We start from the raw sequence: 57671 nt of genomic DNA, 5'->3' as shown, positions 1-57671 counted from the left end.
GGATTGATTGCTGGTGCTACGGGTACTGGAAAAACCAAAACACTTCAAATTATTGCTGAAAACCTTTCTGAAAAAGGAATTCCAGTACTTATGATGGATATAAAAGGAGACCTCAGTGGCATTGCCGAGCCTGGAACAAACAATGCCAAAATTGAAGAACGCCACACTGCAATTGGTTTTCCGTATGAAGCAAAAAAGTTTCCTGCTGAAATACTTACTCTATCAGATCAAGAAGGCGTTCGTCTTCGCGCTACCGTTAGTGAATTTGGTCCTGTATTGCTCTCTCGAATTCTCGACTTGAGCGATGTGCAGGCGGGTATAGTTTCTGTCATTTTTAAGTATTGTGACGATAACAAAATGCCTTTGCTGGATTTAAAGGATTTCAAAAAAATATTACAATACGCCACAGACGAAGGTAAAGATGAATTTGCAGATGCGTACGGCCGTATTTCTACTTCTTCAACAGGTTCCATTTTACGAAAAGTTGTGGAATTGGAACAGCAAGGAGCAGATATGTTTTTTGGAGAAAAATCGTTTGATACTGATGATTTACTTCGTGTGAATGAAAACGGAATGGGTTACATTAACATTATCCGTTTGACAGATATTCAAGATCGGCCGAAGCTTTTTTCAACTTTTATGCTTAGCCTATTAGCTGAAATTTATGCTACATTCCCCGAACAGGGTGACAGTGGTAGGCCGGAATTAGTGATTTTTATTGACGAAGCGCATTTAATTTTCAACGAAGCCAGCAGCGCACTTCTAAACCAAATAGAAAGCATTGTAAAACTGATTCGCTCCAAAGGTGTTGGGCTTTATTTTGTTACGCAAAATCCAACCGATGTGCCTGACGCGGTTTTGAGCCAATTGGGTCTAAAAATACAGCACGCGCTTCGTGCATTTACAGCAAAAGACAGAAAGGCCATCAAATTGACAGCTGAAAACTACCCACTTTCAGATTATTATAAAACCGACGAGGTTTTGACAGCTTTAGGGATTGGGGAAGCTTTGGTAAGCGCCCTTAACGAAAAGGGAATCCCAACGCCACTAGCACGAACTATGCTTCGAGCACCGATGAGCCGCATGGATATTTTGACAGATATTGAATTGAAAGATTTGTTAAAAACCTCAAAATTAATCCCGAAGTACAACGAAGTTATAGACCGCGAAAGTGCCTATGAAATGTTGACAGAGAAAATTGAAATTGCCAACAAAGAAGAAGCAAAGGAAAAAGCTCAAAAAGAAAAAGAAGAAGCTAGAAAAACCACTTCAAGCCGAAGCTCATCCAGCCGGAGAAGCACTTCAAATCCTTGGATAAAAACACTTTCCAGCCCAACCGTTATTCGTAGCGTTTTAGGAATTTTGGGGAAGATGATGAAATAATTTAGTGGTCAGTAAAAAAAACTTATAAATTAAAATAAAAAAATAAATGAAAAAGACACTTTTAATAATTGGAATAGTTTCACTTGCTTTTGTTCAATGCGGAAAGGACAGCGATCCTTTTTTGATTAAAAATGGTTCCATTGGAAACCTAAACAAGGAAATAAAAATCAAGCAAATCGATTCCATTTTTGAAGCAGATTCCATTGTGAAAATAAACTCATCTCCCAATGCTCTGGAAACACAGGGAGAAGTTGAAATTTATGAAAAAGGCGGCAAACAACTTCTTTTACTTTCGCCCGATGATGAAAGCGATCCAAATTCAACCGTAAAAAATATACAGGTTTTTGATTCCAGATATAAAACCGAAAAAGGCTTAACCTCAGCAAGCACCTGGAAGGATGTTAAGGCCAATTACACCATAGACAATATTGAAACCACCATCAATGCTGTTGTAATATTTTTGAAAGAAACCGATGTCTTTTTGACTATTGACAAAAAAAGCCTTCCAGAAGAGCTTCGCTACAACATGGACTTAAAAGTTGAGGCCAGCCAAATACCAGATGATGCGCCTTTCAAATATTTTATGATAGGCTGGGAGCCTACAGCTAAATAAATTTTTGGCTGCAAAGATTTTGTTAACATTCATTATCATCTGAATGCTTTCCTTTAATTTTAATCCAATTAACCATCAAAAATAATTGAATTATGATTAAGATTTTAGGTTTCATTTTAACCATTGCAGGAGGAATTGGTCTAGTAATGGGCGTTCTTAGCGCATTTGGAAGTCTCAACGTTGGGATGAGCCCTTGGGCGCTGATTATATTGGGTATTGTATTCTTCTTTGCAGGTATAGGCCTTCTTAAAAATAGAAAAGATACAGATCAAACATAAATCATGAATTTTAAAACCCTTTGAAGTTCAAAGGGTTTTATATTTAAACACTATTGTTATGCCAAATCCAAGAATCAAAAACGAAGAGCAATATGAGGCATTGCGAGAGAAAGGATACAGCAAAGAAAAATCTGCTCGTATTGCAAACACCCCAAATGCTGGGAAAAAAGGCGGTAAAGCCAAACCTTATGAGGAATGGACAAAAACCGAACTATATGAACAAGCAAAACACGTTGGTATCGACGGACGTTCAAAAATGAAGAAAAAAGAACTTATTCACGCTTTAAGAAATAATTAATGAGCAATCAATTAAGACCATTCCACCTAGCGATTCCCGTTGATAATTTGGAGCATTGCAGAAAATTTTACAGAGATGTACTTGAACTTCCTGAAGGGAGAAGTAGTGACCATTGGGTAGATTTTGACTTTTTTGGGCACCAGCTTGTCATTCACTTGAAAGAAAAAAATCCCAAAGTAAAAGAAATTATAAATCCTGTGGACGGCAAGGACGTGCCGATACCTCATTTCGGAGTAGTGTTGGATATGAAAACCTTTAGGATTTTTTCAGAAAAACTAATTCAAAAAAACATTACCTTCATCATAGCCCCATATATCCGTTTTGAAGGACAGGTAGGCGAACAGGCCACAATGTTTTTTAAGGATCCAGCAGGAAATGCATTGGAATTTAAAGCATTTGAAGATCTAACTCAATTATTCGCCAAATGATCAAACAAATACCCCCTCAGTTAATACGCCAAATATTTGTAATCTTGCTCATCTTATTAATGGGAAGTCTTATTTTTAGAGAACTGCTTCCATATCTTACTGGAGTTTTGGGTGCTGTAACCATCTATGTTCTTATGCGTAAATGGATGGCCACATTGGTTAATAAGAAAAAATGGAACCCGTCCTTGGCTGCAACGGTTTTAATGGTAATTTCCTTTTTTTTAATCCTTATTCCTATTGCCGGAATAATTTTAATGCTCACTAACAAAATTGGAAAAGCCGTTCAGAATTCTGAAGAAGTAGTTAATGCGCTAAAGGAACAGTTGGGCAAAATGGAAGATAAGATAGGATATGATCTCAATTCACAAATTGATCCTGGAGCAATAACAGGTTGGCTTTCTGAAAATCTTCAAAATTTAGCTGGTGGTACCTTCAACGCTTTTATTGCAATTGGTTTGATGTATTTTATGCTCTATTATATGTTTATAAATCGTACCGATTTAAGAGAGTCTCTGAAAGAATACATCCCTATGAATCGTGAAAACTTAAAAGAAATAGGTTCCGAAGTGCAGACAATGGTGCGTTCCAATGCGCTGGGAATTCCTTTGGTTGCATTGGCCCAAGGAGTTGTAGCTCTTATTGGTTTTCTTATTTTCGGAATTGAAGATCCTTTATTTTGGTTCGTTATTGTAACCATTGGTAGCATGATTCCCTTCGTTGGGACATTGATTGGAATTCTACCTGTTTTTGTGCTCACGCTTTCAACAGGACATAGTTTTCAGGCCTGGGGAATTCTTATTTACGGTTTTGTAGTTGTGGGCTCAACGGATAATATAATTCGCCTCTACGTACTTAAAAAGCTTGATAATGTCCATCCACTTATTACACTTGTTGGGGTGATTGTTGGAGTGCCACTATTTGGTTTTATAGGGTTAATCTTCGGCCCATTGCTTATAAGTCTTTTTATGGTGATTGTACGTATCTATAGGAAAGAATACGGAAAAGAAGAAATAACCACCGATGAACAAGCGGTGTGAATTTATTTCCCGAATAATTATTTGTCTCTTCAAAAATATTTATAACATAATTTTAAAAGTATTCGGATTTCCATTTGTTACTTTTAAATAAAAAAATAAAGATTATGATTTTCGGAAAAAAGAAAAATAAGGACTCTTCAAACATCGCGATGATGGACTCCAAAGTCAACCAAAATTACGTTGAGGAAAAAGTGACTAAAATTAAGGACGAAGATGTTGAAGTAGTCATGGAAAATGAAGAAGGTATTTCAGAAAAATTGAGCAATGCAAGTCCTTTGCGTAAATATGCCGAACTCGGAAAAATTATGTTTGCAATGCTAAAAGACGTAAAAAAAGGGAATTACCCAAATGTTCCTTGGTTTACAATTGCTTCTATTGTAGTTGCGCTTTTATATGTTTTCAACCCCTTCGATTTGGTTCCAGATTTCATTCCGGGAATTGGGTATATTGATGATTTGGCAGTACTCTCCATCAGCATGGGATGGATAGAAACAGATCTTCACAAATATTTGGATTGGCGTTTGGCTGAAAATGAAAAAGCTTAAACCTTTCTTTGCTCGCGCGCTAAAAGGGTGTTTTTAAGAAGCATAGCTATGGTCATCGGGCCCACGCCACCAGGAACGGGAGTTATATAGGAAGCTTTTTTGCTAACGTTTTCAAAATCAACATCTCCTGTAATAACATACCCTTTTGGGTGTGTTGGATCTTCTACTCTAGTAATCCCTACATCTATAATAACTACATCATCCTTTACCATTTCGGCTTTCAAGAAGTTGGGAACTCCCAATGCTGAAATAATTATATCTGCTTGTGTGGTTATTTGCGCAATGTTTTTTGTGTTGCTGTGTGTTAAGGTTACCGTACTGTTTCCGGGCCATCCTTTTCGGCTCATTAATATACTCATTGGACGACCAACAATATGGCTTCTTCCTATAACTACAGTATGTTTTCCTTTGGTTTCTACATTATATCTTTGCAATAATTCCAGAATGCCAAAAGGTGTAGCTGGAATGAAGGTACTCATATCCAAAGCCATTTTTCCGAAATTTTCTGGATGGAAACCATCCACATCTTTTGATGGGTCTACGGTAAGCAAAACTTTTTGAGTATCAATTTGTGGAGGTAATGGAAGCTGAACGATGAAACCGTCAATATTGTCGTCTTCATTAAGTTCTTTAATCTTTTTTAATAATTCTAATTCGCTGGTAGTATCTGGCATTTTAACCAATGTTGACTCGAAACCAACGCGTTCGCAGGCCTTAACCTTGCTTCCAACGTATGTAAGACTAGCGCCATCATTTCCCACAATGATAGCTGCAAGATGTGGAACTTTTTCGCCATTGGCTTTCATCTTATCGACTTCGGCTGCGATTTCATTTTTGATGTCGTTGCTTACTTTCTTTCCGTCTAGAATGGTCATAATTCCTATAATTAAATATTAAAACCTCTCGACTGCGCTCGAGGTGACATCTTAAAAATTTACCTCATTTTACCCATTGCCTGCATCATCTTTCTTCCGCCGCCGCCTTGCATCATCTTCATCATTTTGCTCATTTGATCGAATTGTTTTAGCAATTGATTTACTTGCTGAACACTCGTTCCACTTCCAGAGGCAATTCTTTTTTTGCGGCTTCCATTTATTACCGAGGGTTGGGTCCGTTCTGTTGGTGTCATAGAGTGGATAATGGCTTCAATACCTTTGAAGGCATCATCATCAATATCTACATCTTTTAAAGCTTTTCCAGCCCCGGGAATCATTCCCACCAAATCTTTCATGCTTCCCATCTTCTTAACCTGTTGAATTTGGTTAAGGAAATCATCAAACCCGAATTGGTTCTTCGCAATTTTCTTCTGAATTTTTCTGGCTTCCTCTTCATCAAACTGTTCTTGTGCTCTTTCAACAAGTGAAACAACATCTCCCATCCCCAAAATACGGTCGGCCATACGAGCTGGGTGAAACACGTCAATGGCATCCATCTTTTCACCGGTACCAATGAATTTGATAGGTTTATCAACAACACTTTTAATGGAAATTGCGGCACCACCACGAGTATCACCATCTAATTTTGTAAGTACAATACCGTCAAAATTCAACCTTTCATTAAAGGTTTTTGCTGTATTTACAGCATCCTGTCCCGTCATTGCATCAACCACAAATAGTGTTTCCTGTGGATTGATTGCTTTGTGAACATTTGCAATTTCGGTCATCATCGCCTCATCTATTGCAAGTCGACCAGCGGTATCCACAATTACAACATTAAAGCCGTTTTGCTTAGCGTGGGCAATTGCGTTTTGGGCAATTTGAACTGGATTTTTATTTTCGGGCTCACTGTAAACCTCAACACCAATTTGGTCTCCAACTACGTGTAATTGGTTTATTGCTGCGGGACGGTAAATATCACAGGCAACCAAAAGTGGCTTTTTTGCCTTTTTGGTTTTTAAATAATTGGCAAGTTTTCCAGAGAAAGTAGTTTTACCACTACCCTGCAGACCAGACATTAATATTACAGTTGGCGTGCCACTTAAATTGATTCCGGCAGTTTCACCACCCATCAATTCGGTAAGTTCATCTTTTACCAATTTCACCATTAATTGGCCTGGTTGCAATGTAGTAAGTACGTTTTGGCCCAGTGCCTTTTCCTTTACGGTATTGGTAAATTCCTTGGCAGTTTTGAAGTTAACATCGGCATCCAAAAGAGCGCGGCGCACTTCTTTTAGAGTTTCGGCTACGTTTACTTCAGTAATGCTGCCGTGACCTTTCAGTACGTGCAGTGCTTTGTCCAGCTTATCGCTTAAATTATCGAACATATTCTTGCTTTCTTTTTACGAGGGGCAAAGATAAAAAAAAGTAGGCAGTATTCAGTTATCAGCGCTCAGTATTCCATAGTAGTATGCTGCGTTTCTTGATTCTAAATAATGATTTAAAAATGTTTAACCAAAAAAAAATGTTTGAAGGTTTCGTATATTGTCAGTTCGAAAAAATATATGATAAAAGAAAAACTACTCTCCCCTTTTCAAAAATTTGTCAATCTTCAAAGTTCCAGTGGAATTCTGTTGTTGGCAACAACAATCATTGCTTTGGTATGGGCCAATTCAGCATTTTCAGAAAGTTATCAATCATTTTGGCAATATGAATTGGGGTTTATCTCAGATAGTTTTGAACTTAAAAAACCGTTGATCCTTTGGGTAAACGATGGGCTGATGGCTATTTTCTTCTTTTTGATTGGATTGGAAATAAAACGCGAATTTTTAATTGGAGAACTCAATTCCACCAAAAAAATCATGTTTCCCCTATTTGGAGCAATTGGAGGAATCGCGCTTCCGGTTCTTATATATGTTATTCTGAATCAAAATCCAGACACACTGAAAGGCTGGGGAATCCCAATGGCTACAGATATTGCTTTTTCGTTGGCAATTTTAAAAGTGCTTGGAAATCGGGTGCCTTTAAGTCTAAAAATATTTCTTACAGCCTTCGCCATAGTTGACGATTTAGGTGCGGTACTAGTCATTGCAATTTTTTATAGTAGCAGTTTGAATTTCGTGTTGTTAGGTTCCGCTTTTGGATTATTAGCTATTATCTATTTCTTGAGTTATAGGGGTTTGTATTTCGAATTTTTAACCATAGTTTCCGGATTCATAGTTTGGTTGTTGTTTTTAAAAGCGGGACTCCATCCTACCCTGGCTGGAATCTTGATGGCATTTGCCATTCCAGTTAGACAAAAAATAAGCACTCACGAGTTTACCGATCAGCTGGAAAGTATCGTGGGAGAAATAAAAGATAGTACCATTCTTCAAAAACCTGTGCTCTCACCAAAACAGTTGGAACTCATAGACGATTTGGATGGTTGGGCCGATAAATACAGATCACCCTTACAGCATTTAGAACACAAACTCCACAATTGGGTGGCTTATTTAATAATACCAATTTTTGCACTTGCAAATGCTGGAGTTGCCATAAACAGTGATGGTGGATTGGAAACGGCTTTAATAGTGAATATTATGATCTGTTTGATTTTGGGGAAAAGTATCGGTATTTCTACAGTTATCTTTTTGGCGAGAAAATTCAAAATCATCGATGTGCCAGAAGATATTACCAACAAACAAATAATAGGGGTTTCATTTTTGGCGGGAATCGGCTTCACGATGGCCATATTTATAGCCAGCCTCGCATTTAACAGCAGTCCAGAATATATAGATTCTGCAAAGATTGGGATTTTGATTGGCTCCTTTATTTCGGCTATTATAGGTTTCGGAATTCTTCGTTTTAATACCGTGAAGGGAAAGTTTGATCATTCTCCTTTGGAAAAAAAGGAATGATGATAATTGCTTTTTAGGGTTTATTAGAATTCAAAGCGATTAAACAGGGCCAATGCGTTCTGCTTATTATTTATTATTCTCCATCACGTAGTTAAGTACTTTTGTCATTAAATGTACCCGATCCTTGCCGCGCACATTGTGTTCGTGCATTGGATACACAAAGAAGTCCATTTGCTTTTCATTCTCAACAAAAGATTTAATCAAAGATAGATCGTGTTGCATAACTACAACGGGGTCTATCGATCCGTGGATTGTCAATAATTTTCCTTTCAAGTTTTGGGTTTTGTTCAGTAAGCTTGCAGTTTCATAGCCTTCCGGGTTTTGTTGCGGTGTATCCATATAGCGTTCGCCGTACATTACTTCATAATACTTCCAGTCAGTTACTGGTCCTCCAGCAACACCCGTAGTGAAAACTCCAGGATTGCGCAACATCATCGATACTGTAATAAACCCTCCAAAACTCCAACCATGCATTGCCAAACGATCTGAGTCAACATAGGGCAGTGATTTTAAATATTCCACACCTACTAATTGGTCTTTCAATTCCTCAGTGCCCAATTGTCTGTGGATAATACTTTCGAAAGCAAAACCTCTATTTGCGGACCCTCTCCCGTCTAAAGTGAAAACGAGATAGCCTTGTTCTGCCATCCATTTCATCCAGAGTGATGCGCCGTCGTTCCATGCGTTTGTGATCAATTGGGCATGAGTGCCTCCATAAACATAAACCAAAACCGGGTACTTTTTATTTGGGTCGAAGTTTGACGGTTTTATTAAACGCGTGTAAAGGTCAAAACCATCGTGCGACTTCAATTTTCCAATCTCAGTGGTTCCTAGTTTATATTCGGCCATTGGATTTTCTGCTTTTACAAGAGCTTGGACCGTTTTTCCTTTGTTGTCCAATACCTGCGCAACGCTGGGTTTTTCGTAATTTGAGTATTGATCGAAAATATATTTTCCATCTGCAGACACACTGGCATTGTGAGTACCGCTAGTTTCGGTTAAACAGGTTTGTTTTCCGTTGGAAATATTTACGGAATACATTTTAGTGTCTAATGGCGATTCGCCCGTTCCAGAGAAATAAACCTCAGTTCCCTTGGTGTTGTTTCCAACTATTTCTTCTGCAACCCATTTGTTATTTGTCAATTGTTTTACAATTCCTTTGGAAGTATTGCACAAATAAAGATTCATAAACCCATCTTTTTCACTCATCCAAATAAAGTCTTCGGAAGAATCGGAATAAAAATAGGCAGGATGTTCTGGCTCTACCCACTTATCGTTCTTCTCTTCAAGAATCGTGCGGGCCAACTTTCCCGTTGTAGCGTCAAAAAGCTGGAGTTTCATATGATTTTGGTCGCGATTCAGCTCGGCAATTAGCACGTTTTTTTCATCAGGCGTCCAAGATAAATTTGTTAGATAATCGTCAACATTTCCTGTGGGGGAAATAAAAACAGTTTGCTTGGTTGACAAATTATAGACTCCTACTTTGGGGCGTTCACTTTTCTGTCCCGCCATCGGATACTTAATTGAATTTAACTCTCCCGGAGTTGGGTTGATGTTCAGCAGTGGATAATCTGCAACCTCGGTTTCATCTTTTTGGTAAAAGGCTAAGAGGTTTCCTCTTGGCGACCAGAAAATGCCATTGGTAATACCGAATTCGCTTCGGGCAATGGCTTGACCTGAAACCATATTTTTATCCGAATTTTTGGTGACAGCTATAGTCGAACCATCAGTTTTCTTAATATATAAATTGTTATCGATGGTATATGCTACGTTTCCAGTTTCGTTTTGAAGCGTGCTGTTTTCTGCGGAAGTGTCAATTTTTGAAATTAGCTGCCCTTTCCTTTGTAAGTAATCATACAAGTAATAGGAATTGTTATCCACCAAATAAAAGGAATCACCATTTTTCCAATCCATTCCTGAGAACCGTTTTAAATTGCTATTTAAACTTTGATTTACTTCGGCAATAGAAAGCTGTTCATCTTGTTTTTTGTTCTCAGCAGATGCTTTTTTTAGCGTAGTTCCATTTTCAAGATAAGTATAGGAAGTAGTCCCGGGAACCCACTGAAATCCTTGAATATTTTGGGGGTAAAATTTACCGTATTGCTCCATTACAGCATCTTTCAGCGTTAGTTCTTTTTGCTGTGCGTTATTATTTACAAAGCATAAAACAAAAAGTAGGACGGCGAAATAATTTTTCATAAGTATATTTTTTGGTGGAAGAAGCGAAATATTCAAGTCTTTTTGGAGGAAGCTAAGATAAAAAACCTTTGCTGTGTTTGAAACATAAGCCCTGAATATTTAAGCTAGCGTTGCAAGGGGATTTTTATAAAAGTTACAACCTCGTCTTTGCTTTTATTGTTTTCAACTGTAAACTCAACATCGTTTCCATACAGCGTTTTCAATCTATCTTGAGTATTTTTTAAACCCGTTCCCTTTTGTAGCAATTCCTCAAATGGTTGTATTAAAGCCTCGCCGTTGTTTCTAATTTCAATGAAAAGGTATTTGTTGTCTTTATAAATTTTCAGATTTACATTTAATTCGGTAGTATCGTATCCATAGCCGTGTTTAAGGGCATTTTCAACCATTGGCTGCAATAGCATATGTGGCACCAATTCATTTTCAACACCAGGTTCAATATTTTTTTCTATGAATAAATGGTCTGAAAATCTGACGGAAATGATGGCGATATATTTATCGAGAAGTGCGAGTTCCTTTTGAAGCTGAATCAAATTCTCATCTTTAAAATCCAAAATATCGCGGAAGAGATCCCCAAAGTCAGCAATTAAGTTTTGTGATTTTTCCTTGTCAATTTCAATCAATGCAGAAATACTGTTGAGGGTATTAAATATAAAATGCGGATGCAGTTGCGCCTTCAACATATTGAGCTTTGCAGTTGCTAAATGGGTCTCTATTTGGGCTTTTTGAATTTCAATATTACGTACTTTTTTTATGTAATAGTAGACGTTTATAATGCCAATCATTGCAAAATAAATTAGAAAATTAACCTCCACCACCGCTACAAAGTGATTAAATGATATATAGCTCGAAGCTTCGGTAAAGGAAGCTTTACCTATTAAAAAAGTTATGACAGCGGTCACAAAAAAGATAACATAGCCAATAAAAAAAGAAAAGAAAAGATGTACCCAAACAATTTTCTTCCACCCTTTTGCGCCCCATTTTTCAAACATTAATTTAGTGAGTAGACTTATGAAAGCCATAAAAACTATAACGACAATCCAATCTATAAATACTCCGTAATTAAACAGTTGCCCCCAACTTAATGGCCCATAACTACTCGTTCCTTTTACTTTCCAATAGCTTTTTTTGAACTGTACCAACAGCACAACTATGGTGTAAAAAACAGCAAGATATTTTAAGAGCTTTATGTCAATATACTTTTTCAGCATCACTTTACAAACCCAGGCTTTTTTGAAATTCTTTTCGATAACTTTTGCTTACACGGAAAAGTGAGCCGTCCTTCATCTTTACATCAATTTCCCCGAAATTTGAATGAATCACTTTATCCAAAAAATTTGTGTTTATAATGGTTGAGCGATGAATTCGAAGCATTTGTTTGCTTTCCATTTCATCCATTATATTTTGAAGCGAATCGCGCAGCACATGTTTTTTATCGAGCGTACAAATTTCAACATAACTGCCGGAAGCAAGGATGTATTGAATTTCCGAATAAGCTATAAATGAAACCGTATTTCCTATTTTTATAGGCAGCTTACTTTTTGAAGTCGTGTTGTTCTTTTCAGTTTTTTCTTCTTCAATATATTCCAATAATTTTTGAAAATTGCTTTCCAAATTATTTCCTGTTTTACTTTTAAATTGCTGCTTGGCTCTTGCCACAGCTTGCTGAAAACGTTCTTTTTTAAAGGGTTTCAACAAATAATCCAATGCAAAAGCATCAAAAGCTTTTACGGCGTAGGTGTCAAAAGCGGTCACAAAAATCACCATTGGTTTTTTATTGGTTTTCAGCTTTTGCAAAACGTCGAATCCACTCATATCCTTCATTTGGATGTCTAGAAAAATAAGGTCGGGATGTAATTCTTCAATAGTCAAAACTGCTTCTTTTCCCGTTTTGCATTGGCCGAGCAATTGCAAATCTTCCATTTCTTCCACCAAAGCGAGTAATCGCTTTCTAGCCAAGGGTTCATCGTCAATTATTAGGCAACTTATTTTCATTGAATTGGACAATCTATTTGAACGTTAAAAGATTTTCAAAAGTAAATGTAGCAAACCTATCAATCATTTTGGCAGAATTATGTGTACCCAACTCCAAAAAAAGGCAATTCAAAACCGCATTTTTAGTATTCACATCAATTATGGAGCTTTTCGCATCTTTTTCACAAGTACTAGACTTTTAGTTTTTCAAAGAAAATCTTGAAATGTAAAAAGATTTTTAAAACAGTTTGTAAGTGTTTCAAAACAATATTCTTCCGTTCACCACATAACCGAAAGCAATGTTGAAGTTTCAAATTAATTTCACACTACATAAGGCATTTAACCACTAAACTCAAAATCAAACCATTATGAAAAAAACAATACTTCTTTTCAGCATTTGTATCGTTATCTTTTTCACCGAAAAAACAAAGGCGCAGTCTTTTGAGGAAACAACTTTTGAAGACATTACCACCACCCCTTCCGCCTCGCGAAGCGCCAATTTTATTGATGTGAATGGTGATGGTTGGGACGATATATTTTTTACGAACGGGCCAGCTGCAGGACAAAACAATATGCTCTACATAAACAACGGCGACGGCTCGTTCACGACTGTAACTTCTGATGATATTGTTTCGGACAACGACCGTTCGGACGGCGCGAGTTTTGCGGATGTTGACAATGATGGCGATTTGGATGCAGTAGTGGTCACTTATGGCAGAAATGGAGTTGGGAGAAAAAATTATTTCTACCGAAACAATGGCAACGGTACTTTTGAATACGAACCCACCAATGCCATTGGAATTCCCCTAACCTATTCTGAAATGATAAATTGGATAGACCTCAACAACGATCAGTATTTGGACGCGTATATCACCAATAGTGTTGTTTCAACACGAAATCTTTATTTTGAAAATCAGGGGGATGGCTCTTTTGAAGCAGTAAGCGGTTTGTCCATTACCAGCGAAACCCTTGCTTCTCGTTCCATAAATTGGATAGATTACGATGGCGATGGCGACAGCGATCTGTTTGTTGCGAATGAAAACAATGCCAACAATTCATTATTCCGAAATGATGGGCCAGATAATTTTACTCAAATCACCAATCTTCCCATTACTCAAAACGGAAAAAACTCTGCGGGCAGTTCTTGGGCTGATGTGGACAACGACGGTGATTTTGATCTTTTTGTTGCCAATTGGGACGGACAAAACAATCAGCTTTTCATCAATGATAATGGAACTTTTGTCGAACAAACAAGTTCTGCTATAGCTGCAGAAACAGGAAGTTCCTTCGGTTCTGCCTTTGCGGATGTAGATAACGATGGCGATTTGGATCTGCTTGTCTGCAACTCCTATTTTACCGGACAAGAAACAAATTCACTTTTCATAAATGACGGAACGGGTACTTTTTCCAAAGACACCAGCAGCAGTTTGGCAAACCACCAAGGAAATACGTTTGGATGTGCCTTTGGTGATTATAACAATGACGGCTGGTTGGATGTAATTTTGGCAAATACACTAAATGAAAACCAAAGCAATTCTTTATTCAAAAATACAGGAAGCGGTAATAATTGGATAAAAATTCGCTGTGTTGGTGATCCTTCAAACGGCTCAGCTGTTGGGGCAAAAGTTAGGGTAAGGGCTACCATAAACGGCAATGAAATATGGCAAACCCGGCAAATTGAAGCCGCCAGCGGATATTGTAGCCAAAACAGTTATACCAATCATTTTGGTTTGGGCGATGCTTCAAATGTTGCTGAAATTGAAATTCAGTGGCCTTCCGGAGCAGTGGAAACTTTTACTGATATTCAAGGTAATGACAGCTATTTAGTTTTTGAAGGGGAAGGGATTCAATTGAGCACAACTTCACAAGCTAAATATGGCTATGTTATTTTTCCCGTGCCAACTGAGGATGTTTTGGTTATCAATTTTCCGAAGGATGAATTGAATTCCAAAATTGAGCTGTTTGATTTGAATGGGAGAAAAGTGAAGGAAGAAACAAATAACAACGCAGTTTCTATGGAAATGGACATAAGTCATTTAAATGCTGGAACATATATTCTAAAAATCACCAATAATAACAAAGTGAGTTCACAAAAAATAATCATTAAATAGAAACCTACTGTTTCTGAATGTTGGTTTGTTAGTAAACGTGTTGAATTTACATATTTGAAATTCAACACGTTTTTGGTATCTTCACTTCTCTAACCAACCATCATTTATGAAACTTTTACGCACAGATTCCACACATAAGGATTTTATTGAATTGGTAAAACACCTCGACGCAGACCTTGCTATTCGCGATGGGGAAGACCATCCTTTTTATGATCAATTCAACAAATTAGATTCTATTAAATATACAATCGTTGCTTATGACGATGACAACAAGCCATTGGGTTGTGGTGCCATCAAACAATTTGAACCAAACGTCATGGAAGTGAAACGCATGTTTGTTCCCCTAGAGCAACGCGGGAAAGGAATTGCATTGAAAATTCTACAAGAACTTGAAACTTGGGCGATGGAATTGGACAACAAAAAATGTATTTTGGAAACAGGCATCAAACAACCCGAGGCCATTTCGCTTTATAAAAAAAGTGGTTATAAATTTATCGATAACTATGGTCAATATGCTGGAGTTGAAAAGAGTGTTTGTTTTGAGAAGCTTTTAAGAAAAGACTAAATGAAGATAAAATCAAATGCTGCCTCATCTGAACTCACATCTCCTTTCTATAAAATAAACGAGGAATTTTGCAGACAATTTGAAAATTATATTGCCATTAAGAATGGTAAAGTAAAAGGAAATTACAACGCTTGGTCTTATTTTATTCAAGGTGAGATAATGGCTCCAAAACCTTGGCATTTAAAATATAAAAAAGCCACTTACACTTCCACAGGAAACTTGATACTTTCTTCTAAAAAACAAAACCTTCTTACCTTAGCAGAATGGTCAATTCCTTGGGCTATATCAAACAATTCTGAGTTTATAATAAGAAAAAAAATAGCGTTGGATTCGCGGAAAAACTTTTCAATAATTTAAAAGGATATAAATTATCAAAAGATTATTTAATAAAAGGCGCTGAAAATAATAATGAACTTATAAAAAACTTACATCAAAAACTCAACACACTTTTTACAACAGGTGAAATCTATTCCATAATTCTTAAGAATGGTATATTGACAATTTCACTTAGAACAGAAAAACATCATTTTGATACTTTTGAAAAATTACTCAAATTGTAACGAAACCATTTCAAGCTAACATCAGAAAATAAATGGTAAAGAAAAAATCTAAAAACACTATAAAACTAAAAGACGCAATAGCCATAGGCATAGGCGGAATGGTAGGAGGTGGGATTTTTGCGGTTTTGGGTTTAGCTGTTTCACTTGCAAAAGGAGGAACTCCAGTAGCCTTTCTATTTGCGGGAATTATAGCCTTGTTTACAGCTTATAGCTATTCCAAACTATCGTTATCATTTCCAGACAGAGGTGGAACCGTACGGTTTGTTAATGAAGGATTTGGTAGAGGCATTTTTAGTGGCGGCATCAATAACGTCCTGTGGATAAGCTACATAATTATGCTCTCCCTTTATGCCAGTGCGTTTGGTTCGTATGCGCCAAATTTAATTTCTATTACTGGCTCCAAAGCTATAGACACCCACATATTTGTGAGCGGGGTGGTTTTATTGGCGACCTTAATTAATTACTATAGCTTAAAAGTTGTTGGCGAAATTGAAAGTCTTGCCGTATTCATAAAACTATTTATTTTATTGGCTTTTGCAGGAATTGGAATTTATGGTCTGTTCGGAAATGCAAATATTTCCCAATTGAATCCCGCAAACTGGGAAAGTCCATTGCAACTTCTTACAGGTGGGATGGTTATATTTGTGGCATACGAAGGTTTTGAGCTTATCGCCAATGCCGTTCCCGATATGGAAAACCAAAAGAAAAATGTTCCTCGGGCGTATTTTATTTCTGTGGGCTTTGTGGTTTTGCTCTATATAATCATAGCCTTGGTAACCGTGGGTTCCTTAAGTTTTGATAAAATTGCTACCGCAAAAGATTACGTTTTGGCCGCCGCCGCCAAACCTATGATTGGGCAGATTGGCTTTACCATTATGACGGTTGCTGCGCTTATTTCAACTTTTTCGGCTATAAATGCTACACTATACGGCGGCAGTAGGGTAAGTTATGAACTTGCAGAAGACCATGAGCTCCCGCATTCCTTTACAGATCAATTTTGGGACAAACCTATAGGATTGCTAATTACGGTAATACTTACATTACTGACGGCGAATTTTCTGAACCTCGAAAGTATTTCAACATCGGGAAGTGCTGGTTTTCTATTAATTTTCGCAGTAGTAAATTATGTAAGTTTTCGGAAAGCGAAAGCCATAAATGCCATTAAGACTGTTAGCTTGATCGGCGCCTTACTGTCGGCCATTGCCTTTGTTGTTTTAATTGTACAACAAACCTCCTCAAACTTTTTGGGCGCAGCCATTTCAGTGGGAATAATCTGCATCTGCTTTATAGTAGAATGGTTTTATAAGAAAGAAGAACCAAAAGACAATCAATAAAATTTTTACATATTTTTTTGGATTTATTCCATTCAATTCATTCTTTAATCGTAATATTGCAATATACAATTTATACAAAGCAATGGGAATTACGAAAACAGAAATATTTACTGAACAACAAAACCAAATTGCAAACTTTGCCAAAGCGTTTGGGCACCCTGCACGAGTAGCCATTCTTCAGCATTTGTTTAAAATAAACGCTTGCATTTGTGGCGACTTGGTGATAGAAATTGGCTTGGCCCAGCCCACCATCAGCCAACATTTAAAGGAACTTAAAACACTTGGTTTGATAAAAGGAAATATCGAAGGCACAAGTATCTGTTATTGCATTCACCAAGAAAGCTGGACCGCTATGAAAACAGTTATGAACCAGTTTCTGGACCAAGACATTGAGAATAAAACCAATTGTTGCTAATTTTTAAACTGCATTATTATGAAACTATCTGAAATCAAAAAACATTTAAATAGTTTGGAACAAATAACGTTTATGCTTCCAAATAACGAATTGGTGCCTACCCACTTTCACGTTACTGAAGTAGGGAAAATAACCAAACACTTTATAGACTGTGGCGGCACGGTACGCAATGAAGAAGTTGCCAATTTTCAGTTGTGGAACGCTAACGATTACAATCATAGGTTACATCCAGAGAAACTACTTAAGATAATTAATCTTTCAGAAAAAGTTTTGGGACTTGAAGATTTAGAGATTGAAGTAGAATATCAAGGTGACACTATTGGCAAGTTTGGGTTGGACTTTGACGGTACCAATTTCCTTCTTACAACCAAACAAACAGACTGCCTAGCTAAAGAAAGTTGTGGCGTTCCTTCAGAAAAACCAAAATTAAAGTTTTCTGAACTACAGGAAACAGGATCAAGTTGCTCCCCAAACTCAGGCTGCTGTTAGTATTGAATACAATTAAAAATGAAAACTATGAAAAACGAACAAGAATTAAAGGATATAGTAAAAGAGCGTTACGCAAAAATTGCTGAACAGGGCAAAGCTGAAAATGCTTCCTCCTGTTGTGGGGCGACAACACCTTCCAATAAAGTTTACAACATTATGATGGACGACTACTCCGAAACGGATGGCTATGCGGAAGATGCAGATTTGGGATTGGGCTGTGGTCTTCCAACCCAATTCGCCAAAATAAAAAAAGGAGATACCGTAATTGATCTTGGGTCTGGCGCCGGCAATGATTGCTTTGTAGCCAGACATGAAACTGGAAGTGAAGGCAAAATAATCGGGGTGGATTTTACGCCAATAATGATTCAAAAAGCCCGTGCCAATGCAGAAAAGTTAGGCTATAACAATGTAGAATTCCGTGAAGGGGATATTGACGCAATGCCCGTTAATAATGACGTTGCCGATGTAATAGTGAGTAACTGTGTTTTAAACCTTGTACCCAACAAACAAAAAGTAATTGCTGAAATTTTCAGAGTTTTAAAACCTGGAGGACATTTTAGTATTTCTGATGTTGTTTTGGAAGGAAACCTTCCTGATACCTTGAAAGAAGATGCAGAAATGTATGCAGGATGCGTTGCGGGTGCAGTCCAAAAAACGGAATACTTACAATTCATAAAAGATGCAGGTTTTCAAAATGTGCAAGTCCAAAAGGAGAAACCTATTGTAATCCCAGATGATATTCTTGAAAAGTATCTTTCTACGCAAGAAGTGAAAGATTTCAACAATGCGGGAACAGGAATTTTCAGCATCACTGTTTATGCAGAAAAGGCTGGAACAAAACTTGAAAACCCAAAGGCGAAGCTTGCTGAAATAAATGATGAACCCTGCTGCTCGCCAGACGGAAATTGTTGCTAGTATGACAGTGATTGAAATTTCAGAAGAAAACTTTCCTGAAGTTACCAGAATTTACGGCGAAGGTTTAGCAACGGGGACGGCTACTTTTGAAACAACCATTCCCTCTTGGGAAAAGTGGGACAGCGGGCATCTTTCCTTTGGAAGAATACTGGCTGTGGAAGAAAACAACTATTTAGGCTGGGCTGCCCTCTCCCCCGTTTCCAGCCGCTGCGTTTATGGCGGCGTTGCCGAAGTAAGCGTTTACGTTTCCGAGGCGGCAAGGGGAAAAGGGGTTGGAGAATTTCTTCTGAAAAAATTAATTGAAATAAGCGAAGCCAATAATATCTGGACATTACAATCTGGAATATTTCGGGATAACGTTGCTAGCCATAAATTACACATGAAGTGCGGTTTTCGAGAAATTGGATATAAAGAAAGAGTTGGCCAATTAAAAGGCGTTTGGAAAGACAACGTGCTTATGGAAAGGCGCAGTAAAATAGTTGGAATATAAAAATAACATGCCAAATGAAACTATTGAAACCTATACAAGAATACATTAAGACCCTTGACACAGTAAGCCTTTCTGAGGAACGAAAAGCCATTTTACATCCTCTTATAGCATACATAAACTCCAAGACACAGGAAGAGCAAATAATTCAGTTGAATTTTATTTGCACCCACAATTCAAGGCGTAGTCATTTGGCACAGGTTTGGGCGCAGGCTATGGCCTCATACTTCAACATACCGAATATTGCATGTTTTTCTGGAGGGACTGAAGCCACGGCTGTTTACCCAATGGTAATTCAAACTTTGGAGAAAGCAGGGTTTCAGATTTCCATAGATATTTCAGCGGAAAATCCTGTTTATCACATAACATTCACGACAGACAAAACGCCTCTGCTTGCTTTTTCAAAAAAATATGATGATGATGCCAACCCTAAAAGTTGCTTTGCAGCAATAATGACTTGTTCACAGGCTGATGCCGGGTGTCCATTTGTTGCAGGATCGGAAAAAAGAATTTCTATTATGTATGAAGATCCAAAAGTTTCAGACGGAACCTCAGAGCAAAAGAAAGTTTATAAAGAGCGCAGCGAGCAGATTGCGACCGAAATGAAATATGTATTCTCACAAATAAATTCATAAAATGGCGACTCCCAAAAAATTAAGCTTTCTTGACAGCTACCTCACACTTTGGATTTTCATTGCAATGTTTTTGGGTGTTGGAATTGGTTATTTTGTTCCTTCATTTCCAGACATTCTAAATTCATTCAATAGCGGCACTACAAATATTCCCATTGCAATCGGGCTGATTTTAATGATGTACCCGCCACTTGCAAAGGTAAATTATGCCCTTTTGCCAAAGGTTTTTAAGGATGTAAAAGTACTTTCCATCTCCTTAATTTTAAATTGGATTATTGGTCCCGTTTTAATGTTTGTGTTAGCAATTACATTTTTGCGTGATTATCCAGAATATATGGTAGGCCTTATTTTAATTGGCCTTGCCCGTTGCATAGCGATGGTTTTGGTATGGAACGATCTTGCCGAAGGAAGCATCGAATATGGCGCAGGTTTGGTAGCGCTCAACAGTATTTTTCAGGTGTTTGCCTATAGTTTTTACGCTTGGCTTTTTATTACCGTATTGCCTCCCTATTTTGGGTTTGAAGGCGCTATTGTAGATATTTCCATAGCAACCATAGCCGAAAGTGTGGCAATTTATTTAGGTATTCCTTTTGTCCTCGGCATTTTAAGTAGGGTCATTTTAGTGCCGTGGAAAGGTGAAGAATGGTACACAACCAAATTCATTCCTGCCATTTCACCCATTACGCTTATAGCTTTGCTATTTACCATTGTTGTGATGTTTTCATTGAAAGGAGAATTGATAGTGGAAATCCCAATGGATGTGTTGCTCATTGCGGTACCCCTACTAATTTATTTCAGTTTAATGTTTCTTATTGGGTTCTTCTTTTCAAAAGCAATGGGTACGCCTTATGACAAAACCGCCTCCATAGCATTTACCGCGGCGGGAAACAATTTTGAATTGGCAATTGCCGTGGCCATAGCAGTTTTTGGGTTAAATTCTGGGCAAGCTTTTACTGGGGTTATTGGTCCTTTGGTTGAAGTTCCGGCACTAATTTTATTGGTTCGAGTGTCATTTTGGTTGCGGAAGAAGTATTTCAGGAAAGAAACATTTTAGTAGTACTCCTAATCTGAGTTTTGGCTTTGGTTGAAAAAAATGTTTTATTTTGGCGGGATGAAACCGAAATTAAAAGCCAAACTATTCAGATTCAGCTTTCTGCTAAATGCTTTTATTTTTTTGTTAGGCGGATTAAGCCTTTTAGAAGAAGGTAAATATGCGCTTGCTATCCTCCAGTTTGTTACTGCGCTTTTCAACCTTTTTATGTTGCTGAAAAGAATTTCTCCAAAAAGGCGCATTACACTAAACTACATTATACTTATTCTCAATATCCTCGTGGCCGCTAGTGTTGCTTTGGATTATTATTTTATGGGAAAAGAAAAGATTAAGTATTTATGGTTTTTCGCTGCTTTTATGTATACTGTCGCACTTATTGTAAAGGTGCGGAAACAACGCAGTAGACAACAGTTGTAAGTAACCACATCCACCTAACAAAAACAATCATTATGAATTGGGAAGAAGAAAATACCACTATTTATAAAGTAGTAGTAAATCATGAGGAACAATACAGTATTTGGCCCGCAGCCAGAGAAAATCCGTTGGGTTGGAATGATGCTGGAAAAACAGGCTCCAAGGACGATTGTTTAAAATATATAGAAGAAGTATGGACCGATATGCGTCCCTTATCTCTTCGTAAAAAAATGGAAGACTTGGAGAACGACACCCCCAATTAATTACTTTCTACCACTATTTTACTTTTAGTGTGCGCATTAATTTTTGTTTAAGCATTTCGTCTATGTTTACGGCGTTGCACTTTTTGCTATTTCTTTTCTTCAATTTTTATCTTTTCGATTGGGGTTTGAGGAAATACGATGGAATCCTTGTGAATTTTTAAAAGCATTGAACTTTTACCTCTGTTATTACTTAAGCCACTTTAAAACTGAATCTTTTCTGAAGTAAATAGCTGTAAGTTACGGTTACAATTACGGTTAGCAAGCGTGAAGGTGTAGGATAGAATTCCAGCACATCAACCAAGATTTTCATACAAACATAGCTCAGCAGCAAGGCGCCCATCCCCACAATAAAATATCTAAAAAACTGAACCTTCCACGTTAGATTTGAATCTTCAAAAGTGATAAACTTGTTCAATAAAAAGCCTGTAGTGAAGGTAATGGGAAACACAAAAAAGAGAGAAGCAATGTGAGGGCTCAAGACCACAAAATAAAGATCGATATTCTGTTTGTGGAAAATAAAATGGAAAAAAATAAAATACAAGCAAATATCAAAAACCAGATTACTTCCTCCACACACCGCATACCGGTAAGTCTTTAAAGGTAACCAAGGCCGAAACAAAAAATAGAAGGCGTCAATAAATTTAATAATGCTTTTTCCCATACCGAATAGGCCGCAAAGGTAATCACAAGATTAATGTTTTGATCATTCTCAAGCAAAACATACAAAGTTATTACAAGCAAAATTTTACTTAAAGTCAATCCAAATACTCATTTTAAAATCAATTCCTTCCTCAAAAAAAAATAATTACACATAACAGCCTAATTATCAGATAAAAGGCGTGATGCTATTTTAAAACTGAATGATTTATTTCCTAATTTTAGTTGACTAAATTAAATCAACAAAAACTATGAAAACACAACTTTTAAGCCTGGCCGTTCTTTGTGTTCTGGCCGCTTGCAATTCCGAAAAAAAGGAAAAATCAACCGCAAAAATCTATGAACCCAAAATGGCTGAAGTAAAAGTGTCGCAAGTTAAACGCGGAGAGATGCTTGTTAGTGCCGTTGGCTGCAACGATTGCCATTCCCCAAAAAAAATGACGGACAAAGGCCCTATTTTAGATCCTGACCGTTTGCTTTCGGGACATCCTGCTAATGAAGTGTTGGGAGCTTATGACATGGAAACTGCAAAATCATATCTTCTTTTTTCCCCTGGACTTACGGCTGCTATTGGGCCATGGGGCACCTCGTTTGCCGCAAATCTAACTCCAGATGACACGGGCATTGGCAGTTGGACAGAAGCACAATTTCTAACCGCCATTAAACACGGAAAGTACAAAGGGATGGAAAATAGCAGATCTTTGATGCCGCCTATGCCTTGGCAAACTATCTCTCTTTTACCTGATGAAGATTTAAAAGCCATGTTTGCCTATCTAAAAAGCATAAAACCAGTTTCTAATATTGTCCCCGCGCCAATCCCCCCGAAGGCTTGATCGCGTTTGTCAATTTACCATCGCAAATTAGTAAAATAAAAATACCGTCATTTTATCACTTTCGAGCTAACTCGATTTCGTATAAAAGACGGTATTGTTTAGAATAAGGAGTTCAAAAAGAAGAAATATTATCTTCTACCTCTACTCCTATTGTTATTTTGACCTTGAGAGTGATTGGTTTTCTTAGCCTGGTTATTTCGCCCACGGCTGTGCCGTTGTGCTTTTTCCTTTTTCTTTTCCTCCTCGGCGGCTTTTACTTCAGCCATTGTTTCGGTGGGTTGAAAATCTGAAAGAATTTTAGGCTGAAGGCGTTCGCCAATCAACTTTTCAATATCTTTTAAATAACCAACCTCATCAAGGCTCACCAAAGAAAGTGCTTCCCCACTGGCTCCAGCTCTTCCGGTACGACCTATGCGGTGTACGTAATCTTCAGAAATATTTGGAAGTTCAAAGTTTATAACATGTGGCAACAAAGGAATATCCAAGCCACGAGCGGCGATATCAGTCGCAACCAAAACACGTACTTTTCCTTCCTTAAATCCGGAAAGTGCTCTTGTTCTTGCGCCTTGGCTTTTATTTCCGTGAATTGCAGCAGAAGTAATTTTCGCCTTTTCAAGCTTTTCGCTCAAACGATTGGCGCCGTGTTTGGTTCGGGTAAAAACCAAAACCTGTTGCCAATTCCCTTCGGAAATAAGTTTTATAATCAGATCCGTTTTTTGGGCTTTATCAACGCGGTAAACGGTTTGTTCAATTTTCTCAACAGTAGTATTTTCAGGCGTGGCTTCCACCAAAACGGGATGGTGCAGAAACTCATTGGCCAGTTTCTTTATTTCTTTTGAAAAAGTAGCTGAGAAAAGCAGATTCTGTCTTCTGGAAGGCAGCAATGCGAGTATTTTTTTAATGTCACGCAGAAAACCCATATCGAGCATTCTATCGGCTTCGTCCAAAACAAGGATTTCCACTTTTGAGAGCGTAAGTGCACGCTGATTAACCAAATCCAACAAACGTCCAGGTGTGGCTACCAAAATATCCACCCCATTTCGCAATGCTTTAATTTGTGGATTTGCGCCCACACCACCAAAAATCACGGTGGAACGCAGCTCTGTAAATTCGCTGTATTCCCTAAACTCATCCTGCACTTGTGCAGCGAGTTCACGGGTTGGGGTAAGTATCAATGCACGAACGGGTCGCTGGCGCAAAGAAGGTTGATTGTTTAATATTTGCAACATTGGCAATGCAAAACCCGCAGTTTTCCCACTTCCAGTCTGTGCGGAGGCAAGTACATCTTTTCCTTCTAAAATTAAAGGGATTGCTTTTTGTTGAATTGCCGAAGGCGTTTCATATCCTTTTTTGCTGATTGCTTTCAGCAGGGCATCGGACAGCCCAAGTGATTTAAATGACATATATATTTTAGATTGTTGGAGCGCTTAGCTTATGGAATCTTCGATTTGTAGAATCTGAAAACTTTACGCTTTGTATTTTTTAGACCGCTGCGCTTGGAGATAGTATATCGCGGCGCTTTTAGATTTCGGTCTTTTTAAAAACCATTAAAACTAAGAAGACGGTTTTAATAAGCGGCGAAGATACGGCTAATTTTCTGCGTGGGGGATTTTAGTGTTAAAATGAAACGATTTGTGAAAAATTTTTATTGTAACTTTCGGATAACTAAAATATTATGAATTACCCGACATCTCGCAATACGTCGAAAACCGAAAGGAAAAATCGAATATTGAAATTTTCCGAAAAATGCTAAGACGAGTAGTTGAACAGATGTTTGCAATTAATTTAATAGTTTGAATTAAAAATGAGAACGATAAAGATTTTTATTGCTTCTTCTTCTGAACTTAAAGAAGATCGGGATGATTTCGAAATTTTTATAGGTAGAGAAAATAAACGGCTAGTAGATAAAGGCATCTTCCTTGATCTGGAATTATGGGAAGATTTTCTTGATCACATTTCTAATAGCCGACTTCAGGATGAATATAATAATAAGATAAAAGAATGTGATATTGTTGTTTGTCTCTTTTTTACAAAACTGGGGAAATACACGGCCGAAGAATTTGATACTGCTTATGAGCATTTTAAAATTAAAGGCAAGCCGAAAATATGGACTTATTTTAAAAATGCACAGATAAATACAGGTTCAATTACCGAAGAAATAAATACGTTATTAGCCTTCAAGGAAAAGATAAGCAGCCTCGGCCATTTTTATACTGAGTATTCCAATATTGATAACCTGATAAATCAATACAGGTCACAATTGGATAAATTCCTGCCTCAGTTTGAGCAAGGAAACAACATAGAAGTCAACCCAAATAACGAAACGAGCTCAAAAAAAATAATCGAAGAGCCTATTAAAAATACCTTCAACGAAGTTCTTACTAAAAGATTGATTGAAGCCATTAGGGGTTACGACAAAAAAGCGAATGATTTTTTGTCCACATATAGTGATTGGGAATCAAATCCCGACCTTATTCCCACAGCAAAGCGAATTATTATTTCAGGCTATGTAGGTGTAGTGGGTGTCCAACTTCGAAAGCTAATGTCCATTGGGGAGGAAGATTTTTCAGACAATAAGACGAAAAGATATCTCGAAAACTGCCAGCTCACTACAATAAGGGCTTTACAGCTTATTTGTTATGCACTCATCTCAACTTTATGGGATAATCAAATCAATAACAAAACCAAACTTTCCCAAGTTCAGACCAATACTTTGGTGAAATTTTTTAAGAATGCGGCAGAAGAGAACATTAATGGTTATACGGAGCTCTTAAAAATACTTTTGGAAACTTTTTCTGAAAACAAATTGGAACTTCCCATTCCCCAATTGAAGGAACTTCTACCCAAGCTAGAGCCCGAAACTAGTTTCCATAAAGCCTGTTCCAATCTGAATGCACTGACCCAGCTATTGGTGGATTCTTCTTATTCTACTACTGATTGTAGCGAAGCAGAAAATAATCTCGCTCTGGTTTTAGAAAACCTTAATTTCCTTGCTGAGTACAGAATGATTTCCATCAAAGACATTAATTTCGACCAGCAACGTAACGACAGAGAAGGACTTTACCTGCATAATTACACCTTATTGGAAGGCGATAGCCAGGCAAACAATAATAATCAGGGAAGAGTTAGAAAGGAAACAACACCTGTTATTTCCAATGCGGTTTTGCTTTTTAAAGACAACTACCGTCAGAACATAAATATGGTCCCCTTCATAATTGATTATAATGGTCTGGCCGATTCCGGAGGTTCAAAAATTTGTTTTTATTCATTCTGCAACACTTATGACGACCTCAACCTTAATTACAATTTTATAGAAGATAACAGTAAGGTAACCATCAAAAAATCCAACAACCCTAAGCCTGACGACAAGGACACGCGCAAGATAAACACATGGTTGGCAAAGAAAGAGAACCGGAAGGATATGAATTTCGACAATGTTTTCCATCTGTTTTATGAAGCCAAAAAAACACTCACAGGGATTGAAGAAGAGACCGTAGACGATATATTTTAAAAGATTTTATTTACATAAAAGCAGAAAATTATGAAAAAATATCCCTTTAAATTTTTGGATTCCTATAACAGGGAGGACAGGGGTATTTTTTTCGGGCGGGATGAAGAGATCGCCGCGCTTTACGAAATGGTTTTCCAGTCATCAATTATACTTGTATATGGTGCATCGGGCACAGGTAAAACAAGCCTTATTAATTGCGGACTTGCAGGCAAATTTCAACCGCACGACTGGCTGGCATTAATGGTGCGCAGAGAAAATAACATAAATAAGTCATTAGAAAAAGTGCTGAATGATGCCGGCGGCAAAATATCCTCATTAACCGAGGAATTTAACTGGTCCGATGAATGGTCTGATGACGTTAAAAAAACTGCACCCCAACTTACTCCAATCGGGAAGTCTATCAAGGCCATTTATCAAAAATCTTTCAGGCCTGTTTATCTGATATTCGATCAGTTTGAAGAACTTTTTATCTTAGGTTCTGCCTCCGAACAGGAACTCTTTATCCAAACCGTTAAGGATATTCTACAATCGGAACAACCGGTAAAAATGATCTTTGCCATAAGGGAAGAATACTTGGGGCATTTATTCGAATTTGAGCGGGCTGTCCCACAGTTACTTCAAAAAAAATTGCGAATTGAGCCAATGAATCTTGAAAAAGTAAAGCAGGTAATTATTGGCGCTGCCGAACATGAAGACTCCAACATTAGCATAAAACAAGGGGAATCGGACCAAGTAGCAGAAGGAATCTTTGACAAGATAAAAGGCAACGAAAAATCACGTACCATACAATTGCCATTCCTACAGGTGTTTCTGGATAAGTTTTACCTGAAAATTACCGAAGATAAAAAGCGCAAGGCGGAAGCTGAGTTTAATGTACAGGCTCTTAATGAAATGGGAGAGATTGGGGATATCCTTGTCAATTTCTTGGAAGAACAGGTTAGCAGCATTTCGCAAAAACTTAAGGGAAAATACCCTTCTTTGAATGTGGATCGTACTTGGGCTATTTTATCACCGTTTTCTACCTTAGAAGGTACCAAGGAACCTATTAACAAAGAGGAATTGTATGAGCGGTTACCGGACTATGATACCGGACTAATCGATGATGTGGTTGATGCTTTTACCAACAGCCGTATCCTGCGCTATAATGAAGGTGCAGATATGTTTGAAATAGCTCATGACGCTCTAGCCAAACCTATTGCTGAAAAAAGGAGTGTGGAAGAAACTGCCCTGCTAGAAATAAAGCGGTTGATAGAAAGCCAGGTGGCCGTTAAAGAAGAAGCTCGAGAATATTTTACAGAAAAGCAATTAGTATTTATAGAACCCTATGTTGAAAAATTTAATGTGGGGGAAGAAGAGCAGAAATGGATTACTAAAAGTGAAGAATTTAATAAACAAACCCATAATAAGGAATTAGTAAAAACAAGGAAACGATTGCGAACATTGTATAGTCTTTTAGGTGGCGCTATGATTGCATTGGTTGTTGCTGTGGTTTCTTATTTTAATTCCAAAGAATCTGAAGATATAGCAACAAAAGCATTAGACCAATCTAATACAGAACAGCAGGCAAGAACAAAAGCACAGTCAGCCAAAGATGCGTATGAATTTAAGAGTCTCGAAAGCAGAGCCAATATCATATTGGAAGTTAATGGCTGTCCTAGTGCAATTGTTAAGAAAATGGATTCACTTTTAGCGCTCCACAGTAATAATCTTCAATGGCAAAAGAAAATAGATTCAATAAAGATTGTCCAAAAACAAAAAAACTGCAAATGAAACACATAATAATTTTTCTCTTTTGCATAGCATTCCACGTAACTTGTTTGGGACAAAGTAATTATGGTCAATCCATAAAGAATTATGATGAAGCTATAGCAAAAGGGGATGCTGCAGTGGATAAAGAGCAATTCAATGAAGCTATCAACTATTATTTTGCGGCAGAGGCCTTTGATCCAACTAAAAAGGATTCAGTAAAAGCAAAAGTGAACAGAGCATTTGATGCCATTGAAGCCTTGCGCAAAAAGGCCGAAGCCGATAAAACCCGTGCAGAGAATGCAGAAAAAAATGCGAAGATCCAAACCAAAAAAGCGCATAGCCTTACTCTCTCAGCATATGCTAATGAACAGCGTGATAAGAATCCTACGGTTGCCTTACGATTGGTTGAAGAAGCTATCAAGATAAAAGATGATCCTCGTTACAAAGAACAAGCAATAGATATTTTTGCGGATAGGGAGAGTATGTTTTACAAAACGATTGTTGGTGAATTGAATGATGAACTAGTTGATAATAATGCTTATACCAGGCATACATTTTCTAAGGATGGCCTATTATTGGCTATGGCAAACTCCATAGGAGATATAATTATATGTGATTCCAACGGCCTCATAAAGAATAGACTAAAAAGATTAGATTCTTCAAATGTCAATGCGCTGGCCTTTTCCAATGATAAAACAAAGCTATTCATAGGTACTGAAAAAGGAAATTACTATTCCAAACTAGATGAAGAAAAATCCCTATATCCGTTGGCAACAAACCGCGACTTCTTCGGAGAATATGGCAAAGCTATATTCCACCCAAATGATTCTGTAATAATTCAATACAACAGTCAAGGTAAGATTTTTGCAATGACTCTTGGGGGAGAAAGTGCTTACTTGGATATCGAATCACAAATTTATAATGACGGTCGAGATTTATCTAAAGATAATTATAAAAATGTCAAACGATTTTATTCTTTAGGGTGGACCTTTTCAGATGATGGAAAAGAATTGTTTATTACCCATAATACATTAATGGCATTAAGTTTAGATCTGAACTTTTACAGAGGTCGTTTAACCTTTAAAGTTAATTATGTTTATAGCTATGATGAAGCTTGTAATAGGGACTTTTTACCACCAGAAAATTATGATGCCAATCGATTGAAGGATGAATTTGGACAGGTCTTAGATGTTTCTAGTGATGGTAATAAAATCATTACCACAAGCACATTTGGTAATGATTTAAAATTATTTTTATTTAAAGATACCACAGCAATTTCAAGAAAATCAGATTTTTATTATTCACCAAATACTCCCAATCATCAAAAAATAATTGATGAAATTATTCCTCTAAAACTTTATGGCAATCACCAAATTACAGCTCTGGCATTTTCTCCAAATGGAAATAGAATAGTTACTGGAACTAACGGTTTTGAAGGTGGAATAATCGAGTTATGGAATATATTTGGTGAGAGAATTTATAGCTCCAAGACACAAAGACAATGGTTTAGGAACTTGACTTTTGTGCCGGAGGAAAATGCAATAATATCTGTTGGACAAGATGGATTTATAAAAAAGTGGGCATTAAAAGAAAGTATAATTGGGGAATATACTCATCAAAAACGTGATGAGTACCATTATACACCTGAAAATTTAGCGTTTGCCAATTCTCCCGATGGGAAGAAACTCGCCACTCTGGATGATAATGATACTATAATTATCTGGAATATAAATGGAACCGAAATTGGGCGTATAGAAGATGATTTTGTTAGGAAGATTAATTTCCTCAGGTTTTCTCAAGATAGTAGATATCTTTTAGGAATGTATAATAGCGATCATAGTGATGAATTTGCCATTTGGACGGTTAGTGAAGAACCACAGCCAATAAAGTTTATTGAAAAGCATTGGGAAAATGGAGACATTGCTTTTTGGCAACTATCGCCGGATGGAGAAATAATCGTCTTTGGGTATGGCGATGGGCGCATAGAATCATACAATATGCAGGGAGAAAAGTTAAATGATTTTCCATACCATAAATCGCCTATTGTTGACATTAGGTTTGCCCAAGACAGGGAATTTTTTATTAGTATTGCAGAAGATGATGATAATGTAATCTTATGGGATTATAAAGGAAATATAAAGCAAGTGATTCAAGTGTGTGATGGACAAGAAACAGTAGAATGGTATGCCGATATATCGGCCGATGGTCAAACGATAGTGACAGGATGTGATAAGCAAATAAGACTTTGGCACAATGGTTCATCGACGGTATTTAAATTTATGCCGAAATGCGTAATTTTTTCCGTAAACATTTCTCCAGACGGATCGGTTATTTATTATACTTATTACGATTTAGAATCGAAAGCTAATATTAGAGTATTGGATCATAAATTAAATATATTGAAAACAATAGAAAATATCGGTACGGAAAAGGGACATCCATTCTTTTACGCAAACAAAAAACTATTCTATTATGACACGTCTAATAACGGGATTTGGTATGATATAGAAAAAAACGAGATAGTGAATAAATATTTTAAGGTGTCTAACGAGAGACAAGGATTTAGTCCTTGTACTAGTATGTCTAAAAATGGTGAATATATTTTTGAAATTGAGAAGAATACGGTTTACTTAATTAAGCTTAGGTCATATGAGGAATTTATCAAAAGTGGTTTACTGGATGAATTGACTCCGGAGCAAAAAAAAGAATACAACATCGATTAAATAAAATGAATTATTGAAATTAATTTTATTTAATCGCTGTAACTACTTTTCCGTTTAAACCGCCTTGATTTCTCAACTAAATCCTTAGTGAAATTAACAGATAATCTATTGTATTCTTCCCAATTGCCACATTCAATTAATCTCCCTATATTTATAATCAACTAACAACCAATCATCAAAATAATGAAACGACTATTACTCATTGCAGTATTAGCTTGCGTTTCGTGGAGCGGTCTTCCCCAAACTTCTTCCCAAACCCAAGAAGACACGCTTAAAAGCTCGTATTTAGATTCTGGAAAAGCCATTCCAAATACTAAAGACACGCTTTTAGAATACAACAATTTCAAAAAAACAATTCAGCTTTCCAAAAAGAGTAAGGATTTTGAAACCCTTGGAAATGCTTACATCGGTTTGGCAAAATGGCATGAAGACCACACCGTGCTGGATTCTTCCATAGTTTATTTGCAGAAGGCTATTTCGCTTTACAAAAAACAGGAAATGACCAAATCTTTGGCAGACACTTACCTTTTATTGGTTTCCAACTACAGCGGCACTGCGGAATATGACAAAGGCTCTGAAACAGTTTATAAAGCATTGGCGCTTTATGAAAAAATTGGCGACCAACGTGGCGTTGCGCAATGCTATACAAAAATTAGCGACCTCCTGTATTATTCAGACAGTTATGCCGAAGGCGCGGAATATTGTAAAAAGGCTATCGCCATTCAGGAGAAAAACGGCTATGAAGAAGACTTGGCCCTCTCCTATCGACGACTCGCGGAAAACCAATTGTTTTTAGGCAATCTGGATGAAAGCTTGGCAAGTATGAACCAAGCCATAAATCTCTATAAAAAAATTGGCGAAAACGGACCACCGCTTTTGGCCTGTTATAATGGTCGGGGGAATATCTATAAATACATGGAAAAATATCCTGAAGCTATTGCAGATTACAATCGCTGTTATGAAGGTGCCGAGAAAATTGGGTTTACCCGTTATATGATGCCACCTACAGCAAATATTGGTCATGTGTATATTTTACAGGGAAAATATGCCGAAGCATTGCCCTATAATTTAAAGGCAATAGAAATTATGAAACGCATTGGCAACACCAAAAACCTTTGGGAAAACTATATGCACGTTTCCAACATATACAGTGAATTGGGCGATTATAAAAATGCCTTGGAATATCACGAGCTATATGAACAAGGACATTCAGAATATCTCAACACCATCATAGCTCGGAAGGATAGTGAACTACAAGTAAAATATGAAACGGCGCAAAAAGATATGGAAATTATGAGCCAACAGGCAAAAATTTCGCAACAACGCAAAACGCAATTCCTTTATATTGGCATCGCCGGCTTGCTTGGTATTATTCTCTTCGGAATGTATTTTACGTTAAAAAATATTCGCAAGAAACGAAAAGCTTTATCAGTTTTGAATGTTGAACTGGATGCCAAAAACAAGCAGAATGAATTGCTATTGAAAGAAATTCACCACCGCGTAAAAAACAATCTGGAAATGGTGAAAAGCCTCATCGCCCTTCAATCGGCAAAATTGGAAGACGGCGCCAGCAAGGAAGCCATGCTCGCCAGCCAAAACCGCGTGCAGAGTATGGGTATTATTCACCAAAAACTGTATCAAGGTGAAAATTTGGGTAGCATTGAAATGAAGGATTATTTTGTGAATTTAGGCGAAGGGGTACTTGACACTTTCAACGCTGAAGACAAAGTGAAGATAGAATGTGCAATGGATGATCTCAACTTGGACGTGGACACAGCTGTACCCATCGGACTTATTGTGAACGAACTTTTAACCAATGCCCTAAAATACGCTTTCCCAGAAGGAGTGAAAGGACAGATAAAAATCAGTCTTACAAAAGAAAACAACGACCTTTTACTGAAAGTTTCAGATAACGGTATTGGCAAAACCGAAGGCTCAAAACCAAAAGGAACGGGTTTCGGCACACAATTGATACAACTACTTACACAACAATTAAACGGTACTATTTCCGAAGATTACAAAAATGGGACTGCTGTATTTTTCAACTTTAAAAATTTTAAAACCGCTTAATGGGGAAAGCAATAAAAATATTGATCGTTGAGGATGAAATGGTCATTGCGGCAAATATTTCGTTGCAATTGAGCGAGCTTGGCTATGAGGTTACCGGAATTTTGCCCCGCGGTGAAGAAGCGCTTTCCCAAATAAAAATAGACAGGCCGGATATCGTTCTGATGGACATTCAACTAAAAGGAGAACTGGATGGCATACAAACCGCTCAAGAAATTCAAAAATATTGTAAAATCCCAATCATCTATTTAACCGCAAATGCAGATGAGGCGCATTTTAAACGTGCTAAGGAAACCCATCCATATGCCTTTATTTCAAAACCCTTTAAAAAGCTAGACCTACAACGCGCCCTTGAGCTTACTGTTGATAGAATAACTTTAGAAAAATCTTCGGAAAACGGCATTAAGGAAAATGGCGAAGAATCAACTCCAACTAATGGAAATGCTACCGATTTTATATTGAATGACCGCATCTTCGTTCGCCATAACGAAAAGATGCTGAAAATAGACATTAAGGATATTTTCTACATTGAAGCAGATCGAAACTACTGCCGCATTTTTTCACAAGGCAGGGAATATCTTTTGGTAATGACTTTGAAGGATATTGATGAAAAACTTCCACAGAACCATTTTCTCAGAATACACCGTTCTTATATTATCAATCTTTCCCAGATAGACGAAGTGGCAGGCACTCATGTGGTCATTTCAAAAAAAGCAATCCCGATGAGCAAGGCGATGCGCACGGAACTTCTTAAGCGATTGCAAACAATTTAAATTTTTGACTTTTTGAATCACGACGTTTGGACTCACGACGGCTTGAGTTAAATATTAACGAACTATTCAAAAGATAATATCTTAAATGTCGTGGCTCAAACCGTCGTGGTTCTAATCTTCCAATTTCATTAAAATTCTTTTCGGCAAATAAAAACATCCCTTCGGACAGAAATTGACCCTGTTCGTCCTAAACCATTTTCAACATTCTTTGATTATCAGTTATTTAGATGTACTCCCCAGAACATTTTTTCAACTAACTAACCATTTAAATCATCAAGAATTATGAAAAGAGTACTCTTTTTAGGACTTGCAATAGTCCTTTCACTTACCGCTTGCCAAAAACAGGAAAAGCGCTACACCCAACAATCACCAGAAATTGACACTTACAAAAAAGTGATTACAGCCTATGAAAACCGCGATTGGGAAGCTTTGGCAAGCCATTATGCCGACACCGCAAAAATATTGAACAATGTAACCATGAAAGAAGCGCAAACCATTGAACAATTAGTGGAAATGGACAAAGAAGACGCAACGCTTTTCGCCTCTTGGAGATACGTTCCAGAAAGTGTAGAATATGAAATGGTGGTTACCGATAAAGGGCAAACTTGGGTAAATTTTTGGGGCCATTGGGAAGCTACTTTATTGCCAAATAACAAAACGTATGTAATTCCGGCTCACATTACAGCTCAATTTGTTGAGGGTAAAATTGTAAGAGAAGATGGCTATTGGGATCTTTCTAAGATAATGCTCGATATGCAAGCAATGCAGCAGGCAGAGACATCTGTAGTGAATGATTCAATCAATTAACAAATCAAATAATTAAAGAGATGAAAGTAAACGGATACGCAGCCCTTGGGCCAAAAGAAAAACTGACTCCTTATTCCTATGAATTGGGAGCGATAGGCCCTGAACAGGTAGATATTAAAGTTTCCTATTGTGGTATTTGTCATTCAGATATAAGTATGATAAATAATGATTGGGGAATGACTCAATATCCACTTGTTCCTGGTCACGAAATTATTGGAGAAGTAATTGCCGCAGGCAATGCGGTTAAAAACGTGAAAGTTGGAGATAAAGTAGGATTGGGATGGATGTCATCTTCCTGCATGAGTTGTGATCAATGTATGGACGGACACCACCACCTCTGCTCTCAAGGCGAGGCAACTATTGTAGGTAGAAATGGTGGTTTTGCCGATTATGTTCGTGGACATTGGTCCTGGGCTATTCCGCTTCCGGATGCTATTGATATGAGTAAAGCAGGACCGCTGCTATGTGGCGGAATTACAGTTTTCAATCCAATAATATTAGCTGGAGTAAAACCTACAGATAGAGTTGGTGTAATAGGAATTGGAGGATTAGGGCATATGGCCATCAAATTCTTAAAACATTGGGGATGTGAAGTTATCGCTTTCAGCTCAAATCCGAATAAAAAGAAAGAAATTTTAAATATGGGAGCCAGCCAGGTTATTAATTCAACAGTTCCTGAAGAATTAGAAAGTATCGCTGGAAAACTAAATTTTATTTTGAATACCACAAATGTAACATTGGATTGGAATTCATATCTGACCGCATTGGCACCGAAAGGAAAATTTCATACAGTAGGAGCTGTTTTAGAGCCGATGGCAATTCCTGCATTCAGTTTAATTATGGGAGAAAAAACAGTTGGAGGAAGCCCCATAGGCAGTCCTGCATTAACTAAAACCATGCTTGATTTTTGTGTAAGACACAACATTTATCCAACTGTTGAGGAATTTCCGATGGCAAAGGTAAATGAGGCCATTGAACACTTAGAAAACGGTAAAGCTCGATTTAGGATAGTATTGAAAAATCAATAGCTATCCATAGCCAAACCGTTCCCAACAAAACAGCAATACAGGAGTATAACTCCTAAGGCCCGACAGGCATTGCAGGTGAGGAAGCAGTCAACCTGTTGGGTCTTTTTATAAAAACCAATTAGCCCCTATTTAATCCCTAAAAAATACAAAAATATGAAAACAGTAGGCATCATAGGTGGTTCAGGCTTTATAGGAAGCTACACCACCAAGAAATTTCTGGAAGAAGGATACAATGTAAAAGTATCTGTAACAGACATTAAAAAAAGTGAAAAGTACCAACATCTCTTCAATCTTGAAAACTCGGACAACCTCAACATCAGTGCTTTAAAAGTTGAAGATTTAGAAATTTTGAAGGATTTCATCAGTGATTGCGAAATTGTAATACACGGCGGAACGCCTTTTCAGTTAGACGTTAAAGATCCACAAACGGAGCTTTTCGACCCAACTATAAAAGGAACCGAGAATTTTTTGGAAGCCATACAGCAAGCACCAATGATTGAGAATGTTGTTTTTATAGCTTCGGTTGCAGCGTATAACACCAACTTTCCATTACCTGCTGGAGATAAAAAACCGCATGACACTTTCAGCGAAAAAGACACGCCGTTTATGAGCGAAGAAAGCCATCCCTATGCACAGGCAAAGTTTCTTGCCAACCAAACGGTAGAAAAATTCATAACAAATCATCCTGTACTTCCTTTTGAAATTACTTCAGTCTCGCCTGTGGGGGTAATGGGGAAATCTTTATCAAATAGGGAAGATTCCACTTCAACTGGGCTGCAGTTTCTCTTTAAAAACAAAATTGCCCCCAATCCATTTGTGCAAATGCTCTATGATACCAATGCGGAAATGGCTTCGGTTGATGTTGCGGATGTTGCGGAAGCCGTTTTTAAAGCTGCGACAACTTCCGGACTGCATGGCAAAAACTACTTATTGAGCAGCGAAAGCTATCCGGTTAGCGATATGAGCTTGATGCTGAACCACCAAGCCCCTAAAAACAATGCAAGTGTAATTTATGAAAATACACTGGCAATGAACGATTTGGGAATGAAATTTAGACCCGTACAGGAAACTTTAAACAATTATTCAAAGTAAAATCAAACAGAATATTAACCAAATAAATATATAAACAATGAAAACCATGAAAACAACAATTCTATCGGTAATGATGCTGATTACTTGCATTACCTATGCACAAAAAAAGAATGGAACTATTTATGTAGACCATCCGGCTATCACCACAGTGGAGGCCATGACCCAAGCCTTTGTTAGTGGAGATTCAGACAAGGTAGCCAGTTATCTGGCAGATGATTTTAAGTCATACAACGGCACGAGCACCAACCCAAATGACAAAGGTCAGGACAAAGCTGCATTTTCTAATTCGGCCAAAAGTTGGCACAACAACCTCGATTATTTTTCCATAAGTCGCACCCCTGGAGCTTATCCCGATGCTTTAGAATACAAAGACGACAACCAAAAAGATGTGATCTGGGTACAGACTTGGGAGGACATCAAAGGTGTTCAAAATAAAACAGGAGTTAAAGTAAACCAACCGATGCACCGATTGTTTATAGTGAATAAAAACAATAAAATACAAACCATTATAACCTATAGCAACGATAATATTGGTTCAGAAATTAACCAAAGTTATAGTGACAGAAAAAATGGTACTATTTATAACCACCACGAGAACATCAACACCATTCGAAAAATGGTCTATGCCCTGGAAAACAATGATTTGGAAAAAATGTATAGTTTTTATGATAAAGATGCACGGTTTGTAGATTCCAGCTCGCCCACTTACGAAAGCGTTTCCTTAATGGAACAAAAAGCAGTGGACAAAAAGATTTTGGAAATGTTTGAAATTACCAGCATAGATATGGTTGGTTATCCAGATTACCTAAACTATGAAATGGGTGATGCTCAGGTAGTTCAGTCTTGGTGGAACATCAACCTAATTCGCAAAGCTGACAAAAAGAAAATTGTTCTTCCCATCCTCTATATAAACGATTTCAATAAAGAGGGAAAAATAACTGGAGAAACTGCCTATTACAACGCTAAATTATTGGATTAAAAATTCTTTAACCCTCCAATTAATTAAGGTTGAAAAATTTAATACTAACTAGTTCGCGAATAACGAACACAAATTAAACATCATGAGGAAATTAATTTTTACAATGCTTTTATTGCCAATCTTGGCAATAGGGCAAAACAGTACCGAATACGGCGTATTCGAAAATGCAGTACTAACGCCAAACCCCGCTCAAGTCACCCAGTTTGAGGCAGGTCTCGCGGCACACAACAAAAAATATCACGCAGAGGGCGCGTATGGAGCAGATGTATTTTGGATTTCTAGTGGTCCCAATACCGGTAGTTATTTATGGAGTATGGGGCCAACTCCTTGGAGCGCCATGGATAAACGGCCTGCCCAAAAAGATGGCCACGATGCAGACTGGACCAACAATGTGCTAAAATACATGATGCCTGAAGGTGCCCAGACCTATTGGAAAGCAATTCCAGAAGCATCACGATTTACAAAGAATATGACCATTAAAAATCTTGTGGTGGATATTTATGATGTAAAGCGCGGAAAAATGAAAGACGCTATGGCACTGGTAGAAAAAATACATAAGGTTTACACCGAAAAACTTCCAAACGAAACCTACGGAATTTACACCAATGAATTTTCCAGCACTAAGGAAGGTAAGGATCTTGCCGTAGTTTCATTCTATGAAAATATGGGAGAGTTTAGCCAAAACAATGGGATGGACAAAAAATTTGACGAAGTTTATGGCAACGGAAGTTGGGACCAATTTTTAAAAGATTGGTATAATGTTACCGATGGTAGCGAAAGTGAACTGTGGGTATTCCGCGCAGATTTGAGCGGCACAAATGGTGAGATAAATGTTGCACCAAAAAAATAAACTTTTAAAAGAAAATTTACGGTGTGGTTTTGCCACACCGTAAATTTTTCACTTTAAAGTATTCATCTAAAAAATAGATTTATGAAAACCGGCGAAACACAATGGAGCAAGGAAGAACTGAAAACCTATATTTTAATCCTCTGCGCAAAGGCTGATAAAGTAGAAGCCGAAGAAGAAATTGCACTTATAAAGACCAAAACATCAAACGAAATTTTCGATAAAATGTATCGAGAATTTCAAAATGATGACGAAGATGAGAGCCTAGAAAAAATTCAAAACGCCTTAGAATGGCACCAATATTCTGAATTGGAACTGTGCGAACTGAAAAATGAAATTCAGCAAATATTCGCGGCAGACCGCAAGATACCCATGTCTGAAAGTAATCTTGGGAGAATTTTGGAGAATATAATTTATTGAGAGAACAGAGAAAAAGAAGACATATACACATAAAAGACAAATCCGATGAGATCAAAAATTTTTAAACTTCTAATCTTTCTGTTTATGGGAGTATATTCGGTACAGGCTCAAAACAGTGACCCCCATGGAAGTGTTGATTCACATATAACGGGAATGCCTTCAGAAAAAATATTGATGATTCTGGACATAACTGTTCACGATTCGCTGCAATACCAAACATACCGATTAAAAGTGGAACCCCTGATTGAAAAATTTGGGGGTATTTATTTGGTTCGCTCTGGTGGGATGGCGTTTGACCCAGACCCAAACCGAAAAGTGACACCCGTGGAAGGAAGCTGGAACCCAAGTCGATTCATAATAATCCAATGGGACTCCATGGAACAGCTTCAAAATTTTTCAACTTCACCAGAATATAAAGCTGTAGCAAAACTGCGGGAGAATTCAGCTTCAACAAAATCCATCGTTGTGAAAGAATATTAATGAAATATAAAAAATAACAAAGACCTAAATTATAATTTTCAAACATTCAAATCATTACCAAAATGACAGATTTTAAATATTATTTTTTGATAGGTCTTGCTTTCAGCTTGATGCAGATGAATCAAGCTATTGGTCAAAATTCCGATGCAATGAAAAAAGCACAAACAACAAACGCAACAATAAAAGTTTACACCCAAGACGAAGCAGATGTAAAAGCAACCGTTGAACAATTTCTAATTGTGGCAGGTAATTACAATTTGGATGCCATGACAGAAATGATGGCAGACAAAGCAAATCTCGCAATCGCAAGATTAAGGGACAGCAAATGGACTACCGAAACCATGCTAATAAGTGAATATCTTGAATCGGCAAAAAACAGAACAAATCGTCCTTATTTTGAACCCGTAAAAGAATACACAATCCACGTAAGCGATGGACATTTGGCATTTGTAAAAGCCATTGCTGTTTTACATGCTTTTGGAGTTCCACTTTTGAACAACATTGATTATTTCACATTGATTAAGGAAAACGAAGTCTGGAAGTTTATCAATATTTCATTCACCTCAACCCGTATTCCAGAAGCTGAAAGAATTTACGACCCAATCGTCTTCGCTAAAAGTTATGCACAGGCATGGTGCAGCAAGAAACCCGAGTATGTGGCTTTATTTTATGCCGAAGATGGCTCGCTTAATATAAATAATGGCACTCCCGCTACTGGCAGGGCAGCCATTACCCAATCTGCCAAAGCATTTATGGATGCCTTTCCCGATGATATGGTTGTAGCTTTTGACAGTTTGGTAAAAACTCCAAAAGGTATTGAATTCCATTGGACCTTGACAGGTACCAATACTGGACTAAATGGCACTGGAAAAAAGGTAAACATCAGTGGTTTTGAGCTTTGGCAATTGGATGACAACGGTTTAATAAAAGCATCAGAAGGGAGTTTTGATGCTGAAGAATATAGCAGGCAGATTAAATATGGTGTTAATGATTAAACCCTAAATTATAAATCAACTATAAAACAATCAAAAATGAAGACAACAAAATTAACAACATTAGTAATCGCTTTAGTGGCAGCAATATCATTCTCCAGCTGCAACGAGAAAACCAAAACGGAAACAACTCTAGAAAAACCAAAACCAACTGAAACTGTTGTTGCAGATGAAACTCCAGACTATTTTCTACTACGTCCAGAAGTTGAAAAAGCTTATGGCTATTCACACGCAGTAAAAATTGGCAACGATATAAAAATCTCCGGTGCTGTGAGTATGGACGATGAAGGTAATCCAACTGCAGTAGGCGATTTTGAACAGCAAATGAAAAACTGTTATGTCGATTTAGATAAGATCCTAAAACATTACGGCTGCACTTTTGACGATGTGGTTGTTGAAAATGTGTTCACTACAAATATGCCCAAGTTTTTGGAAGTTGCCGCTTACAGAAATGAAATCTATAAAAAACAATTCCCAACTGGATCTTGGCTTGGTGTAAAAGAATTGGCGCTTCCCGAATTTTTGATTGAAATAGAGTTGGAAGTGCATAAAAACAGTAAATAGTATTGAGTATTGAGAAGATTAAAACATATTTCATATTAACCCAACAATTAAAAACTTTAAACATAGAAAGAATGAAAAAAATAATCAATTTATGAAATCATCATCTTTACTCATTCTTGGAATCATTTTCATGCAATTTTTGGGTTGTCAAAATCCTAATTTATTAAAACCAGAAGAAGGATTTTTAGAAGTGGAGGGAGGTAAGATTTGGTATGAAGTCTTTGGATCAGGGAATAAGACACCAATCCTTCTACTTCATGGTGGGCCTGGATATCCAAGTTATTATCTAAATCCTTTAAAAAAATTGGCCAATGATAGGTCGGTTATCCTATTCGATCAATTGGGTTGTGGTCGTTCTGATATCCTTACAGACACAACATTAATGACCATTGATGCTTATGTTGACCAGACCAGAAAGTTAATCGAGCATCTTAAAATAGATAAAGTCATTATTTACGGTCATTCTTGGGGTACGACCTTAGGAACCGAGTACTACAAGAAATACCCAGATAATATAGAAGCGATAATATTGGGTAGCCCTTGCATTGATTCAGATATGTGGCAAAATGATACAGATAAATTAGTATCTCAATTACCAGATTCAATTAGAGTTCCAATAGAGAATCACAAAAACAAATCTATTCCAGATACAACAGCATTGAACAAAGCCATAGATTATTTTTATCATGAATTCTATACGCGTAAACTTCCGCTTTCTAAGGATATAATAAAAGCAGATTCTTCGTGGTATGCAAAGGAAAGCATGGTTTATGAATATATGTTTGGTGTTGAAGAATATTCGATAGATGGAACATTGAAAGGTTATGATGGAAAAGAGATACTGAAAAAGATTAATGTTCCGGTATTGTATATAACCGGTGAGTATGATACGGCAACACCTTCGACGGTTAAAAAGTATCAAGAAATTACACCAAATTCAAGGCTAGAAATTATTGAAGATGCTGGACATCAAACATTAAATGATAATGAAGAAATAGAATTGAAGATTATAGAATCTTTTTTAAAAGAACTTAAGGAATGAAAAATAATAACATTTCAAATCCGAGAATTATGAACAACCCATTTTTAACAATACTAATTACATTGTTGCTTTTCTGTAGTTGCCAATCAACAGATAAGAATTCAATTTTAGAGAAAAACAAAGAAGTTGTTTTGGAGTATCACAAAGTTTGGAATGGAAGTAACATGGACAATTTAGATGATATACTAACTTCAGACTTTGTTTGTCATTATTTAACAAGTGAAGAATGGACAGGCATTAAAGAATCTAAAAAAACAATTTCAGACTGGAGAACAATTTTTCCAGATTGGCGTGAAGAAATAGTTGATATCATTCAAGAAAAAGATAAAGTCGTCACTCGCTATAAATCCTCAGCAACTCATACAAGAACTTACGAAGGAATTGATTCTACAGGAGCTAAAATTGAAATATACGAGATTTCTATTTATCGAATAAGTAATGGTAAAATAGCTGAACAATGGTGTTTTCCTGATGACCCAAGCATAAAAACACAAATTCTCAATTTTAAAGAATAACAGAAAAACCTGAGCACAACCGTTGTTCATCATTAAAAAAACATAAAATGAAATCAATTTTAACCAGCTTTATAATTGCACTGCTAACAATTTCGTGCACATCACCAAAGAAAAATAATGATTTAGTGGTTATAAATCAACCGGCAGAGTTTGACACCCAAGAAGCAATTTGGTTGATATGGCCATCTACCAATCATAAAGAGGGTGAATCTGTTGAAAATGTTACTCTTTCAATCATAGAAGCTTTAATTGACGATATAGACATTGTCGTTACTTGCAAGAACAAAGAACTTCTTAATCAGGCAAATGCAACCCTAAAAAACCGTTTTGGAGAACAGCCACGACTGAAGCTTTTGGAAATACCATCTTTTGAAATCTGGACACGAGATATGGGGCCCATTTTTGTTGAAACCAATCAAAAGACATTTGCTATTGCAGACTTCAATTTTAATTCTTGGGGCTATACGGACACTTTGGACATTGACACCAAAACGGAAGAAATGTACGATGTACGGGTTGCCGAACATTTTAAGTTGCCCGTAATTTCAAGTTCAATGATTAGTGAAGGTGGAAACAGAGAAGTAAATGGAAAAGGCACTTTAATAACTTCAGAGGCAGTCGAAAAAGGTAGAAATCCCGGTATGAGCAAGCTAGAGATGGAGGCCGAATACAAACGGCTTTTAGGAACAAAAAAAGTAATCTGGTTAAAACAAGGATTGGTGGAAGATGACCATACATTCCTAGGCCCTATTAAAACCTCCGACGGAACAAAAGCTTATACCGTTGTAACTACAAATGGTCACGTAGATGAATTTGTGCGTTTTGTAAATGATTCTACCATCCTTTTAGCACAAATAGACAGCACGGAATTGGATGACCCAATCGCCTTTGAAAACAACAAACGAATTGAGGAGAATTACCAAATATTGTCCAAAGCGACTGACCAAGATGGACAACCATTTACCATAATCAGAATGCCACTTCCTGGAACCATTTACAATACAATGAATCCTGGCGATTATGTTTATGAATACATTAAAACGCTTGATTATAAAGACGGCAGTACATTCCCTGATGGTAAAAGTGTAAAAGTTATAGCAGCGTTAAGCTATCTCAACTTTATAATTACCAACAAAGTAATTATTGGTCAAACCATTTGGAGGGAAGGAATGCCCGACGAGTTAAAATTAAAAGATGAAAAAGCTGCCCAAATTCTGCAATCTGTTTTCCCAAATAGAAAAGTAATTATGATAGATGCCCTTGCAGTCAATTTGGGAGGTGGCGGAATTCATTGTATAAGTATGCAACAACCGGCTTTCTCAAATAATTAGATGTTGAAACGAAATAAACGATTTACAAAGGCAAAAAAAATAATCCAATCAATGAAAAACAAGAAAAACACATTTGCCCTTATCCTGTGCATTGCAGTCCTATTCAGCTGTAGCGAAACCAAAACCTATGACATTCTCATTAAAAACGGGCAAATTTTGGACGGCTCTGGGGAGCCTTCTTTTGTAGGTGATATAGGTATCAACGCCGATACCATTGCAGCCATAGGAAATTTGGAAAATGCCAAAGGATTACAAGAAATAGATGCTACCGGTCTGGCCGTAGCACCCGGTTTTATTAACATGCTGAGCTGGGCGAATGAATCCTTGATAGCCGATGGAAAATCGCAGAGTGATATTCTGCAAGGAGTTACTTTAGAGGTATTTGGAGAAGGCTGGTCAATGGGGCCTTTAACAAAAGACTCAGAAAAGTCAATTAAAGGTATAGGCGATGGTAACATTAAATATGAGGTTAGTTGGAATACTCTTGGTGAGTATTTAGAGTTTCTGGAAAAGAAAGGGGTCACTCCCAATGTCGCCTCATTTGTAGGTGCTGCGACGTTACGGATCAACACGGTAGGCTTTGAAGACCGCGCTCCGACCGAGGAGGAAATGGAGGCCATGAAAGCAATGGCCAGAACAGCAATGGAAGAAGGCGCTATGGGCATTGGGTCAGCATTGATCTATGCACCTGGTTTCTATGCCAGTACAGAAGAACTAATTGAACTTTGTAAAGTGGCTTCCGAATATGATGGCATGTACATTTCGCACATGCGCAGCGAAGGAAATCGATTTTTGGAAAGCCTGGATGAATTGCTTCAAATAGCTGATAATGCAAACATCAGGGCGGAAGTCTATCACTTAAAGCAAGCCGGGAAAGACAACTGGAACAAACTGGAGCCCGCCATCGCAAAAATAGATTCCGCACGCTCTGCAGGTTTACATATTACCACCGATATGTACAACTATACCGCTGGAGCTACCGGGCTTGATGCTTCTATGCCGCCATGGGTACAAGAAGGTGGTTATGCTAAATGGGCGGAGCGTTTGCAAGACCTTGAAATCAGAAAGAAGGTTGCCAAAGAGATGACAACTCCTACAGATGAATGGGAAAACCTAATGTTAGCAACTGAGTCTTATGATAGAATCCTATTAATCGGCTTTAAAAATGACAGCTTAAAATACTTGACCGGAAAATCATTGGCCGAAGTGGCAAAATTGCGGAATACATCTCCCGAAGAAACCGCAATGGACTTGGTAGTTCAAGATGGAAGTCGTGTCGGCACAGTCTATTTTCTGATGTCGGAGGAGAATGTAAAAAAACAGATTGCCTTGCCGTATATGAGTTTTGGATCTGATGCAGAGTCATCAGCTCCAGAAGGTGTTTTCCTAAAATCAAGTACACACCCTAGAGCGTATGGGAACGTTGCCCGACTACTGGGCAAATATGTACGGGATGAAAAAGTGATTTCCTTGGAAGAGGCCATTTATAAATTAACCAGCTTGCCGGCAACCAACCTTAAAATCAAAAAACGGGGGGCGCTGAAAGAAGGCTATTTTGCCGATTTGGCCCTATTTGACCCAAAAACCATTCAAGACCAAGCCACTTTTGAAAAACCGATGCAATATGCCACAGGCATGCGTCATGTATTTGTAAACGGTGTGCAGGTTTTAAAAGATGGGGAACATACTGGTGCGCTTCCAGGGAAAGTGGTGCGTGGACCGGGCTGGAAAGGAAATCAACAGTAGTAACCAACATCATCTAAATAAAAATTATAAATGACAAACCTAAGAACTGCCTTATGAAAGTAAAAAACATATTCTTCCTTGCTTTTATTCTATTTCTACTTTTTACACCTTCAATGGGAATATCCCAAGAAGCTTGGTTATCTACTCCAGAAAGTATCAACCAATTTAGGGAGCAAGTGGAGTCTATCAGGCCCGACACAACTCAATTTGACTTAACGGTTGTAAACAAAACGATTCAAATAACTGGACGTGAAATAGACATACGCATTTACAAACCGAAAGGTACGAGTTTAAAACCCACCTTAATATATGTTCATGGCGCTTGTTGGGTAGCAGGGAGTCTTGATAGTCATGATGAAATCTGTAGGTATTTGGCAGTACAAAGTGATGTGAACGTCATTGCCATAAATTATAGATTAGCTCCAGAAAATAAATATCCTGATGCTCACAATGATGTTTATGATGCCACCGAATGGATTTGGAAAAACGCAAAAGAACTCGGATTGGATACAGAACAGTTTGCAATTGCCGGAGAAAGTACTGGAGCATACTTTACTGCCGCCACAACGCTGAAAGCAAGAGATACCAAAGGCGGCCCTAAGTTTTCTTTTCAACTACTTGTGTATGCCGCACTTGATGGCGGAGGTTCATCTTGGTCTGAATGTAAAGACTTGTACTTTACTAATGAAGAAGATATTAGAAGTGAATATGGCTCACCGCTCTGGTCTAAAAATCTCTCTGGACTACCCACTACATTCAACATTTTAGGTGAATATGAGACGTCTCGTGCCGAAGAAGAGTTGTTTATGAGAAAGTTGAAAGAAAATGGCATAACCACTAAAAGTTTCATGAACGAAGGTGTTGGTCACGATGTGGTTAATTGGCTGTCTGTTAAAACCGAAACCCCTGCACACTTGAAAGCGATAGAATTTATAAAAGCAGGATTCAACTTAGAATAAGCGATACCTAATACATACTAATTTTTTCAATGAAATTATATTCTAACCACTAACTATAAAATTGATTTAAAATTCAAAAACCATCAAAATGAAAAATTACATCCTACTATTACTAACCGTATTAGGCATTAGCCAAGGTATTAAAGCACAGGAAGACAAATACTTGTGGTTGGAAGAAGTTGATGGCAAAGAGGCTTTGCAATTTGTTGAAAAACAAAATAAAGCCACCGTTGCAGAGTTGAGTGCAGAAAAAAACTACCAAGACATTTACGACAAGAATTTAGCAATCCTCAATTCTACCGAAAAAATTGCCTACCCAACAATTCACGGAAACTATGCCTATAATTTCTGGAAAGACCAAGACCATGTGCGAGGAATTTGGCGAAGAAGCAAATTAGAAAGCTATAAGAGCGGAAATCCAGTTTGGGAAACACTGCTGGATATCGATAAACTTTCAGCACAAGATAATAAGAAATGGGTTTATAAAGGAAGCTATGGGCTATATCCTGACTACAATCGTTTTTTAATTCAACTATCCAATGGTGGTGGCGATGCCGTTTATATCAAAGAATTTGATGTCAACAAAAAGCAATTTATAGAAAACGGTTTTTCAATAGACGAAGCAAAAAGTAGTGCAGCGTATTTAGATGAAAACAACTTGATTGTTTCAAACGATTTTGGCGAAGGCACTATGACTACTTCGGGTTACGCAAGACAAGTAAAACTTTGGAAACGAGGTACTCTTTTAAAAGATGCCCAACTTATTTATGAAGCGGAAACTACAGATGTGTTAGCTACAGGTTTTATTATCCACGATGGTGACAAACAATACACCCTATTGGTTAAAGCATCTAGTTTTTTATCAGCTCAACTTTCGGTTTGGTTAAATAATAAACGCATCCCATTAGATATTCCAGAAGATGCTGCCATAGGTGCAGTTGCTTATGAACGATTAATTATAAAGGACAACCAATTTGTGATTCAATTAAAATCAGACTGGACCGTAAATAACAAAACCTATACCACAGGCACGCTTATAAGTCTCAATTTTACTGAATTGTTAAAAGGAAATAAAGACATTAAAGTCATCCTGAAACCCGATGAATTTTCAAGTATTTCCGGAATTTCTACAACCAAAACTAAATTACTTGTTAATGTACTCACTGATGTTACAAGCAACTTATTCGTCTATTCATTTACCAATGGAAACTGGGTCAGTAAAAAAGTAGCAGCGCCAAAATTAGGAGCACTTAGTGTTGTTGCAACTTCAAATCATTCTGATCAGTATTTTTTTGATTTTGAAAACTTTATCACACCTACTACTTTATATCTAGGCGATGCAAGCAGTAATAACTTTACCCCATACCAGTCCCTACCCACCTATTTTGACACCAGTAACCTTGAAGTTAAACAGTACAAAGCAAAATCTAAAGATGGAACGATGATTCCTTATTTCATGGTGTCTCGTAAAGACCTAAAAATGGATGGTACCAACCCAACCTTAGTATATGCTTATGGTGGTTTTGAAATTTCTAGCTCCCCTTTTTACTGGGCATCAATGGGAGTTTCTTGGTTAGATAAAGGCGGTGTTTTTGTATTGGCAAATATTCGCGGTGGTGGTGAATACGGTCCCAAATGGCACCTAGATGCGATAAAAGAAAACCGACAAAACGCTTTCGACGATTTATATGCTGTATCTGAAGATGTAATTGCTAAAAAAATCACATCACCAAAACATTTAGGCGCGATGGGTGGCAGTAATGGTGGCCTTTTAGTAGGGGTTGCTTTTACACAACGACCAGATTTATACAACGCTATTGTTTGTCAAGTACCACTGCTAGACATGCAACGCTATAACAAACTGTTAGCAGGAGCAAGTTGGATGAGCGAATTTGGAGATCCAGATATTCCTGAAGAATGGGCATACATCAAAAAATATTCACCCTATCATAATTTAAAAGAAGGAACAGATTACCCAGAAGTCTATTTTGGCACTTCTACTCGAGACGATAGAGTACATCCCGGTCATGCTAGAAAAATGGTTGCTAAAATGAATGATATGGGCTACAAAACCTACTATTATGAAAATACCGAAGGTGGTCATGCAGGCTCATCTACCAATGAACAAAGCGCAAAATCAAACGCGTTGACTTATTCCTATTTGCTCAAGAAGTTGAAGTAATTCAGGTACTGAAATCTTATTCTAAAAGAACAAAACCATACCAATTAAACATAAAAAAATGAAACATCTATTACAAATACTCACATTCGCACTGGTATTAACAGCCTGTGTCGATAAACAAAAAGAAATTAAAGAAACAACACTTCCCCCTATTTCAGAAGTGTATGACAGTTTTTATGAAGGCAGTCTGGCGTTAGATCCACTCTTTGGAAATTTTTTTGGTATCAACAGGTATTTGGATACGCTGCCCAACAATCTAACGGATGAATTTAGAGCTAAAGAAGTAGCTCATTATCAAACACACCTCGATAAAATCCAGCAGTACGATAGGACACAACTCAACGAATCAGACCAGCTTAACTATGATATTATCGTTTGGTACACCAAAAATAGACTGGCAGCCAACCACAATTTTGTAAAGTATTTACCCATAAATCAATTGAGTTCAGTTAATCTGTATATCGCCCAACTGGCTTCAGGCAGTAGCACACAACCTTTTGTTACGGTTCAAGATTATGACAACTGGATAAAAAGACTAAAAGATTACAATGTTTGGTTAGATACCGCATTGGCAAATATGAAAGAAGGCATTACCCTAGGTTATGTGCAACCAAAATCAATCGTAAAAAAAATAATTCCGCAATTTGAAGAAATGGCAAAAGGTCCTGTAGAAGCCCATTTATTTTACAGTCCCGTTAAAAATATGCCAGAGGGATTTACGGAAGCCGAAAAATCAGCGATTGAAATTAAATATAGAAAAACAATAGAAGAAGATATTATCCCGAGGTATCAAAAATTAGCTGAATTTTTTAAAACGGATTATTTAGACGCTGCTCGGTCCACTTCTGGTATTGGCCCATTGCCGGCAAGTTCGGAACACTACAAAAACCAGATTGAATATATGACCTCGACAAACCTTTCAGCAGATTCTATATTCAACTTAGGGAAATCTGAAGTAGCACGGATTAGAATAGCAATGGAATTGGTTAAAAAAGAGGTCGGTTTTGAAGGCAGCTTGGTCGAGTTTTTTAATCACGTACGCACCAAGAAAGACTTAATGCCTTACACAGACCCACAGCAAGTGCTCAACAGTTTTGATACTATTCAGAAGCGTATGGCACCACAACTAGCCAAGTTGTTTGATAAAAAACCTAAAACACCATTTATGGTAAAGCGCACCGAGGCGTTTCGCGAAAAATCGGCGAGTGCACAATACAATCCTGGCAATCCTGATGGCTCAAGACCGGGCGTATTTTATGTGCCTATTCCAGACGTAACCTCATATAATGTAAATGCTGATGAAGCCTTGTTTTTACACGAAGCCATTCCTGGTCATCACTATCAAGTGATGCTTGCAGCAGAAAACGAAAGTATTCCTGCGTTTAGAAAGTTTACATATTCTGGTGCATACATAGAAGGTTGGGGTTTGTATGCTGAATCGCTAGGGAAAGAACTGGGATTGTATGAAGACCCCTATCAATATTTTGGCATGCTAAGTATGGAAATGCACAGAGCAATCCGATTGGTAGTAGATGTTGGACTACACGATAAAGGTTGGACGCGTGAAGAAGCCATAGCCTATTCGCTAGACAATGAAGCGTTTCCAGAAGCTGGTATCATTTCAGAAATTGAACGCTATATGGTAGAGCCAGCACAACCACTGTCGTATAAAATAGGGCAGCTTACCATTTTAAGATTACGACAAGAGGCAGAAAAAGCCTTGGGTGATGACTTTGATATCAAAGCCTTTCACAACACCATTCTTGATGCAGGCGATATGCCACTTGCTGTTTTAGAATAGCGGGTTCGAGCGTGGATTGAAGAAGGCGGGAAATAGACAAAATCTAAAAATGAACAGCATTTAAATAATAATCATGAAAACAATATCTAAAATTCTTATCCCACTATTCTTCTTGATAGGATTCGTTACAAGCAGCCAAACACTCCCACAAGCACTCGCTAAAATCAATACCGAAGGCTTTCAGAAATCGCAGGTTATGAATTTAATTACAGACTTGTCTGATGTTTATGGCCCGCGGTTAACGGGAACGAATCAATACTTTACTGCTGCAGAATGGGCAAAAAAAACCCTGGAAAATTGGGGAATGGACAAGGTTTATTTCGAAAAATATTGTAATGATTGTATGGGCTGGGAAGTAAATTCTTTCAACGTTGAAATGACATCACCTGCTTATATGAAAATACAGGCATATCCGTATGCGTGGACAGAAAGTTCAAATGGTGTGCAAATCGGTGAATTGATATGGATTGAAAGTCATGCCGATTTAGAAAAAGTAAAAAAGCAATGGAGCGGAAAATTAAAAGGGAAAACCATATTGATGGGAGCTGTGCCAGAACAAAATATGTTATTTGATGCACTTTCAAAAAGATTTGCCGAAGACCAAATTGAGCAGGCTGAAAAATCGATTGTTACTTCTCTAAAAAATGCTTTAGATCCTTCTGCTTCAGATGATAATTTAATTGAAGATGACAAAGGGTTTGAAATATATAAGAGAAAGGATGATGCTTTTTTCGCATTCTTAAAGGAAGAAGGGGTATTAAGTGTTTTTGATTCAAGGGCTTTATTTCCAGGTATTATCCATCCGGGTGGAACTTATAATTATAAAGAAAGTGACGCAAAACCAATCCCCTATTTTGCGATTTCACCAGAAAATTTCGGAAAACTACAACGCTTAATAACCAGAAATATGAATCCAAAAATTAAATTCAATTTAGATTCAAAACTCTATTTAAAACCTGAAAATAATGTCAATATTATAGGAGAAATTACAGGTTCAGATCCAACATTAAAAGACGAAGTAGTGATGATTGGTGCCCATTTTGATTCCTGGCATGCTGCTTCCGGAAGCACAGACAATGGCGCAGGTTCGGCAGTAATGATGGAAGTGATGCGCATCATCAAAGCAGCTGGTTTAAAACCAAAACGAACGATCAGAATAGCACTTTGGGGAGGCGAGGAACAAGGGTATTTAGGTTCTGAGGCCTATGCCGAACATCACTATGGAAAAATAATGGAAACCACTCGAAAAAAAGAAGTTGAAAAAATTTCGGCCTACATCAATATGGATAATGGTGCCGGAAAAATGCGGGGCATCTTTTTACAGGGAAACGAAGCCGTCAGACCCATCTTTGAAGAGATGCTAAAACCCTATGCGTATTTAGATGTGAATGCTTTTACCATTGAAAACACAGGAGGAACCGATCATGTAGTTTTTGACTATTACAAAATCCCGGGATTTCAAATCATTCAGGATCCGTTAAATTATGAAACAGTAACGCACCACACCAATTTAGATGTTTTAGAATATGTACCAGAACGCGATATGATGGTAAATGCCACTGTAATCGCTGCGCTAGTTTATCAAATTGCACAAGAAGATTCACGTTTGCCGAGGGAAGACTAAAGTGTGTTTTAATTCAAATTGTTATTAGAAAGTTTACAAAAAAATTAACCAAATAAAACCATTCAAATGAAAACATCAAAACTAATTTTAGCCATCACTTTTTTAAGCATTTCCACAGCATTTGCTCAAAAAAGCAACATTGAAAAAGACCTTAAAATGTACACCCAAGTTTGGGACGACATCGTAAACAAAGGTCAAATTGACCTCATCAACGATAAAAACTTTGACCCTAATGTCGTACAGATTAATGATACCGGAAATATTGTAGGCATTGCAGATTTTAAAGCCTATTACCAAAATTTTATAACTGGATTTTCTGACGTCAAATTCACTGTAGAGGATGCTTTTGGTCAAGGCAATAAAATTGTAAAACATTGGCGATTTGAAGGAAAGCACACTGGCGATTTCTTCGGTATTCCAGCTACTGGAAATAAGGTTAATGTCGATGGCGTTACATTGGTTTTAATGAAAAACGGACGCATTGCCCAAGAGCAAGATTTTATGGACAATGGGGTGCTTATGCAACAATTGGGATTAGTTAGTGATCTAAATAATATAGCTGTTGTTGACGGAATGTACAAAGCATTTGCAACTGGTGATATTCCTAAAGTACTTGGCGCGATGGATGCCAAAATAGTTTGGAACGAAGCTGAAAGCAATTCCTTGGCTGATGGTAATCCATACATAGGACCAGATGCCGTTTTAAATGGTGTATTTGCAAAGTTGGGAGCAGACAATGAATATTTTAAACTAATGGACATTCAACTTCACGGAATGGATAACAACCAAGTATTGGCAACACTTCGCTATGATGCCAAAGTAAAGAAAACTGGAAAAACCTATAATGCCCAAGTTGCACATCTTTGGACACTTAAGGATGGAAAGGTAATCGCGTTTCAGCAGTTTTTGGACACTAAGAAAGTAGCAGATGCAATGCAAAATTAAATCTATTAGCCAAATATAAAATTATGAAAACAGCACTCATTACAGGAACAAGCAAGGGCATTGGCCTTGAAACAGCATTAACATTCGGTCGTGCAGGCTATAAAGTGTTTGCCACCATGCATAATCCCGAAGCAGCTTCCGATTTTAAGCAAAAAATCAAAAATGAATCTTTGGACATCACGATATCTAAAATGGATGTCGATTCTGATGCTTCTGTAAAGAAATGCATGGATGATATCCTACAAAAACACGGTTCAATAGATGTACTTGTTAATAACGCTGGGATTGAACGTCATGGATCAATTGAAGAGATGTCGATGGACGATTTTCAATCTGTTATGAATACCAATTATTTGGGGGTACTTCGGTGTACCAAAGCCTTGCTGCCACATATGCGAAAAAACAAAAATGGTTGCATTATTAATGTCGCTTCAATATCAGGTCATATTGCCAATAGTCCGTTGGGTGCTTATGCCGCAAGCAAATTTGCGCTTGAAGCTATCAGTGAAGCTTTGGCACAAGAAGTAAAAACCTTTAACATTAGGGTTGCTATAGTAGAACCAGGCATCATCAATACCGAAATGGCTGCTGATATTTCAGTCAATGGCAACTCCATCTATCCACATTCAAAACGTCAAGCTGGTCTTTTCAAAGCAGCATTAAAAACGCCAACGCCACCTTCACTCGTGGCAGTCAAAATTTTGGAAATTTCAGACAGTAAAACATGGAAATTAAGACATCCCGTTGGCCCAGATGCAGAACCGTTTATGGCATGGCGAGCTTCCTTGACAGATGAACAATGGGTGGATTGGAATGCCGCAAGCGACGAAGATTGGTATAAATCGGTTGAGCAGGATTTTGGTTTGAATGCGAGATAAATACTAAGAAAATGGCACTTAGTTGATGAAACATTAAATTATCATAAAAAAACGGAGCAAGCCAAAAACCAGATAGAGTAGGCAATAAAAATATTATAAAAGTTAACAATCAAAATAACAAAGAATTCTTTAAGCAAACCTATAAGACAGAAATTCTAAAACCATAAAAAATGAATCTAAAAATAATAGGAGCAGGATATGGACGAACAGGTACCATGTCAACATTTACCGCTTTAAAGCAATTGGGATTTCCATGCTACCACATGTCGGAAGTAATTCTTAATAAAGAAAATAAAGGGCATCTCGATTTTTGGAATGATGTGGCTAATGCAAAGGCTGGTCAGCAACATGATTGGGATAAAGTATTTGAAAAGTATAACGCTACTGTAGATAATCCGGCATGTTGTGTATGGCGTGAATTGTATGAAGCAAACCCCGATGCAAAAGTATTACTCACCTTGCATCCGCGCGGACCCGAGGCTTGGTATGAAAGCACCATAGCAACCATTTATTTTACCGAAAACCGATGGCAGTTTAAAGTCCTTGAACTCTTCACCTCGTTCGGTAGAAAAATGGGAAATATGAGCGCGAAATTAATTTGGCAACGAAATCACAAGGGGACAATGAATGATAAAACATTAGCTATTGCACGCTATAATGCACATATAGAAGAAGTGAAAGCTGCAATTCCTAAGGAAAAGCTTTTAATCTTTACAGTAGATCAGGGATGGGAACCACTTTGTAAATTTCTAGATGTTGAAGTGCCAAATTCTGAGTTTCCAAATGTAAATGATCGTGCAGAAATTAAAAAGACAATTGCAGATATAACCAAAGGCGCATATACCATATTGGCAATTGGAGCAATCGTATTAGTTGGGATTATCTATGGATTGATTAAATTCTTTGGATGAAGTTTAAAGAAGTGTTAGAAGATCCAGCTTGGATAGAAGCGCAGAAAAGGCACACCAAATTATGCCCAGTTACCTTATAGGTGCAAGAGAAGTATAAAGGGTTATTTCACTTTCAGACTTGATTTGTGTTTTTAAAGAAGCAATTGGCAATAAATTTTCAACAATTTTTGAAGACAATAATCAAAACTAAAAACATAGACAAAAACGGAGCAAGCCGAAAACCGGATAGAGTAAGCAATAACAATTTAAATTACAACACAATGGTAACAGTAATTGGTCAACACGAAGTGAAAGACTTCGATGAATGGAAAAAAGGATTTGACGTAGACCAGCCAAATCGAGACAAAGCAGGACTAAAATTTAAAGGACTGTACAAAAATGTTAAGAACCCGAATGATGTAACCTTCATTTTTGAAGCACCCAGCGTGGAAACTTTTAATTCTTACACCAGCAATCCAGCTACGCAAGAAGCAATGAAAGAAGCTGGTGTCATCAGTGTACCGAATTTTAGCGTGCTTGAAGAAGCTTAACGGCTATGGTAAAACAACTTAGCTTTTAAAGGTCAGAAAGGGCGAGCAAATTTGAAATACAGGTCCGCCCTTTTTAATTTAAAAACAACCCTAAACACACACATAATAAAAAGACTTACTATTCTAGTACTAGTGGCTAAAAATGTTGGGTTATTGACCATGAATTGTAACAATACTAATGCTTCCAAAGTTTCCAATGGAAATAATAAAGTTTAATAGGTTCAAAACAGTAACCTTTATACTAAACCAACTATCAAAATGATCAAACTTTTCCGAAACGTCCGCCAAAACCTTCTCAACGATGGTAAAACCACAAAGTATTTGAAATACGCCACCGGTGAAATAGTCCTTGTGGTCATTGGGATTTTGATTGCCCTGAGCATTAATAATTGGAACGAAAACAGAAAGCAAAAAAAAACATTATATAGTATTTATCAAATTATTAGAGAAGATATATCTATTGACATTACCGAAATAAATTCCTTTATAAATGATTATGATTCCGTTAGAAAACCCGCTTTCGAGGCTGTTCTAAACAAAAACCCTTCAAAAGCAGACTACCTAAAACACCCAGAGTACCTTAGTGTTTTAAAGGGTTTCAAAGATTTTTCAATCAATCTACGTGGTTTTGAATTACTTAAAAACCTACCGAACGATGGTACTATTGATAAACAAAATCTTGCCTCTAAAATTAATCTATTTTACAATCAACATCTAACAGAAATCAATGTAGCCACTTCTGAGGTAATGCGCGAAATGATTAATAATTTGAGTGATTATAAACAATTACCCTGGTTTTCGTCTTTTTTTATTAATAACGAAACCGATGAAGCGATAGATTTTATGATAGACAATCCATTACAAAAAAATCGGATTGCAATATATTATTTAGTGCATGACATTTATGTTCAAGAATTACAGAAATTCAAAGTAAACGGAGAAGCCATTATTAAACAAATTGATGCTATTAATTAAATTTAGAAAATAATGATTAAACTCTTCCGAAATATCCGCAAAAACCTTTTAAAGGAAGGTAAAACAACCAACTACCTCAAATACGCCATCGGCGAAATCATCCTCGTGGTCATTGGGATTTTGATTGCATTGGGAATCAACAACTGGAATAACGAACGACAGTTAAAACAAAGCAACAAAGTGTTTTTAAGCAAAATGCTAAAAGACCTTGATGCTAATGAGAAACGATTAAGTACCATAGTTTATGATTCTTTAAATGACGGCACCTATCCATCGTTGGAAGAAGCGGTAAAAGCATGTGATTCCATATTAAAACTAACCTATTTAGGACTGAAAGAATCTCATTTCAACTACCTCATGACAGCTCCCTTTAATTCAGGAAGTTCGCTTTTGAATTTGAATGACAACACATACTCCGAATTGAGCAATACAGGCAAATTATATTCTCTGGGTTCTGAAACTTTGGTGGAAGCCATCACAACCTACTACAAAAGAGGCGAACGCGAATCAGACTATAATGTAACGAACTCTAAAGACATAAATTATGGATTTATAAAATTTGATGATGGTTTTGGGAAGCTAATGATGGATTATCATATAGACTCCCTCAATTTCAACCTAAATAACTATCCATTTTACACTGACAAAAACTCGAAAGAATACAAAGATTACCAAATAGGAATGGACCTAATTGGAGAAGGCCAAAATCAAAATATGATTAAAATGAAAGAACTCATTATTGAGACAATCAAATTAAAGGATCTCATAAAAAACGAATTGCAACATGATTAAATTTTTTAGAAAAATACGCCAAAACATGATTAAAGAAAACAGAGCAAGCAAATACCTCCTCTACGCCATTGGTGAAATAATCCTCGTGGTCATTGGAATTTTGATTGCTTTGAGCATTAATAATTGGAATGAAAAGCAAAAATTAAATGCAAAGAAAC

Annotated in this window: 57 protein-coding genes (2 of these 57 running past the window's edge); 50 read left to right on the top strand and 7 right to left on the bottom strand. The window is 37.3% G+C overall.

What is annotated here, in order from left to right; genetic code table 11:
• The 7 genes from ESU54_RS13260 to ESU54_RS13230 all read left to right on the top strand — a co-directional run.
• On the top strand, positions 1-1383 hold the 3' portion of the coding sequence (locus ESU54_RS13260; protein ID WP_111844141.1) for a helicase HerA-like domain-containing protein. The gene continues 147 nt to the left of window position 1, outside the view; the window shows 1383 of its 1530 coding nt (coding positions 148-1530); the start codon falls outside the window, past its left edge; its stop codon occupies positions 1381-1383.
• Between the two features lie 46 nt (positions 1384-1429).
• On the top strand, positions 1430-1996 hold the full coding sequence (locus ESU54_RS13255) for a hypothetical protein (protein ID WP_111844140.1): 567 nt from the start codon (positions 1430-1432) through the stop codon (positions 1994-1996).
• 92 nt (positions 1997-2088) lie between these two features.
• Positions 2089-2274 (top strand): hypothetical protein, encoded by a 186-nt coding sequence (locus ESU54_RS13250; RefSeq protein WP_111844139.1) that lies wholly within the window; start codon positions 2089-2091, stop codon positions 2272-2274.
• A 58-nt stretch (positions 2275-2332) separates the two neighbouring features.
• A complete protein-coding gene (locus tag ESU54_RS13245) occupies positions 2333-2572 on the top strand; it encodes a DUF7218 family protein (protein ID WP_111844138.1) in 240 nt (79 codons plus the stop codon).
• The gene (locus tag ESU54_RS13240) at positions 2572-3000 is read left to right on the top strand and encodes a VOC family protein (RefSeq protein WP_111844137.1); all 429 of its coding nucleotides are present in this window, start codon (positions 2572-2574) and stop codon (positions 2998-3000) included. The genes ESU54_RS13245 and ESU54_RS13240 overlap by 1 nt, the downstream gene beginning before the upstream one ends.
• A complete protein-coding gene (locus ESU54_RS13235) occupies positions 2997-4037 on the top strand; it encodes an AI-2E family transporter (RefSeq protein WP_111844136.1) in 1041 nt (346 codons plus the stop codon). The genes ESU54_RS13240 and ESU54_RS13235 overlap by 4 nt, the downstream gene beginning before the upstream one ends.
• Before the next feature lie 104 nt (positions 4038-4141).
• A complete protein-coding gene (locus ESU54_RS13230; RefSeq protein ID WP_111844135.1) occupies positions 4142-4582 on the top strand; it encodes a YkvA family protein in 441 nt (146 codons plus the stop codon).
• Here ESU54_RS13230 and ESU54_RS13225 read toward each other — a convergent pair.
• Complete coding sequence (locus ESU54_RS13225) at positions 4579-5457, bottom strand: bifunctional 5,10-methylenetetrahydrofolate dehydrogenase/5,10-methenyltetrahydrofolate cyclohydrolase (RefSeq protein ID WP_111844134.1); 879 nt, start codon at positions 5455-5457, stop codon at positions 4579-4581. The genes ESU54_RS13230 and ESU54_RS13225 overlap by 4 nt on opposite strands.
• A 59-nt stretch (positions 5458-5516) precedes the next feature.
• Entirely contained in the window at positions 5517-6845 is a 1329-nt protein-coding gene (ffh, locus tag ESU54_RS13220) for a signal recognition particle protein (RefSeq protein ID WP_111844133.1), read from the bottom strand.
• 177 nt (positions 6846-7022) lie between these two features.
• On the opposite strand from ffh, the gene nhaA reads away from it, so the two are divergent.
• Complete coding sequence (gene nhaA / locus ESU54_RS13215; RefSeq protein ID WP_111844132.1) at positions 7023-8354, top strand: Na+/H+ antiporter NhaA; 1332 nt, start codon at positions 7023-7025, stop codon at positions 8352-8354.
• A gap of 66 nt (positions 8355-8420) precedes the next feature.
• Here the strand turns inward: nhaA and ESU54_RS13210 are convergent, their stop codons facing one another.
• The 3 genes from ESU54_RS13210 to ESU54_RS13200 all read right to left on the bottom strand — a co-directional run bounded on the left by ESU54_RS13210 (position 8421) and on the right by ESU54_RS13200 (position 12545).
• Complete coding sequence (locus ESU54_RS13210) at positions 8421-10553, bottom strand: S9 family peptidase (protein ID WP_111844168.1); 2133 nt, start codon at positions 10551-10553, stop codon at positions 8421-8423.
• Positions 10554-10657: 104 nt separating this feature from the next.
• On the bottom strand, positions 10658-11761 hold the full coding sequence (locus ESU54_RS13205) for a sensor histidine kinase (protein ID WP_111844131.1): 1104 nt from the start codon (positions 11759-11761) through the stop codon (positions 10658-10660).
• Positions 11762-11765: 4 nt separating this feature from the next.
• On the bottom strand, positions 11766-12545 hold the full coding sequence (locus ESU54_RS13200; protein WP_111844130.1) for a LytR/AlgR family response regulator transcription factor: 780 nt from the start codon (positions 12543-12545) through the stop codon (positions 11766-11768).
• Between the two features lie 347 nt (positions 12546-12892).
• Between ESU54_RS13200 and ESU54_RS13195 the strand changes: the two genes are divergently transcribed.
• The 12 genes from ESU54_RS13195 to ESU54_RS13140 all read left to right on the top strand — a co-directional run bounded on the left by ESU54_RS13195 (position 12893) and on the right by ESU54_RS13140 (position 21760).
• Positions 12893-14635 (top strand): FG-GAP-like repeat-containing protein, encoded by a 1743-nt coding sequence (locus tag ESU54_RS13195; RefSeq protein WP_111844129.1) that lies wholly within the window; start codon positions 12893-12895, stop codon positions 14633-14635.
• 106 nt (positions 14636-14741) lie between these two features.
• Entirely contained in the window at positions 14742-15200 is a 459-nt protein-coding gene (locus ESU54_RS13190; protein WP_111844128.1) for a GNAT family N-acetyltransferase, read from the top strand.
• Positions 15201-15557, top strand: a complete 357-nt coding sequence (locus ESU54_RS18120; protein ID WP_235004565.1) for a hypothetical protein — start codon at positions 15201-15203, stop codon at positions 15555-15557. It begins immediately after the preceding gene.
• Positions 15558-15792: 235 nt separating this feature from the next.
• Complete coding sequence (locus ESU54_RS13180; protein ID WP_111844127.1) at positions 15793-17094, top strand: APC family permease; 1302 nt, start codon at positions 15793-15795, stop codon at positions 17092-17094.
• An 82-nt stretch (positions 17095-17176) separates the two neighbouring features.
• The gene (locus ESU54_RS13175; protein WP_111844126.1) at positions 17177-17509 is read left to right on the top strand and encodes an ArsR/SmtB family transcription factor; all 333 of its coding nucleotides are present in this window, start codon (positions 17177-17179) and stop codon (positions 17507-17509) included.
• 18 nt (positions 17510-17527) lie between these two features.
• Positions 17528-17998, top strand: coding sequence for a DUF6428 family protein (locus ESU54_RS13170; protein ID WP_111844125.1), 471 nt, complete (start codon positions 17528-17530; stop codon positions 17996-17998).
• Between the two features lie 27 nt (positions 17999-18025).
• Positions 18026-18913 carry an arsenite methyltransferase gene (locus tag ESU54_RS13165; RefSeq protein WP_111844167.1) on the top strand — a complete coding sequence of 296 codons (888 nt, stop codon included), beginning with the start codon at positions 18026-18028 and terminating at the stop codon, positions 18911-18913.
• On the top strand, positions 18873-19403 hold the full coding sequence (locus ESU54_RS13160; protein WP_235004564.1) for a GNAT family N-acetyltransferase: 531 nt from the start codon (positions 18873-18875) through the stop codon (positions 19401-19403). Before ESU54_RS13165 ends, ESU54_RS13160 begins: the two co-directional genes overlap by 41 nt.
• A gap of 14 nt (positions 19404-19417) precedes the next feature.
• Complete coding sequence (locus ESU54_RS13155) at positions 19418-20035, top strand: low molecular weight phosphatase family protein (RefSeq protein WP_111844123.1); 618 nt, start codon at positions 19418-19420, stop codon at positions 20033-20035.
• A gap of 1 nt (position 20036) precedes the next feature.
• Positions 20037-21086: an ACR3 family arsenite efflux transporter gene (arsB, locus tag ESU54_RS13150; RefSeq protein WP_111844122.1), complete on the top strand. Its 1050-nt coding sequence runs from the start codon at positions 20037-20039 to the stop codon at positions 21084-21086.
• Positions 21087-21125: 39 nt separating this feature from the next.
• Positions 21126-21500 (top strand): hypothetical protein, encoded by a 375-nt coding sequence (locus ESU54_RS13145; RefSeq protein ID WP_111844121.1) that lies wholly within the window; start codon positions 21126-21128, stop codon positions 21498-21500.
• A 32-nt stretch (positions 21501-21532) separates the two neighbouring features.
• Complete coding sequence (locus ESU54_RS13140; RefSeq protein ID WP_111844120.1) at positions 21533-21760, top strand: MbtH family protein; 228 nt, start codon at positions 21533-21535, stop codon at positions 21758-21760.
• A 190-nt stretch (positions 21761-21950) separates the two neighbouring features.
• On the opposite strand, the gene ESU54_RS13135 is transcribed toward ESU54_RS13140, so the two are convergent.
• Positions 21951-22421 carry a GtrA family protein gene (locus tag ESU54_RS13135; RefSeq protein WP_111844119.1) on the bottom strand — a complete coding sequence of 157 codons (471 nt, stop codon included), beginning with the start codon at positions 22419-22421 and terminating at the stop codon, positions 21951-21953.
• Positions 22422-22668: 247 nt separating this feature from the next.
• Here ESU54_RS13135 and ESU54_RS13130 point away from each other — a divergent pair, with 247 nt between their 5' ends.
• Entirely contained in the window at positions 22669-23250 is a 582-nt protein-coding gene (locus ESU54_RS13130; RefSeq protein WP_111844118.1) for a c-type cytochrome, read from the top strand.
• A 128-nt stretch (positions 23251-23378) separates the two neighbouring features.
• Here ESU54_RS13130 and ESU54_RS13125 read toward each other — a convergent pair whose 3' ends face one another.
• A complete protein-coding gene (locus ESU54_RS13125) occupies positions 23379-24653 on the bottom strand; it encodes a DEAD/DEAH box helicase (RefSeq protein ID WP_111844117.1) in 1275 nt (424 codons plus the stop codon).
• 401 nt (positions 24654-25054) lie between these two features.
• Between ESU54_RS13125 and ESU54_RS13120 the strand changes: the two genes are divergently transcribed.
• The 29 genes from ESU54_RS13120 to ESU54_RS12980 form a co-directional block, all read left to right on the top strand.
• On the top strand, positions 25055-26761 hold the full coding sequence (locus ESU54_RS13120; protein WP_111844116.1) for a hypothetical protein: 1707 nt from the start codon (positions 25055-25057) through the stop codon (positions 26759-26761).
• 30 nt (positions 26762-26791) lie between these two features.
• The gene (locus tag ESU54_RS13115) at positions 26792-28531 is read left to right on the top strand and encodes an ATP-binding protein (protein WP_111844115.1); all 1740 of its coding nucleotides are present in this window, start codon (positions 26792-26794) and stop codon (positions 28529-28531) included.
• Positions 28474-31233 carry a WD40 repeat domain-containing protein gene (locus tag ESU54_RS13110; protein WP_111844114.1) on the top strand — a complete coding sequence of 920 codons (2760 nt, stop codon included), beginning with the start codon at positions 28474-28476 and terminating at the stop codon, positions 31231-31233. Before ESU54_RS13115 ends, ESU54_RS13110 begins: the two co-directional genes overlap by 58 nt.
• Positions 31234-31416: 183 nt before the next feature.
• Positions 31417-33303, top strand: a complete 1887-nt coding sequence (locus tag ESU54_RS13105; protein ID WP_111844113.1) for a tetratricopeptide repeat-containing sensor histidine kinase — start codon at positions 31417-31419, stop codon at positions 33301-33303.
• Positions 33303-34073 carry a LytR/AlgR family response regulator transcription factor gene (locus ESU54_RS13100; protein ID WP_111844112.1) on the top strand — a complete coding sequence of 257 codons (771 nt, stop codon included), beginning with the start codon at positions 33303-33305 and terminating at the stop codon, positions 34071-34073. The genes ESU54_RS13105 and ESU54_RS13100 overlap by 1 nt, the downstream gene beginning before the upstream one ends.
• A 282-nt stretch (positions 34074-34355) precedes the next feature.
• Entirely contained in the window at positions 34356-34880 is a 525-nt protein-coding gene (locus ESU54_RS13095) for a nuclear transport factor 2 family protein (protein WP_111844111.1), read from the top strand.
• Between the two features lie 20 nt (positions 34881-34900).
• Entirely contained in the window at positions 34901-35908 is a 1008-nt protein-coding gene (gene ahr / locus ESU54_RS13090) for an NADPH-dependent aldehyde reductase Ahr (protein WP_111844110.1), read from the top strand.
• Between the two features lie 153 nt (positions 35909-36061).
• Positions 36062-37000, top strand: a complete 939-nt coding sequence (locus tag ESU54_RS13085; RefSeq protein WP_111844109.1) for an NAD-dependent epimerase/dehydratase family protein — start codon at positions 36062-36064, stop codon at positions 36998-37000.
• 46 nt (positions 37001-37046) lie between these two features.
• The gene (locus ESU54_RS13080; protein WP_111844166.1) at positions 37047-37979 is read left to right on the top strand and encodes a nuclear transport factor 2 family protein; all 933 of its coding nucleotides are present in this window, start codon (positions 37047-37049) and stop codon (positions 37977-37979) included.
• 82 nt (positions 37980-38061) lie between these two features.
• Positions 38062-38829, top strand: a complete 768-nt coding sequence (locus ESU54_RS13075) for a hypothetical protein (RefSeq protein ID WP_235004563.1) — start codon at positions 38062-38064, stop codon at positions 38827-38829.
• 81 nt (positions 38830-38910) lie between these two features.
• Positions 38911-39246: a hypothetical protein gene (locus ESU54_RS13070; RefSeq protein ID WP_111844107.1), complete on the top strand. Its 336-nt coding sequence runs from the start codon at positions 38911-38913 to the stop codon at positions 39244-39246.
• A 45-nt stretch (positions 39247-39291) separates the two neighbouring features.
• On the top strand, positions 39292-39726 hold the full coding sequence (locus tag ESU54_RS13065) for a DUF1330 domain-containing protein (protein WP_111844106.1): 435 nt from the start codon (positions 39292-39294) through the stop codon (positions 39724-39726).
• Positions 39727-39788: 62 nt separating this feature from the next.
• On the top strand, positions 39789-40721 hold the full coding sequence (locus ESU54_RS13060) for an ester cyclase (protein WP_235004562.1): 933 nt from the start codon (positions 39789-39791) through the stop codon (positions 40719-40721).
• Positions 40722-40757: 36 nt separating this feature from the next.
• Positions 40758-41282 (top strand): RidA family protein, encoded by a 525-nt coding sequence (locus ESU54_RS13055; protein WP_111844105.1) that lies wholly within the window; start codon positions 40758-40760, stop codon positions 41280-41282.
• A 91-nt stretch (positions 41283-41373) separates the two neighbouring features.
• Positions 41374-42324: a proline iminopeptidase-family hydrolase gene (locus tag ESU54_RS13050; RefSeq protein ID WP_111844104.1), complete on the top strand. Its 951-nt coding sequence runs from the start codon at positions 41374-41376 to the stop codon at positions 42322-42324.
• A complete protein-coding gene (locus ESU54_RS13045) occupies positions 42321-42839 on the top strand; it encodes an ester cyclase (RefSeq protein WP_111844103.1) in 519 nt (172 codons plus the stop codon). The genes ESU54_RS13050 and ESU54_RS13045 overlap by 4 nt, the downstream gene beginning before the upstream one ends.
• A gap of 47 nt (positions 42840-42886) precedes the next feature.
• The gene (locus tag ESU54_RS13040; RefSeq protein ID WP_111844102.1) at positions 42887-44170 is read left to right on the top strand and encodes an agmatine deiminase family protein; all 1284 of its coding nucleotides are present in this window, start codon (positions 42887-42889) and stop codon (positions 44168-44170) included.
• A gap of 51 nt (positions 44171-44221) precedes the next feature.
• Positions 44222-45916, top strand: a complete 1695-nt coding sequence (locus ESU54_RS13035) for an N-acyl-D-amino-acid deacylase family protein (RefSeq protein ID WP_111844164.1) — start codon at positions 44222-44224, stop codon at positions 45914-45916.
• A 53-nt stretch (positions 45917-45969) separates the two neighbouring features.
• Positions 45970-46875, top strand: a complete 906-nt coding sequence (locus tag ESU54_RS13030) for an alpha/beta hydrolase (RefSeq protein ID WP_111844101.1) — start codon at positions 45970-45972, stop codon at positions 46873-46875.
• A gap of 88 nt (positions 46876-46963) precedes the next feature.
• Positions 46964-49057 carry a prolyl oligopeptidase family serine peptidase gene (locus ESU54_RS13025; protein WP_111844100.1) on the top strand — a complete coding sequence of 698 codons (2094 nt, stop codon included), beginning with the start codon at positions 46964-46966 and terminating at the stop codon, positions 49055-49057.
• Positions 49058-49115: 58 nt separating this feature from the next.
• On the top strand, positions 49116-50858 hold the full coding sequence (locus tag ESU54_RS13020) for a DUF885 domain-containing protein (protein WP_111844099.1): 1743 nt from the start codon (positions 49116-49118) through the stop codon (positions 50856-50858).
• A 73-nt stretch (positions 50859-50931) separates the two neighbouring features.
• Positions 50932-52482, top strand: a complete 1551-nt coding sequence (locus ESU54_RS13015) for a M20/M25/M40 family metallo-hydrolase (RefSeq protein WP_111844098.1) — start codon at positions 50932-50934, stop codon at positions 52480-52482.
• A 66-nt stretch (positions 52483-52548) separates the two neighbouring features.
• Complete coding sequence (locus ESU54_RS13010) at positions 52549-53427, top strand: ester cyclase (protein WP_111844097.1); 879 nt, start codon at positions 52549-52551, stop codon at positions 53425-53427.
• Between the two features lie 23 nt (positions 53428-53450).
• Positions 53451-54305, top strand: coding sequence for an SDR family oxidoreductase (locus ESU54_RS13005; protein WP_111844096.1), 855 nt, complete (start codon positions 53451-53453; stop codon positions 54303-54305).
• A gap of 170 nt (positions 54306-54475) precedes the next feature.
• Positions 54476-55216, top strand: coding sequence for a sulfotransferase family protein (locus ESU54_RS13000; RefSeq protein WP_111844095.1), 741 nt, complete (start codon positions 54476-54478; stop codon positions 55214-55216).
• A 167-nt stretch (positions 55217-55383) separates the two neighbouring features.
• Positions 55384-55746 (top strand): hypothetical protein, encoded by a 363-nt coding sequence (locus ESU54_RS12995; protein ID WP_146743982.1) that lies wholly within the window; start codon positions 55384-55386, stop codon positions 55744-55746.
• A gap of 258 nt (positions 55747-56004) precedes the next feature.
• A complete protein-coding gene (locus ESU54_RS12990; protein ID WP_111844093.1) occupies positions 56005-56721 on the top strand; it encodes a DUF6090 family protein in 717 nt (238 codons plus the stop codon).
• Positions 56722-56733: 12 nt separating this feature from the next.
• Positions 56734-57513 carry a DUF6090 family protein gene (locus ESU54_RS12985; protein WP_111844090.1) on the top strand — a complete coding sequence of 260 codons (780 nt, stop codon included), beginning with the start codon at positions 56734-56736 and terminating at the stop codon, positions 57511-57513.
• 25 nt (positions 57514-57538) lie between these two features.
• Positions 57539-57671, top strand: the beginning of a protein-coding gene (locus tag ESU54_RS12980) for a DUF6090 family protein (RefSeq protein ID WP_170253284.1). The gene runs 578 nt beyond the window's last position; 133 of the gene's 711 nt are visible here — the first part of the coding sequence; its start codon is at positions 57539-57541; the stop codon falls past the right edge of the window.

The organism is Aequorivita antarctica (genome assembly GCF_007997155.1).
Taxonomy (GTDB): domain Bacteria; phylum Bacteroidota; class Bacteroidia; order Flavobacteriales; family Flavobacteriaceae; genus Aequorivita; species Aequorivita antarctica.
Note: the sequence above shows the minus strand (reverse complement) of the source record. Positions and strands in the feature narration are given on the sequence as shown.

Coding starts and splice junctions, on each gene's coding strand:
- ESU54_RS13230 (WP_111844135.1), top strand. CDS start 4,142: ATGATTTTCGGAAAAAAGAAAAATAAGGACTCTTCAAACATCGCGATG.
- ESU54_RS13100 (WP_111844112.1), top strand. CDS start 33,303: ATGGGGAAAGCAATAAAAATATTGATCGTTGAGGATGAAATGGTCATT.
- ESU54_RS13005 (WP_111844096.1), top strand. CDS start 53,451: ATGAAAACAGCACTCATTACAGGAACAAGCAAGGGCATTGGCCTTGAA.
- ESU54_RS13075 (WP_235004563.1), top strand. CDS start 38,062: ATGAGGAAATTAATTTTTACAATGCTTTTATTGCCAATCTTGGCAATA.
- ESU54_RS13130 (WP_111844118.1), top strand. CDS start 22,669: ATGAAAACACAACTTTTAAGCCTGGCCGTTCTTTGTGTTCTGGCCGCT.
- ESU54_RS13030 (WP_111844101.1), top strand. CDS start 45,970: ATGAAAGTAAAAAACATATTCTTCCTTGCTTTTATTCTATTTCTACTT.
- ESU54_RS13065 (WP_111844106.1), top strand. CDS start 39,292: ATGAGATCAAAAATTTTTAAACTTCTAATCTTTCTGTTTATGGGAGTA.
- ESU54_RS13045 (WP_111844103.1), top strand. CDS start 42,321: ATGAAAAATAATAACATTTCAAATCCGAGAATTATGAACAACCCATTT.
- ESU54_RS13110 (WP_111844114.1), top strand. CDS start 28,474: ATGGCAAAAGAAAATAGATTCAATAAAGATTGTCCAAAAACAAAAAAA.
- nhaA (WP_111844132.1), top strand. CDS start 7,023: ATGATAAAAGAAAAACTACTCTCCCCTTTTCAAAAATTTGTCAATCTT.
- ESU54_RS12985 (WP_111844090.1), top strand. CDS start 56,734: ATGATTAAACTCTTCCGAAATATCCGCAAAAACCTTTTAAAGGAAGGT.
- ESU54_RS13135 (WP_111844119.1), bottom strand. CDS start 22,421: ATGGGAAAAAGCATTATTAAATTTATTGACGCCTTCTATTTTTTGTTT.
- ESU54_RS13240 (WP_111844137.1), top strand. CDS start 2,572: ATGAGCAATCAATTAAGACCATTCCACCTAGCGATTCCCGTTGATAAT.
- ESU54_RS13105 (WP_111844113.1), top strand. CDS start 31,417: ATGAAACGACTATTACTCATTGCAGTATTAGCTTGCGTTTCGTGGAGC.
- ESU54_RS13170 (WP_111844125.1), top strand. CDS start 17,528: ATGAAACTATCTGAAATCAAAAAACATTTAAATAGTTTGGAACAAATA.
- ESU54_RS13160 (WP_235004564.1), top strand. CDS start 18,873: ATGATGAACCCTGCTGCTCGCCAGACGGAAATTGTTGCTAGTATGACA.
- ESU54_RS13080 (WP_111844166.1), top strand. CDS start 37,047: ATGAAAACAACAATTCTATCGGTAATGATGCTGATTACTTGCATTACC.
- ESU54_RS13025 (WP_111844100.1), top strand. CDS start 46,964: ATGAAAAATTACATCCTACTATTACTAACCGTATTAGGCATTAGCCAA.
- ffh (WP_111844133.1), bottom strand. CDS start 6,845: ATGTTCGATAATTTAAGCGATAAGCTGGACAAAGCACTGCACGTACTG.
- ESU54_RS13060 (WP_235004562.1), top strand. CDS start 39,789: ATGACAGATTTTAAATATTATTTTTTGATAGGTCTTGCTTTCAGCTTG.
- ESU54_RS13195 (WP_111844129.1), top strand. CDS start 12,893: ATGAAAAAAACAATACTTCTTTTCAGCATTTGTATCGTTATCTTTTTC.
- ESU54_RS13085 (WP_111844109.1), top strand. CDS start 36,062: ATGAAAACAGTAGGCATCATAGGTGGTTCAGGCTTTATAGGAAGCTAC.
- ESU54_RS13145 (WP_111844121.1), top strand. CDS start 21,126: ATGTTTTATTTTGGCGGGATGAAACCGAAATTAAAAGCCAAACTATTC.
- ESU54_RS13000 (WP_111844095.1), top strand. CDS start 54,476: ATGAATCTAAAAATAATAGGAGCAGGATATGGACGAACAGGTACCATG.
- ESU54_RS13115 (WP_111844115.1), top strand. CDS start 26,792: ATGAAAAAATATCCCTTTAAATTTTTGGATTCCTATAACAGGGAGGAC.
- ESU54_RS13070 (WP_111844107.1), top strand. CDS start 38,911: ATGAAAACCGGCGAAACACAATGGAGCAAGGAAGAACTGAAAACCTAT.
- ESU54_RS13250 (WP_111844139.1), top strand. CDS start 2,089: ATGATTAAGATTTTAGGTTTCATTTTAACCATTGCAGGAGGAATTGGT.
- ESU54_RS13140 (WP_111844120.1), top strand. CDS start 21,533: ATGAATTGGGAAGAAGAAAATACCACTATTTATAAAGTAGTAGTAAAT.
- ESU54_RS13165 (WP_111844167.1), top strand. CDS start 18,026: ATGAAAAACGAACAAGAATTAAAGGATATAGTAAAAGAGCGTTACGCA.
- ESU54_RS13155 (WP_111844123.1), top strand. CDS start 19,418: ATGAAACTATTGAAACCTATACAAGAATACATTAAGACCCTTGACACA.
- ESU54_RS13245 (WP_111844138.1), top strand. CDS start 2,333: ATGCCAAATCCAAGAATCAAAAACGAAGAGCAATATGAGGCATTGCGA.
- ESU54_RS13010 (WP_111844097.1), top strand. CDS start 52,549: ATGAAAACATCAAAACTAATTTTAGCCATCACTTTTTTAAGCATTTCC.
- ESU54_RS13175 (WP_111844126.1), top strand. CDS start 17,177: ATGGGAATTACGAAAACAGAAATATTTACTGAACAACAAAACCAAATT.
- ESU54_RS13125 (WP_111844117.1), bottom strand. CDS start 24,653: ATGTCATTTAAATCACTTGGGCTGTCCGATGCCCTGCTGAAAGCAATC.
- ESU54_RS13040 (WP_111844102.1), top strand. CDS start 42,887: ATGAAATCAATTTTAACCAGCTTTATAATTGCACTGCTAACAATTTCG.
- arsB (WP_111844122.1), top strand. CDS start 20,037: ATGGCGACTCCCAAAAAATTAAGCTTTCTTGACAGCTACCTCACACTT.
- ESU54_RS13095 (WP_111844111.1), top strand. CDS start 34,356: ATGAAAAGAGTACTCTTTTTAGGACTTGCAATAGTCCTTTCACTTACC.
- ESU54_RS13120 (WP_111844116.1), top strand. CDS start 25,055: ATGAGAACGATAAAGATTTTTATTGCTTCTTCTTCTGAACTTAAAGAA.
- ESU54_RS13210 (WP_111844168.1), bottom strand. CDS start 10,553: ATGAAAAATTATTTCGCCGTCCTACTTTTTGTTTTATGCTTTGTAAAT.
- ahr (WP_111844110.1), top strand. CDS start 34,901: ATGAAAGTAAACGGATACGCAGCCCTTGGGCCAAAAGAAAAACTGACT.
- ESU54_RS13190 (WP_111844128.1), top strand. CDS start 14,742: ATGAAACTTTTACGCACAGATTCCACACATAAGGATTTTATTGAATTG.
- ESU54_RS13255 (WP_111844140.1), top strand. CDS start 1,430: ATGAAAAAGACACTTTTAATAATTGGAATAGTTTCACTTGCTTTTGTT.
- ESU54_RS13020 (WP_111844099.1), top strand. CDS start 49,116: ATGAAACATCTATTACAAATACTCACATTCGCACTGGTATTAACAGCC.
- ESU54_RS13225 (WP_111844134.1), bottom strand. CDS start 5,457: ATGACCATTCTAGACGGAAAGAAAGTAAGCAACGACATCAAAAATGAA.
- ESU54_RS13015 (WP_111844098.1), top strand. CDS start 50,932: ATGAAAACAATATCTAAAATTCTTATCCCACTATTCTTCTTGATAGGA.
- ESU54_RS18120 (WP_235004565.1), top strand. CDS start 15,201: ATGAAGATAAAATCAAATGCTGCCTCATCTGAACTCACATCTCCTTTC.
- ESU54_RS13035 (WP_111844164.1), top strand. CDS start 44,222: ATGAAAAACAAGAAAAACACATTTGCCCTTATCCTGTGCATTGCAGTC.
- ESU54_RS13235 (WP_111844136.1), top strand. CDS start 2,997: ATGATCAAACAAATACCCCCTCAGTTAATACGCCAAATATTTGTAATC.
- ESU54_RS13055 (WP_111844105.1), top strand. CDS start 40,758: ATGAAGACAACAAAATTAACAACATTAGTAATCGCTTTAGTGGCAGCA.
- ESU54_RS13205 (WP_111844131.1), bottom strand. CDS start 11,761: ATGCTGAAAAAGTATATTGACATAAAGCTCTTAAAATATCTTGCTGTT.
- ESU54_RS13180 (WP_111844127.1), top strand. CDS start 15,793: ATGGTAAAGAAAAAATCTAAAAACACTATAAAACTAAAAGACGCAATA.
- ESU54_RS13050 (WP_111844104.1), top strand. CDS start 41,374: ATGAAATCATCATCTTTACTCATTCTTGGAATCATTTTCATGCAATTT.
- ESU54_RS12990 (WP_111844093.1), top strand. CDS start 56,005: ATGATCAAACTTTTCCGAAACGTCCGCCAAAACCTTCTCAACGATGGT.
- ESU54_RS13200 (WP_111844130.1), bottom strand. CDS start 12,545: ATGAAAATAAGTTGCCTAATAATTGACGATGAACCCTTGGCTAGAAAG.